56 protein-coding genes (2 of these 56 cut by a window edge) are annotated in these 57,671 nt (G+C 41.9%); 4 read left to right on the top strand and 52 right to left on the bottom strand.

The features are described from left to right. Window positions 1–192: the final stretch of a tail fiber domain-containing protein gene (locus tag L865_RS24470; RefSeq protein ID WP_051484403.1), read on the top strand. Its footprint begins 1,137 nt before the window's first position; only the last 192 of its 1,329 coding nucleotides appear in the window; the start codon falls outside the window, past its left edge; it ends in the stop codon at window positions 190–192. A gap of 263 nt (window positions 193–455) precedes the next feature. Here L865_RS24470 and L865_RS22925 read toward each other — a convergent pair whose 3' ends face one another. The 33 genes from L865_RS22925 to L865_RS0102210 form a co-directional block, all read right to left on the bottom strand. Further along, on the bottom strand, window positions 456–1,475 hold the full coding sequence (locus L865_RS22925; RefSeq protein WP_051484402.1) for a glycosyltransferase family 2 protein: 1,020 nt from the start codon (window positions 1,473–1,475) through the stop codon (window positions 456–458). Between the two features lie 25 nt (window positions 1,476–1,500). After that, on the bottom strand, window positions 1,501–2,448 hold the full coding sequence (locus L865_RS0102365) for a sulfotransferase family 2 domain-containing protein (RefSeq protein WP_028771760.1): 948 nt from the start codon (window positions 2,446–2,448) through the stop codon (window positions 1,501–1,503). A gap of 37 nt (window positions 2,449–2,485) precedes the next feature. After that, window positions 2,486–3,181 carry a TylF/MycF/NovP-related O-methyltransferase gene (locus L865_RS0102360; RefSeq protein WP_051484401.1) on the bottom strand — a complete coding sequence of 232 codons (696 nt, stop codon included), beginning with the start codon at window positions 3,179–3,181 and terminating at the stop codon, window positions 2,486–2,488. Further along, complete coding sequence (locus tag L865_RS24465; protein ID WP_051484400.1) at window positions 3,181–4,353, bottom strand: class I SAM-dependent methyltransferase; 1,173 nt, start codon at window positions 4,351–4,353, stop codon at window positions 3,181–3,183. Before L865_RS24465 ends, L865_RS0102360 begins: the two co-directional genes overlap by 1 nt. Window positions 4,354–4,378: 25 nt before the next feature. Continuing rightward, entirely contained in the window at window positions 4,379–5,119 is a 741-nt protein-coding gene (locus L865_RS22915) for a CmcI family methyltransferase (RefSeq protein ID WP_051484399.1), read from the bottom strand. Between the two features lie 41 nt (window positions 5,120–5,160). Next, entirely contained in the window at window positions 5,161–6,066 is a 906-nt protein-coding gene (locus tag L865_RS22910) for an NAD-dependent epimerase/dehydratase family protein (RefSeq protein WP_051484398.1), read from the bottom strand. 14 nt (window positions 6,067–6,080) lie between these two features. After that, the gene (locus tag L865_RS0102340) at window positions 6,081–6,764 is read right to left on the bottom strand and encodes a phosphoadenylyl-sulfate reductase (protein ID WP_169732684.1); all 684 of its coding nucleotides are present in this window, start codon (window positions 6,762–6,764) and stop codon (window positions 6,081–6,083) included. A gap of 187 nt (window positions 6,765–6,951) precedes the next feature. Next, on the bottom strand, window positions 6,952–7,578 hold the full coding sequence (locus L865_RS0102335) for a glycosyltransferase (protein ID WP_028771757.1): 627 nt from the start codon (window positions 7,576–7,578) through the stop codon (window positions 6,952–6,954). 72 nt (window positions 7,579–7,650) lie between these two features. Next, window positions 7,651–9,864 (bottom strand): glycosyltransferase family protein, encoded by a 2,214-nt coding sequence (locus L865_RS0102330; protein ID WP_028771756.1) that lies wholly within the window; start codon window positions 9,862–9,864, stop codon window positions 7,651–7,653. A gap of 57 nt (window positions 9,865–9,921) precedes the next feature. After that, on the bottom strand, window positions 9,922–11,079 hold the full coding sequence (locus tag L865_RS0102325; RefSeq protein WP_028771755.1) for an NAD-dependent epimerase/dehydratase family protein: 1,158 nt from the start codon (window positions 11,077–11,079) through the stop codon (window positions 9,922–9,924). Window positions 11,080–11,135: 56 nt separating this feature from the next. After that, a complete protein-coding gene (locus L865_RS0102320) occupies window positions 11,136–12,050 on the bottom strand; it encodes an NAD-dependent epimerase/dehydratase family protein (RefSeq protein WP_028771754.1) in 915 nt (304 codons plus the stop codon). A 31-nt stretch (window positions 12,051–12,081) separates the two neighbouring features. Beyond that, window positions 12,082–13,170 (bottom strand): dTDP-glucose 4,6-dehydratase, encoded by a 1,089-nt coding sequence (gene rfbB / locus L865_RS0102315; RefSeq protein ID WP_028771753.1) that lies wholly within the window; start codon window positions 13,168–13,170, stop codon window positions 12,082–12,084. Beyond that, window positions 13,160–14,056: a dTDP-4-dehydrorhamnose reductase gene (gene rfbD / locus L865_RS0102310; protein WP_028771752.1), complete on the bottom strand. Its 897-nt coding sequence runs from the start codon at window positions 14,054–14,056 to the stop codon at window positions 13,160–13,162. Before rfbD ends, rfbB begins: the two co-directional genes overlap by 11 nt. Before the next feature lie 3 nt (window positions 14,057–14,059). Beyond that, window positions 14,060–14,608, bottom strand: a complete 549-nt coding sequence (gene rfbC / locus L865_RS0102305) for a dTDP-4-dehydrorhamnose 3,5-epimerase (RefSeq protein WP_028771751.1) — start codon at window positions 14,606–14,608, stop codon at window positions 14,060–14,062. Between the two features lie 23 nt (window positions 14,609–14,631). After that, window positions 14,632–15,513, bottom strand: coding sequence for a glucose-1-phosphate thymidylyltransferase RfbA (rfbA, locus tag L865_RS0102300; RefSeq protein ID WP_028771750.1), 882 nt, complete (start codon window positions 15,511–15,513; stop codon window positions 14,632–14,634). Window position 15,514: 1 nt separating this feature from the next. Next, window positions 15,515–16,225 carry an ABC transporter ATP-binding protein gene (locus L865_RS0102295; protein ID WP_028771749.1) on the bottom strand — a complete coding sequence of 237 codons (711 nt, stop codon included), beginning with the start codon at window positions 16,223–16,225 and terminating at the stop codon, window positions 15,515–15,517. Further along, window positions 16,225–16,998: an ABC transporter permease gene (locus L865_RS22905; RefSeq protein WP_051484396.1), complete on the bottom strand. Its 774-nt coding sequence runs from the start codon at window positions 16,996–16,998 to the stop codon at window positions 16,225–16,227. The genes L865_RS0102295 and L865_RS22905 overlap by 1 nt, the downstream gene beginning before the upstream one ends. A gap of 1 nt (window position 16,999) precedes the next feature. Next, entirely contained in the window at window positions 17,000–17,380 is a 381-nt protein-coding gene (locus tag L865_RS0102285) for a DUF2304 domain-containing protein (RefSeq protein WP_028771748.1), read from the bottom strand. After that, entirely contained in the window at window positions 17,373–18,101 is a 729-nt protein-coding gene (locus L865_RS0102280; protein ID WP_028771747.1) for a glycosyltransferase family 2 protein, read from the bottom strand. Before L865_RS0102280 ends, L865_RS0102285 begins: the two co-directional genes overlap by 8 nt. Before the next feature lie 125 nt (window positions 18,102–18,226). Continuing rightward, a complete protein-coding gene (locus L865_RS0102275; RefSeq protein ID WP_028771746.1) occupies window positions 18,227–20,011 on the bottom strand; it encodes a tetratricopeptide repeat protein in 1,785 nt (594 codons plus the stop codon). Between the two features lie 80 nt (window positions 20,012–20,091). Continuing rightward, window positions 20,092–21,531: a hypothetical protein gene (locus L865_RS0102270; RefSeq protein ID WP_028771745.1), complete on the bottom strand. Its 1,440-nt coding sequence runs from the start codon at window positions 21,529–21,531 to the stop codon at window positions 20,092–20,094. Between the two features lie 498 nt (window positions 21,532–22,029). Beyond that, window positions 22,030–24,195 (bottom strand): secretin N-terminal domain-containing protein, encoded by a 2,166-nt coding sequence (locus L865_RS22900; RefSeq protein WP_051484395.1) that lies wholly within the window; start codon window positions 24,193–24,195, stop codon window positions 22,030–22,032. After that, entirely contained in the window at window positions 24,192–24,740 is a 549-nt protein-coding gene (locus L865_RS0102260) for a hypothetical protein (RefSeq protein WP_028771744.1), read from the bottom strand. Before L865_RS0102260 ends, L865_RS22900 begins: the two co-directional genes overlap by 4 nt. Beyond that, window positions 24,727–25,314 carry a hypothetical protein gene (locus L865_RS0102255; RefSeq protein ID WP_028771743.1) on the bottom strand — a complete coding sequence of 196 codons (588 nt, stop codon included), beginning with the start codon at window positions 25,312–25,314 and terminating at the stop codon, window positions 24,727–24,729. Before L865_RS0102255 ends, L865_RS0102260 begins: the two co-directional genes overlap by 14 nt. After that, the gene (locus L865_RS0102250; protein WP_157577399.1) at window positions 25,314–26,405 is read right to left on the bottom strand and encodes a PilN domain-containing protein; all 1,092 of its coding nucleotides are present in this window, start codon (window positions 26,403–26,405) and stop codon (window positions 25,314–25,316) included. Before L865_RS0102250 ends, L865_RS0102255 begins: the two co-directional genes overlap by 1 nt. A 65-nt stretch (window positions 26,406–26,470) precedes the next feature. Continuing rightward, the gene (locus L865_RS0102245) at window positions 26,471–27,331 is read right to left on the bottom strand and encodes a hypothetical protein (RefSeq protein ID WP_028771741.1); all 861 of its coding nucleotides are present in this window, start codon (window positions 27,329–27,331) and stop codon (window positions 26,471–26,473) included. Further along, window positions 27,321–28,022: a prepilin-type N-terminal cleavage/methylation domain-containing protein gene (locus L865_RS0102240; protein ID WP_028771740.1), complete on the bottom strand. Its 702-nt coding sequence runs from the start codon at window positions 28,020–28,022 to the stop codon at window positions 27,321–27,323. Before L865_RS0102240 ends, L865_RS0102245 begins: the two co-directional genes overlap by 11 nt. After that, window positions 28,007–28,429, bottom strand: a complete 423-nt coding sequence (locus L865_RS0102235; protein ID WP_169732683.1) for a type IV pilus modification PilV family protein — start codon at window positions 28,427–28,429, stop codon at window positions 28,007–28,009. The genes L865_RS0102240 and L865_RS0102235 overlap by 16 nt, the downstream gene beginning before the upstream one ends. A 5-nt stretch (window positions 28,430–28,434) precedes the next feature. Further along, on the bottom strand, window positions 28,435–28,818 hold the full coding sequence (locus L865_RS26115) for a prepilin-type N-terminal cleavage/methylation domain-containing protein (RefSeq protein ID WP_084632448.1): 384 nt from the start codon (window positions 28,816–28,818) through the stop codon (window positions 28,435–28,437). Window position 28,819: 1 nt separating this feature from the next. Further along, the gene (locus L865_RS0102225; protein ID WP_028771737.1) at window positions 28,820–30,016 is read right to left on the bottom strand and encodes a type II secretion system F family protein; all 1,197 of its coding nucleotides are present in this window, start codon (window positions 30,014–30,016) and stop codon (window positions 28,820–28,822) included. Then, complete coding sequence (locus L865_RS0102220) at window positions 30,016–31,674, bottom strand: GspE/PulE family protein (protein WP_028771736.1); 1,659 nt, start codon at window positions 31,672–31,674, stop codon at window positions 30,016–30,018. The genes L865_RS0102225 and L865_RS0102220 overlap by 1 nt, the downstream gene beginning before the upstream one ends. Continuing rightward, complete coding sequence (gene gspG, locus L865_RS0102215) at window positions 31,671–32,084, bottom strand: type II secretion system major pseudopilin GspG (protein WP_028771735.1); 414 nt, start codon at window positions 32,082–32,084, stop codon at window positions 31,671–31,673. The genes L865_RS0102220 and gspG overlap by 4 nt, the downstream gene beginning before the upstream one ends. Window positions 32,085–32,113: 29 nt before the next feature. After that, a complete protein-coding gene (locus L865_RS0102210) occupies window positions 32,114–34,873 on the bottom strand; it encodes an SLBB domain-containing protein (protein WP_028771734.1) in 2,760 nt (919 codons plus the stop codon). Window positions 34,874–35,487: 614 nt separating this feature from the next. Between L865_RS0102210 and L865_RS0102205 the strand changes: the two genes are divergently transcribed. Next, window positions 35,488–36,957 (top strand): peptide MFS transporter, encoded by a 1,470-nt coding sequence (locus L865_RS0102205; RefSeq protein WP_028771733.1) that lies wholly within the window; start codon window positions 35,488–35,490, stop codon window positions 36,955–36,957. Window positions 36,958–37,090: 133 nt separating this feature from the next. Here L865_RS0102205 and L865_RS0102200 read toward each other — a convergent pair whose 3' ends face one another. Beyond that, window positions 37,091–38,194, bottom strand: coding sequence for a response regulator (locus L865_RS0102200; protein ID WP_028771732.1), 1,104 nt, complete (start codon window positions 38,192–38,194; stop codon window positions 37,091–37,093). A 93-nt stretch (window positions 38,195–38,287) separates the two neighbouring features. Further along, on the bottom strand, window positions 38,288–39,070 hold the full coding sequence (locus L865_RS0102195; RefSeq protein ID WP_028771731.1) for an MlaA family lipoprotein: 783 nt from the start codon (window positions 39,068–39,070) through the stop codon (window positions 38,288–38,290). Window positions 39,071–39,369: 299 nt separating this feature from the next. Here L865_RS0102195 and L865_RS0102190 point away from each other — a divergent pair, with 299 nt between their 5' ends. Further along, a complete protein-coding gene (locus L865_RS0102190; RefSeq protein ID WP_028771730.1) occupies window positions 39,370–41,205 on the top strand; it encodes a flagellar hook-length control protein FliK in 1,836 nt (611 codons plus the stop codon). 10 nt (window positions 41,206–41,215) lie between these two features. Next, the gene (locus L865_RS0102185; RefSeq protein ID WP_028771729.1) at window positions 41,216–41,530 is read left to right on the top strand and encodes an EscU/YscU/HrcU family type III secretion system export apparatus switch protein; all 315 of its coding nucleotides are present in this window, start codon (window positions 41,216–41,218) and stop codon (window positions 41,528–41,530) included. An 89-nt stretch (window positions 41,531–41,619) separates the two neighbouring features. Here the strand turns inward: L865_RS0102185 and L865_RS0102180 are convergent, their stop codons facing one another. The 17 genes from L865_RS0102180 to fliP all read right to left on the bottom strand — a co-directional run. Next, window positions 41,620–42,018: a DUF2802 domain-containing protein gene (locus L865_RS0102180; RefSeq protein ID WP_028771728.1), complete on the bottom strand. Its 399-nt coding sequence runs from the start codon at window positions 42,016–42,018 to the stop codon at window positions 41,620–41,622. Between the two features lie 73 nt (window positions 42,019–42,091). Next, window positions 42,092–42,586, bottom strand: coding sequence for a chemotaxis protein CheW (locus tag L865_RS0102175; protein ID WP_028771727.1), 495 nt, complete (start codon window positions 42,584–42,586; stop codon window positions 42,092–42,094). Window positions 42,587–42,593: 7 nt separating this feature from the next. Then, window positions 42,594–43,613, bottom strand: coding sequence for a chemotaxis protein CheW (locus tag L865_RS0102170; RefSeq protein ID WP_028771726.1), 1,020 nt, complete (start codon window positions 43,611–43,613; stop codon window positions 42,594–42,596). After that, window positions 43,597–44,388 carry a ParA family protein gene (locus L865_RS0102165; protein WP_028771725.1) on the bottom strand — a complete coding sequence of 264 codons (792 nt, stop codon included), beginning with the start codon at window positions 44,386–44,388 and terminating at the stop codon, window positions 43,597–43,599. Before L865_RS0102165 ends, L865_RS0102170 begins: the two co-directional genes overlap by 17 nt. Window positions 44,389–44,446: 58 nt before the next feature. Then, on the bottom strand, window positions 44,447–44,938 hold the full coding sequence (locus tag L865_RS0102160; protein ID WP_051484394.1) for a hypothetical protein: 492 nt from the start codon (window positions 44,936–44,938) through the stop codon (window positions 44,447–44,449). 46 nt (window positions 44,939–44,984) lie between these two features. Then, on the bottom strand, window positions 44,985–46,091 hold the full coding sequence (locus L865_RS0102155; protein WP_028771723.1) for a protein-glutamate methylesterase/protein-glutamine glutaminase: 1,107 nt from the start codon (window positions 46,089–46,091) through the stop codon (window positions 44,985–44,987). A 74-nt stretch (window positions 46,092–46,165) separates the two neighbouring features. Further along, window positions 46,166–48,343, bottom strand: a complete 2,178-nt coding sequence (locus L865_RS0102150) for a chemotaxis protein CheA (protein ID WP_028771722.1) — start codon at window positions 48,341–48,343, stop codon at window positions 46,166–46,168. Between the two features lie 15 nt (window positions 48,344–48,358). After that, window positions 48,359–49,096, bottom strand: coding sequence for a protein phosphatase CheZ (locus L865_RS0102145; RefSeq protein WP_028771721.1), 738 nt, complete (start codon window positions 49,094–49,096; stop codon window positions 48,359–48,361). Between the two features lie 13 nt (window positions 49,097–49,109). After that, window positions 49,110–49,493, bottom strand: a complete 384-nt coding sequence (cheY, locus tag L865_RS0102140) for a chemotaxis response regulator CheY (protein ID WP_084632447.1) — start codon at window positions 49,491–49,493, stop codon at window positions 49,110–49,112. Between the two features lie 42 nt (window positions 49,494–49,535). Then, window positions 49,536–50,255, bottom strand: a complete 720-nt coding sequence (locus L865_RS0102135; RefSeq protein ID WP_028771719.1) for an RNA polymerase sigma factor FliA — start codon at window positions 50,253–50,255, stop codon at window positions 49,536–49,538. Next, the gene (locus L865_RS0102130; protein ID WP_028771718.1) at window positions 50,248–51,129 is read right to left on the bottom strand and encodes a MinD/ParA family protein; all 882 of its coding nucleotides are present in this window, start codon (window positions 51,127–51,129) and stop codon (window positions 50,248–50,250) included. The genes L865_RS0102135 and L865_RS0102130 overlap by 8 nt, the downstream gene beginning before the upstream one ends. A gap of 4 nt (window positions 51,130–51,133) precedes the next feature. Beyond that, complete coding sequence (flhF, locus tag L865_RS0102125; RefSeq protein ID WP_028771717.1) at window positions 51,134–52,519, bottom strand: flagellar biosynthesis GTPase FlhF; 1,386 nt, start codon at window positions 52,517–52,519, stop codon at window positions 51,134–51,136. An 11-nt stretch (window positions 52,520–52,530) separates the two neighbouring features. Further along, on the bottom strand, window positions 52,531–54,630 hold the full coding sequence (gene flhA / locus L865_RS0102120) for a flagellar biosynthesis protein FlhA (protein ID WP_028771716.1): 2,100 nt from the start codon (window positions 54,628–54,630) through the stop codon (window positions 52,531–52,533). Window positions 54,631–54,809: 179 nt separating this feature from the next. Then, window positions 54,810–55,943 carry a flagellar biosynthesis protein FlhB gene (gene flhB, locus L865_RS0102115; RefSeq protein ID WP_028771715.1) on the bottom strand — a complete coding sequence of 378 codons (1,134 nt, stop codon included), beginning with the start codon at window positions 55,941–55,943 and terminating at the stop codon, window positions 54,810–54,812. Next, entirely contained in the window at window positions 55,943–56,740 is a 798-nt protein-coding gene (gene fliR, locus L865_RS0102110; protein ID WP_028771714.1) for a flagellar biosynthetic protein FliR, read from the bottom strand. Before fliR ends, flhB begins: the two co-directional genes overlap by 1 nt. A 54-nt stretch (window positions 56,741–56,794) precedes the next feature. Then, window positions 56,795–57,064, bottom strand: a complete 270-nt coding sequence (locus tag L865_RS0102105) for a flagellar biosynthetic protein FliQ (RefSeq protein ID WP_028771713.1) — start codon at window positions 57,062–57,064, stop codon at window positions 56,795–56,797. Window positions 57,065–57,072: 8 nt separating this feature from the next. Next, window positions 57,073–57,671, bottom strand: the 3' portion of a protein-coding gene (gene fliP / locus L865_RS0102100; protein WP_028771712.1) for a flagellar type III secretion system pore protein FliP. It continues 151 nt past the right edge of the window; only the last 599 of its 750 coding nucleotides appear in the window; the start codon falls outside the window, past its right edge; the stop codon is at window positions 57,073–57,075.

Below are 57,671 nucleotides of genomic sequence, written 5' to 3'. Positions count from 1 at the left end.
TACCGATATAACTCTGAGCCAGATGAACTTTATGCAGGTTTCATCGCAGAAGATGTACCGGAAATAGTTGCAATGAAAGACAGAAAAAGCCTATCAAGCATGGATATGATTGCGGTATTAACTAAAGTTATTCAGCAACAACAAGCTATGCTAGAAGTGCTTGAAGAAAAAGTCGACAGCATGAATAAGTAATCAACTCGGTGGATAAAGCCCAAGTGACTTTGGGCTTAAACTTCAACTCGAAGCGAAAGCAATGAATTAGCACTGAAATTAACGCTAATTCATTGCTTTTTTGCTTGGTGAATGCTCAATAGAAAAGTCTAATCAAACAGAACAAATCGTTGTATCAATCATAAAGATTGACTTGCAAACAACTAAACCTAAAAAAGACAACGAATAAGCTAACTAACCAAATAAAACGGAGTCACGCTTCAATACTTCGAGGATTTAATACTCTAGGGCTTAATCCAGCGAACCACAAAAAACGCTAGCTTAAAATACCACCTCTCATTTAAGGCCTTTGGGTTGTTGATTGCGATATTGGCCCAACGTAATCGCTCTGAAATAGACAGCTCAGCTAATTTTGAAAACTGCTCTACTTTATTCAGCTTAGCAGCAGATTGACGCACCTCTTTGGGTGCAGACAGTGCATTTAATGCTTTCGCTTGCCGAACTGAGCGTGCTAAGTGTTTTGGAAACCTCATTAACGCTAAATAAATGTGCTTTCTTAAATAACTATTTTGCTGCTCACTACTCTTGGCACCAATAGCATTTCGTCCATGTTGCCGATAATCAATTAGTGGCTCATCAATATAATCCAATACGCCGTGCAGTTTGGCGCACTGAGCAAACCACCAATCATGTACCAACACTTCTGAAGGAATAGGGCTTGCTAACTCCAATAAAGCGCGGTTAAAAAACGTTGTACAACCAGTCACCACGTTCTGGTACAAAAACTTCGGGAAATCATGTTCATTTGGCGAAGGTAACCCCTGAAACTTCACAAAAGAGTCCGCAATAACCGTTAACTCTTCATCTACCACACGTAAGTCAGAGTGAATAAGAATAGGTGTATTACTGCCATATTGTGCCTCCAGCTGCAACATACGACGCTTCATTTTACTTAGCTTATCTTTATGCCAAACATCATCTTGGTCGCTGAAGCAAAAATATGAACCGTCATAGTTACGTGCCAAATCACATAATGCGGAAAAATTACTCACATGCCCTGTCGTAGATGTAGAATTCTTCTTTATAGTAACGCTAAATGAAGAGAACTCTTTTGCCAGTTCTGTAACAACATCTAGCGTTGCATCGGATGAGCCATCATCTCTTAGAATAATAGCGGCATGAACATTTTGCTGTTTAAAAATGCTGTTAATTTGCTGCGCAATAAATTTCTCACCATTATAAGTTGCAAGGAGCACACACACATCGGCAGTTTTCGTTTTACCAGCCAATTTAACGTCTGACATCAAACTTCAACCTCAACTATCTTCATTATGATATTCTATTAACCAAAGGCTGAAGTGTATCTTGGTTAATACATAAAATACTACTAGGCTCAACATTTTCAGGAACCTTAATGTTAAAGCCGATATGTCCAGCTCTAGGACTATTTAAAGAGTCCATCAACATGTTGTACTTGTTGGCAACTAGCTGGTGTTGGAGTTTACCTTCCCAATGAATACCTATTTTTATGGGAGTTTGTATGCCAATTTGATAAGCCCACCCCTGCAAAATATGACCATTGCTAATATGAAACTGACCAAGCGTATAGGGTAAGCTATCTTGAAACAATTGATATCGTTTATCATGTAGCTCTACTACTTCAGCGTAAAGCAATAAATCCTGAGCATTTATTTTTTTGATTTCTTCCAATAGTGAGTCTGACAGCCCCAGGTCACTCCCCTGAGACTTAGGCGCTATATTTTTGTTCAATAAAGGAATATTAATATCATATTGGTGAGAAAACATTTCTAGCGAAGTCTGATACTGCTCTGTAACTCCAATAAAGCCAATTGAACTAATTGGCAAGTTTTTCAATAGTCTAGCTTGTTTATTGATATTCTCTGGTTTACGAACAAACTCCGTTAAGCTTCCTTTATAGTTTCTATGACGAACAAAGTGTTTATACTCAGAAACTAACCTCGCTATAGGTTCTCTGACGAACGTAACCATATTCTCAAGCGGAAATAATTTCGCATATTTCGCTGCAGGAAAATGACCGGCAAGCAATTTAAAATCAATCGTTTCCAATTTTCGCTTCAGAGCGTAAAAGTCTTGGTCTTGATAAATAACGTCAAATAAATTTGGTGTAGTTTCTGGCGCACTTGCAGAGTAGTCTCTCAGAACCTTATCGGTCCCATATTGGTTTTCAAATGCATTGCGGAAACTAGTCCCTGCTGATTTCGGAATATGTGGAAAATATAGTTTTGAATTAGCCATAGTGTTATTGCTTCATTTAACCCTTTAGTTAACTGTATTACCTCTTTTGAAACATAACTCCAGTGTAATCAATTCTCATCAGGTGAATTTTATCATCGAGTGATGCGATATATTCATCAACTGCCTTTTTGGCTCCCTGCCAATGACCATAATCATCAATTATGACAATTCCATTAGGGACTACTTTAGGATACAAAAGCTCTAACTCGAGCTTAGTGGACTCGTACCAGTCCGTATCCAACCTTAACAACGCAATCTCTTCCGGTTGCTGTTTAGGTAATGTGCTTTCAACTTCGCCTTTAACATAATTCACCAGATGCGCAGGATAGTTTGTTTTACCAATGTTTTGCTGTACGGCAGCTAGGTTCACTTCTGCTTTAACTAACTCAGCAAGCTGTTTATCATCACCATTTAATAAACTATCAGCATTTCTGCCATACACATCTAAATCATCAACCGTAGGCTGGTTCATGCCTTCAAACGTATCGTATAAATGCAACACGCGACTTTGGTCTTTCAACGCGATAAGTTTAAGTGCAGCAGCCATTGCGCTACCGCCCTTCCACACACCACATTCAACTATATCCCCTGGAACTTGATTATTGACGATAAAGTCGATTGCTCTAACAACCGCCAACACACGCTCAGGGCTAGTCATCGTATAAGGACGAACATACTCTAAAATCTGTTTTTCAGTATCCGATAACTCTATTGGATTTACATTACTTGGCATCAGGCAATAAACTCCGCTGGAACCTTAAAGCTCGGCATCGAAATATCTTCAACAAGTTTAGGCAAAGTAACATTCCCTCTATAGGCAATGCCTAACCCTTGCATACTGTTATAAACAAGTACATTCCAACCAGCAGCTCTACATTGCTCAAAACCGGCATATACAAACGGAGAGTGCATGTCGTGAAATACAATAACCGCATCGTCAGCCATATATTTCATGACTTCTATTGCGTCCAAAGAAGGTGCCTCGCCGTCATGGTCACCATCAATAAACGCCATTGACCATGGCTCCGCATTGGCGGTCGCTATAGGCGCGACTAAACCCGGTGAAAAACCGGGCCACAAACGATACTCTTTGTCCGTAACTAAGTTAAGCGAGCTTTTGACGCAGTTCTGTTGAAATGGGTCAGATAAACGCGGATCAATCACATCAAGTATCACTTGAGCTTTTGCTAGATGTGCTGTCGAAAAACCGAAATGGCAACCAATTTCTAATACCCTTTTGCCTGCAAATAACTTTGCAAGCGCATAGAGCACCGCTCCCTCTTCGGTACTTAAAACACCAACAACCCGTTCATTACAACGACTATCTACCCGCCAAATATGCGGGGAGTTTTTTCTAAGATAAGGCCATTTAATCGGCATAGGATTGGCGACCATTAAGGTATCGAACAATTCAACCAAATGGGGATTTTCAAGGCCTTTAGGAATATAATCGTAACGATCGATAACTCGTGATTCTAACCAAGCAGATTTGATGATCTCGCCACCAGTATATATTTCTGTCGAAGGAACGGCATCAAGTCCAAGCTCTGAAGAAACCGTTGAACCCACGTGTCTTAATAGCTCAGGTGAGATGGTAAATAAATACCCGCCCCAAGCCAGTTTTCTATACAGTGCGAGGTAAATACTCGTCTCAATAAACGCCTCATCCAAATAAATCGCATCGAAACTACCGCTCACTATTTGCGAGCTAAAAGATGCATTAGTTTTGTCGTAACATCTTTCGAGGTCCGCATGACTGATCCGTACAGTTTCCACACCTTCTACATTCAAATTCACTGTGGTTTCGTTGTTATCTTGAGTAACAACTAATAGTTTGGCACTGTTTTTAATAGTAGAAAAATATGCCATTCTTTTCGCAATATGATTATAAAAATCAGAATTCATTTCGTACCTTAGTGTTATACAACAACTAATTTTTTACTAAATAGCCGTTGGGGTTGAATGTGGCGTTGTACCCAAAGAAGTCCGTGAGCGATTCATCTATATGATAGACATCTGGATGAGCTTTAAAGAATTCATGTATTGCTTTATTAGGCCCACCACCATATCTATGATTCCCGCCCTGATCCTCAATAATGCCATCCTCCATGATTAAATACTCTCCCTTATCTAGCTTGTCGCTAAAGTACTCAAGAACCGCATAACACACATCAAAGGTATGAGCACTATCTTCTATGATAAGCCATGGCTTAGGGCAGGACTTTAACGCTTCATGCAACTCACTATCCTCGAGGTTTAATGCGTCTGCACGAATAAACTCCACTCGAGAATCAGATTGACTTTGAACATCACGAAAATCTACCGTTATCACCCGTGAGGAAATACCATACATATCGGCCAAATCGGCATAAAATAATGCACTTCCTCCTTGAAAAGAGCCAATTTCGACGATTGTTTTTGGCTTAACTTTATGTATTAACATCATATATAAAGCAAGATCTATGGGGCTTTTTAAACAAGGGATATCTTTATATTTATAGTTCATTACCCCTTTATGGTAATTCTTTAAAAAGTCTTTATTAAAACAAGACTTAAAATCTCTAGGAAAGGCTGGAGTTGAATAGTTATCATCAAGCAACACCTGTTGTGGTCGAACATCAGGGTTATCTTTATGTTTAGTCTCTACACTTTTATCGAAATTTTCTGTCATTATAATATTCCAGTAAGCAGCATAACCTTTCAGGCACCAGCTTAACGCATGTCCTGTTTAAGTAAACTTTCAAACTCTTCTACTAAGCTTGCTTTTGATTTACCTGAAGTATCCGCCGCTATAGTAAGTGTCCGATAAACCATTTCTTTATTTACGTGAATATACTCAGTTTCAAGCTTTAAATTGCATATCGCGGTAACGATATCATTCACACTCAAATTGAAATCAACATAATTCTGTGGTTTTAGATGTGATTCAGCAGTCATTAAAGAAAGAATTTTGCCAATAAGGTTAGGTAGGTATACAAATGGTCTCACCTGGTTGCCATCCCCATCAATTATAAGTCGCTCATGAATACTAGCATTAAAGCAAAACTTGTTAATCACTGAGTCAAATCGCATCGACAGTCCCTGACCGAAGACTGTGCCGATTCTAACGATTGCGAGATCTAGTTTTTCACCTAATCGACTCAACTGTTCTTCAGCCCTGAGCTTTGAGCGACCATAAGAACCAACTGGTATCGTGTCACTATTTTCAGTAAAAAATTCATCACCAAAACCATACACTGAGGTACTACTTAAAAAAATGACCTTGTTAATACTCTCGGTTGCTTCTATTGCGCTCACCAAAGAGGCCGTTCCCCAATGATTGACCTGCTCCATTAAATGAGGGTTTTCATCATTAAATGGTGTTGCTGATAACGCAGCTAAATGGACAACAACGGAGTAGCCCTTCAATGCTTGTTCTAATTTGCGGCCATCTAAGATATCCCCTCTGACAACGCTAAACCTTGGACCAAATTCTGACACCAGCGATAAAACATCAGCAAAGTTTGTTCTTGAGAAGTTATCATAAATACAAATATGGCAATCCGCATAAGCAGTTAATGCTTGTCTTGCGAGGTTTATGCCGATGTAGCCGGCGCCTCCTGATATGAAAATTTTCAACTTACTGTTCTTCCTTATTTTAACTCAGTATGCAGGCCACATTCATTCTTCTTCAAACCTTGCCAACGTCCAGAGCGCAAATCTGTTCCGCCACTATCAAGGTACCTCTCTGTACAAGGTATACAGCCAACACTTAAGTAGCCTTTAGACTCTAGCGGGTGTTCTGGTAAATGATATTTGCGACGGTACAAAAAAATATCCTTAGCTGTCCACTCGAGCATAGGATGGTAACGAATCAAACCATCTTTATTTTGTTCAAAACGTTGCTTCTGAGCACGAGTAGCACTCTGATCAGCTCTAATACCGCTTATCCATACATCATAACCTTGGTAAGCTTGTTGCAATGGCAAAACCTTATTCAGGCGACAACACAGTTCATTGTCTTCTGAAAACAAAAAGCGACCATTTTTATTGGTTTGTTCAAACAGAGTCTGCGACGGTTTTATTCTTATGACATTTAAGCCTAACTCTTTGGTCAACTGTTCAACAAACAGGTAGGTTTCTGGGAATAAGTAACCTGTATCCATAAACATCACAGGTATAGAAGCATCTACCCGAGAAATCATATGCAATAAAGGCAAGCTTTGTGTTTGAAAAGATGAAGTAATGAACAGCTTTTTCTGCTCTTTTTTCATTACCAATACTTCACTTTTCAATGCTTCATAACGAGAAATAAAAATATCTTCTTCGTTATTCAATTCAATATCCATAAAAACCTTTAAAACTTAGTCAAAGTTCAAATTAAAAAGTTGTTTTTTTTGTAAAAAAGTAAGTCCAACCATTAATTTTAGATAGTAATATTAAAACTAACCAATCCTATTACATCGGTATATAAGCCTTAACAGCCTTAATTTGAAGTAACACAGGTTCAATTAGCTCGTACAATTAATAATGAATTAACTCGCTATCACGCATCAATACGCCTCGTGAAGACGCTTTCATCGTTTGTGAACCTTCACGCCTACGTTTGAAATGCACAGTCTCTGCTGCAACAACATGAATAAAACCCGAATCAATTGTCTTACAATTCCAATGCCAATCTTCGTAGGCAAAGCCAATATCCATATCCCTCACACCATATGGACACTTGTCATAAATACTTCTATGACAAAAACACAGCGCATCCCAATAGTTACCTGCTCTTAAAAAATCACGATCAAACTCTGAGTCTCTTTGATCAACTTTCTTAATAATGTTGTTTGAACCTTCAAAAAACCAATTATATGCAGGGTGGACAATAAATTTCGTATCCTGTTTCGCTAACTCAAATGCCTCAACTAGCCAATTAAACGACCAAAGATCATCCCCATCGAGAAAAGCTATGTAATCACCCTTTGCTTTGGCGATTGCGGCATTTCTGACTAAGCCTTGATCGCCAAAATCAAACTCGAGTACTTGACCAATTTTTTCGTGGGAATTGATAATATCTTTGGTTAACTGATCTGGCCTATCGATACAAAATATCACTTCCACTTCTAAGCCGGTAGATCGCGCATGTTCAACCGCTTGCATAAGGCTATTAATACTTTCCCCGTTAACATACCTTCTCTATGGGCAGTAAAAATCGCACTGATGACATTTGAGCTATTTGACATGAGTTAATCCCTGTAATTTATTATTATAAAGTTCCATCGAATGCGCCGATAACACCTTTTCTTTCAACTTCAGCGCCTTATTAACCCCTAATTGCGGATTTTGTTGCAGCGCCTCAATTTCGGCGATGTACGCGTCTGGCACAAGATAATCATTAACCGGCCAAGCGTTATCCTTGTCTAATAAATCCGTTATCCCTTCTACATTTGCTGATATTAACGGGATTCCATAGTTGGCAATGTCTAACAAGATAGTTGGGATTCCATCCCATTCGGAGGTGTACAACCAAAAGTCACAATGAAGCAGCGGTAATTCGCTAAAGGATTCATACTCTCCCATGTACTTGAGGTTACTTGGCAAGTCGTCCAAATAATTTACTTTATCTAGCACCGCTTTACCCCAAAACCAAATCTCTAAATCTGGTTTGGTCTTGGCAATATCTAACACTATATCGAAGCGCTTTTGTCTATCTAAACGACCTGCCCAAAAAGCAACTTGTCTGTGCGAAGCTTGCCCTTTGGTGATATCTGCTCGAGTTTTAGCTTGAACAAAATCTACTTCACCACTGACTAATGGGGAGTGCAAAGTAATAATTTTATCTGCAAATTTTCCGGACAAAGCATGTTGTTCAATAAAAGAGTTCCGTAAAAAGTCACTATCGACAAAAATATTCTTCAAGCATGGGAATGTTGAACAGAAGTACATCTCTGGATAACCTACTTTCTTTCCGTCCATATTCCTGTCTTTACAGAAGTAATAACTATATAAGTCAATACTTTCCTTCAGTTGGTTACCATATTTTTCAATGATATCCCACCCCAATCGACTATTTACGTTATAAAAGTTATTGACTTTAACGCCTCTTAAAAGCTCGACGAGTAGTTTTTTTCTAGTCTCTGCACCTAAATGGCTACATAACTCAAAAAAGTTTAAGCTGTCTATACCCGATGGGAACCAATCAGGCTTTTGCATTTCATGACCATCTGTTCTAACTAATAGCAATTCAGAAGGTTTATATATCGTCGCTAAGGCATGGCATAAGTTAGCCGCCACTCTTGCTGCACCGCTCATGCGGCAGTGGGGAATAGCCACTATGGCTTTATATCGCTTCTTTGAAAGTGACATTTGCAGCTGCTTGGAAGCGAGGTAAAAGTCGTTGGCAGCGTGTTTTAACCCTGGGTATACCAACTCCCTAGTGACAGGCTTATTATTAATCCCGGGCTCTATTTCTTCTGCCCTTCTGAGAATTTCTTTAAAGCAATCAGTATTAAACTGATTTAATGCATTTTGCTCTATTTGGGTAATAGTCTGCAGCGGCGTCTCTCCATCACTTTTAGATAAATGGTTAGTAATAATATCAGGGTGAAATGCGGTTTCGTGACTGCCAAATGTAAGGTAATGAAGCACCGCAGACTCTTTGCTTGGAAGTCCGTTTGCTCTCAGATAGTAACGCGAATGGAAATTGGCATTAAACTGCCTATTTTCAAATACACCATGACAAACAAAGTGACTAGAAAAACTGAGTTTTTTCGCCTTTTTCAAATCACTATTGAGATCTTTATACAGTTCTGTGCCTAATAGCTCACAACAGTTAACATCAAAAAAGTTACCAATTAACAACCAATGGATGAACAAATATTCATCACTCAAGGGGACACTACCAAAATATCTTTCAAGATTTTTTCTATAAAATTGAGCATTAAAAGCTGGAGTAGCACTTACCCCTTTTTCTAACGATTCATTGATATAATGGTTGACCGCAGCAGCCTTATTATTAAAACTACAGTCTGTTATTTTTTCATAGTATGGTTGATAAAATATTTTATCAATGTAAGGCCGAATAGACTTTTTAAAGGTGTCAAAGTTAAGCACACCAATAAACAAGGAAGGAACATATAAATGAATCAACTTCAATTTAGTTGCAAATCCAAATAATTTGTTAATTTCTATAAGAGTGTCCTCTACTTGCTTAGAACCATATCGTTCTTCATACACACCATATTTTAAGTAATGTTCAAAAGGTGATATATCACTAGCTGCAACATCGCTATTCTTAACTAAATAATGCTCTTCGCAAAAGCTTAAAAGCTCTCCATTGTTACTATCTTCAACATTCCCTATATATTTTGACAAATCATATTCACACGCCAATTCCATTACAGATTCGTCTTTATCTTTATCTTTTATCGCTTTTTTAAAAAACATATACTTGTCTTCTTAAAAATAGCGGCAAACAAAGTTGCCGCTAGTCATTAATCTAAATTACCACTTTGAAACACACGGGATTTTACTTCTATCACACCTTTCAGCATATTTTTGAGCAATTTCCCTAACCTCTTCCAACAAGCCAGTTTCTAACTTAGTAGGATTAAGTCCTAACGATAAAAAGCTCTCATTTGACACGTGCAACTCGTTTTCGTCAGCTTCTTTACGAGGGTTGTTAAGATTTTGAACTTCCGCATCAGTTAACTTGGCAATCATATTGGCCAAATCTCTAACGCGATGAGTTTCAGTCATTTGATTTCGAATCGTTACTCGGTCCCCTTTTGCTGGTGGATTATTAATTGCCAACTCAATACATTTGCAAGTGTCAGAAATATGAATAAACGCACGAGTCTGTCCGCCAGTCCCATGTACAGTTAACGGATAATCAACCGCTGCCTGCATCAAGAATCGATTTAATACTGTTCCATAGTCACCATCATAATCGAAACGGTTCAACAGTCTTTCATCTAATTTGGTTTCGTCAGTTTGAGTACCCCAAACGATTCCTTGGTGAAGGTCAGTGACTCTAATTTGATCATTCTTATTATAGAATTGGAAAAGTAACTGATCCTGTGTCTTAGTCATATGATAGATAGAGCCAGGGTTAACTGGGTATAAAATCTCTTTCTGTACATTTTCAGCTGAATCACTAGGTATCTCGATGTTTAAATACCCTTCAGGAATCGCCATACCGGCTGTACCGTATCCATAAACCCCCATAGTACCTAGGTGTACAATATGAGTATCTAATTTTAAATCAGCAACAATAGCTAAAACATTGTTGGTGGCATTCAAGTTGTTATCGACAGTGTACACTTTATGCGCAGCAGTTTTCATTGAGTACGGAGCTGCACGCTGCTCAGCAAAATGAACGATTGCATCTGGTTGATAGTCTTTGATGATAGCGTGTAAACGATCAAACTCTTTAGCAACGTTAACGTATTCAAACTCTATCGTTTTACCGCTAACTTCTTTCCACGCATCAAGTCTAACTTGTATTGAGCTAATGGGAGTTAGCGAGTCAACACTAAGTTCATTATCAATATTACGTCTTGATAGATTATCAATGATTAAAACGTCATGACCTTTATTAGATAAGTACAATGCTGTTGGCCAACCACAGAAACCATCACCACCTGCTACGATTATTTTCAAAACTTTACTCCTTTATATAACAAAAGCCTTAAACTAGTTCTTTAAGGTCTAAATATTTATTGCATCAGCTTTTTTTTAAGTGTTTTCTTTACAATATCTTTTATTGATAATGAGGCTCTCCAATCAAAGTCTCGTTGAAATTTTTCACAATTCAACACAGAATACTCAGGATCAACATCGCGCCTATTCTTAAATACTTTGCCTACTTTTTTACCATAGGCAGTTTCAATTTCACCTATTAATTCTAACGTTGATGTCGCGACACCTGAACCTACATTCCAGACCCCGTAGGTAAAGCTACCATTAATGACTTTGTAAATGGCAAAAGAAAGTTCATCAGCGTCAACATAGTCTCTGCATTCATGACCAGAACCAAAGACAATCAGCTCACTATCATTTTGTAATGCGTTATATGTCACATTGAATAGACCTTGCTTTAAGCCCTGTTGCCATTTCCCAATAGGGTTAGACACGCGCAGTATCGCTACAGGCGTGTTCTTACTCCGGCTTAAATACTCAAGACTTTGCTCTGTCAGATACTTTCCGAAAGCGTAAGCACTGACTGGCTTGGGTATCATCGACTCCTTCGCTCTTTCAGTCAATTCATTGCCGTAAACTTGACCCCCACTGGACAAATAGATCACTTTTAGGTCTCTATTTGCATCAGTTAACTTATCAATGAGGTCTATGGCTGGAGTGACCGTATATTGGAGCTCCTTCATAATAGCACCAGTACTTGGTACTGAAGAAGATGCCATATATATGACTGCTTCAACTTTATCAGACAAAATTTGTAAATCTGATGAAGATAGAGAGTCAATTAGATGGTATTCGACATCTCGCCACTCTTCCTCTGGGCGATTTTTTGCTATAACTATGGGTGAAATACATGTTGTTTTTAGATAAGAGATCAGATGTTTACCTAAAAAACCAAATCCACCAACAAGTAGAACAGACCTTTCATACTGCATAATCTAGCCTTTAAATCCTATCTTCCATGATTTAGTTTCTCTCCAATATTTCTTCCCACCATCGACTATTTTCCAAGTACCAAGCAATGGTTTTTTCAATTCCTGACTCAAAAGACTCTACAGGCTTGTACCCCAATTCTAACGTGGTTTTAGTCGCATCGATAGCATAACGCCTGTCATGTCCGGCCCTATCTTCGACGTAAGTAATCAAATTAGCAGACTCACCTTCAATGGCGCTTAACGCGGTAGGATAAGTTGACTGTAATTCCGGTTTATCGCGGAAAAGTAGGTCTATTTTTGCACATATCAGTTTTACGATATCTAGATTCGCCCATTCATTATGGCCGCCAATGTTATAATTCTCTCCAACTATACCTTTATCGAGTACCTTCTCAATGCCGCGGGCATGATCTTCTACATACAGCCAATCTCGTACTTGCTGGCCATCTCCGTATATAGGTATTGGTAAATTTTGAAGAACATTGGTAATAATCAGGGGAATTAACTTTTCAGGAAAGTGATAAGGTCCATAATTGTTAGAACAATTGGAAGTCGTCACCGCCATACCATAGGTATGATGATAGGCTCTCACCAAATGATCGCTTGCAGCTTTAGAAGCGGAATAGGGAGAGTTCGGCGCATAAGCAGTGTCTTCGGTAAAAGCAGGGGCATTTGGCTCAAGAGTACCATACACTTCGTCTGTAGAGACGTGGTGAAATCTATGAGAGATGGCACTACGATTGTCAGCTTTGGGCTCATCGATCCATACTTTTTTCGCGGCTTTAAGTAACGAATAAGTGCCTATGATATTTGTTTCAATAAATGCGTCTGGGCCAGATATTGAGCGATCCACGTGGGATTCTGCGGCAAAATGAACGATTACATCTAACTTTTTCACTCGAAGAGTTCGCTCTACAAGCTCGGTATCACATATATCACCATGAATAAACTCGTAGTTATCGTTATTTTCAACAAGTTTTAGGCTACTTATATTTCCTGCATAAGTTAATGCATCTAACACTACCACTTTATCATTAGGATGGTTTTTCAACCAATAATGTACGAAGTTTGCTCCAATAAAGCCGGCACCACCCGTTACAAGTAGTCTTTTACTTTCCATCTTTTACCCTAGTTTGATTTTTCAAAGAAACTAGCATCCGTTCTAACTGTAGCTGCCAGTGAACTCTTCTAGTCCCAGTGAGAGTTTCTATATCACCTTGATCCAACACACTATAATTTGGCCTTGAAGCAGGTGTGGGGAATGAATCTCCAAGTATCGGGGATATCGGTATCGCTGTTTCCAACATGCCATATTTAAGCGCAATGGATTGAATAGCAACAGCGAAGTCATACTTACTTGCTACACCCGCATCGGTCCAGTGCAACAGAGTACCATCAATTTTCTCTGGACTATTCGCTAACTGCCAGAGAACTTCAGCAAAGCCTCGTGCCCAAGTTGGAGAAGCAACTTGATCCACAACAATATTGAGCATGTCTTTACTGCGGAACAAGCCTAACATAGTTTTGACAAAATTATCACCATGCACAGAATAAAGCCCTGAGGTCCTGATGACTAAATTATTAGTCGGTAAAATACGCTGAATTGCTAACTCGCCGGCCAACTTACTTTTACCATAAATACTTGTAGGTGCGGGCTTATCAGTTGTTAAATAAGGCGTTGACTTTTGTCCGCTAAAAACAAAATCTGTTGAAACATGAATCAGTTTACAATTAAATTTTTTACATACTTTGGCTAAGTTCTCGCAACCTGTAAGGTTAACCAGATAAGCGGCATACTGTTCTGCCTCAGCTTTGTCAACCGCAGTATAAGCGGCACAATTGATAATAACCTCAGGTCTCTCATAACTAACTTTTTCGTCGAGACTATTCATATCAGCAACATCCAGCTGATTAGAATCTAAAAAGGTGGCTCGAACACTTGAAGGCGTCAACTTTGCGAGTTCAAACCCTAGCTGACCATTCTTTCCAATAACTAAGACTTTCATATTTTAATCGAGTTTTGGCGCTTGTAAAAAGCTTACAGCAAGTTTATCTTTAGCAGACATAATCGGTTCGTCACCCTGAGAAATTGGCCATTTAATTGCGAGTTCTGCATCATTCCAAGCCAAAGACACTTCTGCGTTGGGGTTATATACATCAGTACATTTATACACAAGCTCAGCAATATCAGATGTTACATAAAACCCGTGAGCAAAACCTTCAGGTACCCATAACTGTCGTTTATTGACGTCAGATAAGGTTACACCGACCCAATTTCCGAATGTCTTCGAATCTTGCCTCATATCTACAGCGACATCGAAAACTTCGCCCCTAACAACACGAACTAATTTTCCTTGAGTGTTTTGAGTTTGATAGTGCAGTCCCCTTAGTATGCCCTTCGTAGACATACTATGGTTTTCCTGTACAAACAGCCTAGTGCCGCAGTGTTTATTAAAAGTTTCAGAGCGAAAAGTTTCCATAAAAAAGCCGCGCTCGCCTCCAAAGACAGTAGGCTCTATTATTTTTACATCGGCAATACTCGTGCTTATGAATTTCATAAATCTATATATTTAAATGATAATTAAAACAGCTTTTGCTCTAAAAGATTCAAAAGATATTGACCGTATCCAGACTTTTTCAAAGGCATGGCTAATTCACGAAGCTCTTGGTCGCTAATATATCCCATTCTAAATGCTATTTCTTCCGGACAATTAACTTTTAACCCTTGGCGCTTCTCAATGGTCTCGATAAATTGCGACGCTTGCAACAGACTGTCATGAGTTCCGGTATCTAGCCATGCGGTTCCTCTACCCATAATTTCAACACTAAGCGACTCATGTCTTAAATATTGCTCAATCACATCGGTTATCTCAAGCTCCCCTCTAGCTGATGGTTTAACATATTTTGCAAAATCAACGACTTGACTATCAAAAAAATACAGCCCTGGCAAAGCATAGTTTGACTTGGGTACCTCAGGTTTCTCTTCAATCGATACAACTGTACCATTTGCATCAAATTCCACTACTCCATAGGCAGACGGTTCGGCAACATGGTACCCAAATACCGTTGCACCGTGGATAACTCGATTCGCTCTTTGTAGCGTTTGAGGTAGTTCGTGCCCATAAAATAAATTATCACCTAAAACTAAAGCAGCGCTGGCGCTTTGCAGGAAATCTTCAGCTAAAATGAAAGCCTGTGCAAGACCATCGGGCGAAGGTTGGGCAACATAATCAAATCGAACTCCCCAACTACTGCCATCGCCTAACAATTCCTGAAATCGCGGCAACTCTACTGCTGTTGCGATAATCAATATTTCTCTAATCCCCGCACTCATTAGTGTAGAGATGGGATAATAGATCATGGGTTTATCATAAACAGGCATCAGCTGTTTACTGACCACTTGCGTAAGCGGATAAAGTCGCGTTCCTGACCCCCCAGCTAAAACAATTCCTTTTCTATTCATATTAAATCTTCACTTGTTCCTGTTCGGTATCTAAGTACTTAGCCATAACTTCTTTCGTTGGACCTACGGTGATAGTTTTGCCTTTTTCTAACCATAAGCAACGACTACATAACTTGTTGATCTGTTGAATACTATGTGACACAAAAATAACGGTTTGGTCGCCTGAAATTTTCTTAAGTAGAGCATTTTCAGCTTTCTGTTTGAAAGCGTTGTCTCCAACACTTAAGGTTTCGTCAATTAATAGAATATCAACTTTAGCCAATACAGCGGATGCAAAACCTAACCGACTCCTCATCCCTGAAGAGTAAGTTTTTACGGGTTGGTCAAAAAACTGTCCTAACTCTGAAAATTCACCTATTTGCTGAACCAATGGGATTGCTTCTTTTTGCGTATAACCATTGAGCATACAGCTAATCAGCGCATTATCACGACCACTAAGATTGTTATTAAATCCAAGGCCGAGTGCTAATAGCGAACGAGTAACAGACGGTTCACAAACTACTTGTCCACTATCAGGTGTTAATGTTCCAGCTAACAACTTCAATAATGACGATTTGCCTGAACCATTTCGACCCAGAATACCGAACACCTCTCCTCGACCGATCTGAAAGCTAACATCATCTATCGCTTTATGCGTAAACTGCTTAAGAAAGCCTGTACGACTTTGATATTCAAGAGTAACCGACTCAGCTGACAAGATAACATCAGACATTACATAAACACCCTTCTAGTCAACAGGCCATCAAACTTTTTCAGCGCTCCAAAACCGATAAAATTAAGACCAAGGGATATAGCTAAAGCTGGTAAGAAGGCTAAAAAGTTTAGTACTTGTCCATGCATTAAGACCTGACGATAGCCATCGATAATGACCGCCATAGGGTTAAATAACAAAATCATTTTTTGCAAATGTGGATCAGCAATATCGCCAATGCTCCAAAATATGCCCGAACAAAACATCATCCCCATCATAAACATCTGCACAATCAATCTAAAATCGGGAAGATAGGTAACAAACAATGTAAAACAGCTACCTAGACCACATATCAACAAGTACTGAAGCAATATCAGCGGTATCATTTGCCACCACAAACCAAAGTCGTTATAGCCGCTAAAAATAACGTAAAGCATGAGCACACTGAAAGTTACTACTTGCTGGTATGCTGCTTCGTTAATATTCACTAACGGAAAAACGAATTTAGGTATTGCCCTTTGGTTAATTAGCCCCCTGTTTTCAATTAGCGCATTAGCAGCTGAAGTGACACTCTTTGAAAACCAGAGAAAAGGTATTTTTCCGATAATAAGAAAAATAAGAAAATCTTCCCGTCCTCTATGTAACAAAAACTTAAAGACGAAATAAAACATCAATACAAAAAGTAGTGGCTCCAAAATCCACCACACATAACTCAGTACTAGGGCGTTCGCTTTAGACTTAAGTTTCATTCTTGCCATAAGGTGGATAAGTGGGAAGTACTGAAAAAAAGTCATATTAACCTTTTACGCTCCCTTTTTTTAGACCATCGTTATTATCAGTATTTTGATTGATCTTTTGCTCTAACATAGCCACCCGTTGAACTAGCCTTTCAAGCTTGATCCGATCTTTAGTTCGCTGTATATCATTAAGCGGTGCTTTAAAAAGTAAGATCATACAGGCAAATAATACTGGCAGTATTGGTGGATAGCTTATACCTAAAAATTTAGCTGCAATATCGGATAGTTGAGGAAACACGCCTAATATAAGAATAAGTATGGATAGTAATGTCCAGCGCAAAGCGGAACCCGGAAGTATGGTATCTCTCCTAACCAAAACAAAAGCAGTTATAAAGAATATGACGGCTATGATAGCGGAAAAAATTTGATAATTATGCATTGTTAGTTTTTTCTAAATTATGATGGGAACTCACATCAGCCAAGCGATGATTTTTTCGGATTTTGCTGAGACAGAGTAATGTGGTATGTGCCATATAGAAAGCGACGGCCCACCAAGAATGAAAGATTCTTGATATGCCATCCTGCCGAGGCTTCATAGCAACTTTTAATTCTGTAAACGTCAAGCCATAACTTTTTAGCATCAAGAGTACACCAACGTCTTGATACTCCAATAAGGTAGCCTGCTTACTACTCAAAACTGAGATAGCGTCCTTGTTATATATTCGCAACCCCGAAGTGATATCGAACACTTTAATGCCGGAGAGCAAACGAAAAAATCGCCATGCAATATGCCTAGCCAAGCTACCTCTTTGGGTACAAGAACCGATGACTACATCTGACCCAGTAAGAAGCTTGTGTTTTATTAACTTAGGGATGGTAGCAGGTATGTGTTGACCATCGGCATCGAAGGTTACTACCCTGTCATAACCATGGGTATAACAAAATCGAATACCTGTTTGCATCGCCTTCCAAGCGCCCAAATTACTCGATAAAGTCAGTAATACAACTCCTGGAAAACGCTTAACTTCTGCGCCGGTACCATCAACGCTGCCATCGTCAACAACTACTACGTCAAATTCTGATAACTGTTCTAGTGACTTTAATACGCTAGCTATCGTCTTTACTTCATTAAATGCTGGAATTACAATAGCTTGTTTCATTGTTCACTAATCTACCTGACGACCAACACATCTTCTATGCTTGGAATTAAACATAATAATCGATTATATCAAGCTTATTGCCTTAAATGCGCATAACAAGTCAAAAAAACTCAATTTATCATTGGCTATTGTTGCATATCTAGCTGTTCTGTCGAAATTATCTGCAACATTTGCTGATGTAACTGAGCAACAGCTTGATCTTCATCGCTTTTAGGATTAAAGCCTTCAACTAACTTCAGCGCCTCTTCACGTTCACCTAGACGCCAAAGCAAACTACCTAATTGATAAACTGCAAATCCATTGGCTGGATCAAGTTTCAGCGACTGGCGTAGTAATCCTTTAGCAAAGCCAAATCGGCTAGCCTGCATATGACTCACCGCAATTAAGGCTAACACTTCACTCCTGTCTTTACGCCTGTGAGCACTGGTGTACTTCATAACCAATGTTGTAAGCGTACCTGCACTTTCATATTGCCCTAGTGAATATAGAACACGTATATAGTCACGTAACAAACCATAACTAACCTTACCCTGTTCAACGCTTAAATCTATAGCAACTTGATATTCACGCATGGCATCAAGGGGCTTTTGTTCATTAACATAAACCGCGGCTAGCATAGTATGCGCGCGAATCGATTGAGGTGCGACTATGACTTCATTCTGAGAAAATGCTTTTTTATCAGACCATAGTGTATTTCTATCGTATGTTAAATAACCTAGGCAACATACGACCAGCGCACCAACAGCAACGATTAGTTTATTGCCGAGTTTATTTGAGAGCTCGATAAGCACGCCGGCCCAACAAATTATCAAGCCTACATTGGGAAGGTAAGCACGATGCTCAAAACCGATATCGGTGATTGGAATGATGCTTGACTCTACTAGGTGAGCTATATAGTAAAAGAAAACACCAATTGTAATTAAAGGGAAACGTTTATAAGCAACTATACTGACCGCCACAATAGTTATGTGTGCCATTGCTGCCAGCCATGTTACCGTTTCGGTGAAACCAATCTTAGTAATATTGGGGTAATTTAACTGTAGGCCTGTTGGCCAGAAAAATTTATTCATATAGTCAAGGATTATTGCCATCTGAGTAGCAAAATAATCAACTCGACTAATTAACGTAGTTTCTCGGCTAGCGCTGTCAATCAAGGCAAGCGAATGCTCAAAGGCTGGGAGCAGTGTTGCCATAAAACTTAGCAGTAAACAAACCATACCAGCAAACAACAAATTCCGTTTAAATCGCCTAGAAGCAAATAACGTCACTTCAAATAATAGTAACATCAACGGCAAAGTGACCGCATTCTGCTTTGTTAAAATAGCTAATGCAAAAGTTGCGAAACAAAAAGCGGCAGAGAGGCAGCGTTTAACTTTATCCGTCGTTATACGGGCATAGAGATAACTAACACAAGCTAGAAGATAGAAAAGCGTGACTAAGGAGGCTAGCCTTTGAACTACATAGGTCACAGCCTGCGTGTTCAGTGGATGCACCGCATAAACACATGCCAATATGGCGGCGACAAGAACAACCTTTTTATGTTCGATTGGCCCAATCAAGAGCTCCTTATCCTTATCCTTGCCCTTAACCCAAACACTAATGAGTAGTAATCTGATCAATATAAACACACTGATGGCAACTGCGGCATGAATCAAGATATTCAACCATCTAAAATCTTGCGGCTGTTCTCCGAAATAGACTGAGCTTAACGCAAAAGATAGATAGCCAATGAAGCGCATGCCGTAGCTAGACCAAAGATCCGGTATATTGATCGCGTTTAACTTTGAGTTTCCAACAAGTGAACCAAAGTCATCGATATAGAATGGTGCGTAAATTGCGGGGTAATAACAGATAAAACACAGCCCTATTAGCAACAATGATATAACAAAGCTCGTTTTATTTACTATCACATTTAAACCTTAACATTTACTTAAACCAATAAAAAAGGCGACCTAAGTCGCCTTTTATTACATCAATAGTTAGGGGTTAATTACTTAACGCCTTTGTATTGGCTGTTGTTTACCATGCCACGGTCTGAACCGTTAACATTGTAAGCAGAGTATACTGTGATGTCGTCTTCTGGCGAGTTAACAGTTACAGTAAATGCAACTTTGTTCTTCGCTTCAGATGTAGCGTCACCTAGGATACAAGACTTAAGTTCAGCTGTGAACTTAGTAACAGTACCAGCTGTAGCAGCAACACCGTAGTCAGTAGTTAGGTCACAAGTACCGCTCATGCCATCTTCATCATACCAATCAACAAAGATAGAACCATCTTGGGTGCCTTTGTTGTCAACATAAACGATTTGGCTGATTCCTGGGCCGTAAGGCATATAAGGAACGTGAACGATTGAACCGTTAAGCGTCCACTCACCTGCATCTAAATTAGTACCAGCATCAAACATTCCAAGTGGAGTGTCACTAGATGCAATACCACCCGTTAACGCTGAACCAGCGATAACTGTGTTGTAGTACTCATATACGACATCAGCTGTGAAGCTTTGTGGAGCTTTTAGCGCCGCCGCACCTGTAGGAGTAATAACAAACTGTGCAGTAGTAGTTAGGTCACCAATTGCGCTACCAGCGTCTGAACCGGTCACGTAAGTATAAACAGCTTTACCGTCAACAGGAGTAATAGTTACACCATTTGCAGTAACTGTTGTGCTAGTGAAATCACCTTTAAGCGTGAAAACCTGATTTTTAACAGTAGCAACTTCTTCTTCCGTAGTTGGAAGCTGGTTCTGCTTACCCCAACCACCGGCTGGAGTAAGTTCTGCAGCTGCGGTAATGGTAACTACATCTTGAGTAGAGCCGCCAACAAAAGTCTTACGCTCAGCTTCGATATCAACAACTTCATTAGCTTTATCAACGCCTGCAATTGTGGACCCGCCAAACTGATCTTGAGAAGATGCAACTGGTTTAGTCACCTTATCACCATCAACGTTAGTTCCATCAGCAAGTTTAAAATCTACTGAGAAGTTAACACCTGACGCTAAGATATCCACAACGTCAACGTCGTAACCAGCAAACTTAGTTACAGAGTTAACAGTGTTCAATACGTCACCAGCTGTTTCAAGGTTAGTTAGACGATAGGTAGCAGTAGCGCCATCGCTATCTAACAGACCCCAAACACCAGTAGCAGAAGCATCAGTTGCTGGATCGGTTACTGAAGTATCGTCGCCAGATAACATATCAACAGTGATTGGCCAAGTTACAGTAGTGTTACCACTGATTTCTACTAGCATGCGGTCACCAACCTGAAGGGCAGCACCGTGCTTAATTTCAACTGTAGCGCCTTCAACGGTACCAGCTTTTTGCTCTAGACCTTGCTTAGAGAAAGTGCTGTTTGGAACAGTTACAGTAGGTGTAGCAATAGCTGCACTACATACGGAAGCTAGCGCAAGTGCCAGCGTAGTTTTTTTAAAAGACATTCTTATCTCCAATTTCATGAAATTGGGAACGAAATACAAGCTTAGCTTGCTGTTGTTCCGCATATACTTTTTTTATCCTAAAAAGAGTAAGATGCGAACTCTTTCCGCACCCACGATGAACTCTAAAATACCGTGTACATCATATCAACACTTGACTAGCTCTAATCTCGTATTTTTTCAACTTTAACCGAAAATGCTTAATATTTACGCACAACTGTTAAAATTTTTATTACTTTTTGACCATTGCCAGCTAGTAATTAACAACCGTTATCGGCCTTAAGGCCAATTGTTTCAAAGTCAGTATGATAAAATCATCACCCATGCGGATAGTAGTAATTTGCTAAATACAATGCAAACCAAAAATCGCAAAAAAATGATATTTATCAACTTCGTTCATTATTTGCCTAACCAAGCAAGATTTTTGCACCCAATTAAGACAAAACTTTGACATATTACCCGTCTATCTAGCTACATTTGACGCCAAACTTACGCAATGAATTACTCTTCAATAGCCACTGTTGTGGGCTTTGAGTCTTCAGCCTGCTGAGATCCAGGTATGTAAAGGTTCTGGAACCCTTGAGCGAAACTATTTTTAATCTCTCCCCACTTGTCAGAACGGTCAACGACTCGGGGAGTGACCAACATCACTAGCTCAACCCGGCTACTTAACTCTTTTTGCCCCTTGAAAAGATTCCCCAATAATGGAATATCAGCGACCCAAGGCGTTTCGTCGCTTTGTTGATCGATATTCTCGCTGATTAGTCCCCCTAAAATAATCGTCGAGCCACTATCAGCTACCACTTCTGTTTGTAACCGTCTTTCCGAAATGTTTGGGTTACCGCCACTACCGCTGGATTCGGTGGCATTAGATATCGATTGAGTGATCTCCATAATCACCACACCTTGCGCATTAACCGTAGGAGTGACAGAAACATCGATACCGGTTTTACGGTAAGCGGAGGCTGTCGTTTTATTACCATTGCCGCCAGTGGGATCATCAGTGGTTTCACCAATAATCGAAATATCATCACCAACAACAATACTCGCTGACACCCCATCCCTCACTAATAAAGATGGGTTAGATAAAACATTTACAAACTGGTTTTTCTTAAAAAAGTCAACGTTCAAACTGCCATCGACACCTTCTAAGCTAAACTTAAAGCCTTCTCCACCTGTTCCCAACTTACCACCTAGCGATACATCGCCTTGGCTCAATGCCCATTCAACACCGTACTGGAAAGTACCTTCTAATTTGACTTCTGCAATCACTATATCCAGCATGACTTGCTTAGGTAAGATATCGAGTTGGTCAATTAGCGGTAAGATATTTTGGTACTCAGTGCCTGTGGTATAGAAAATGAGTTGATTTGAACGTTCATCCACGACAAAGCTCATACTGTCGCTGCTAGCACCCACTTTGGATTTACTTGCAGTCGGCGCTCTACCCGTACTATCTGTCACTTTTCTGATATTACTTGTACTCGCAGAGGCACTAGAATCTCTTTTTTGTGCAGCGGCAGTGTCTGTACTTGCCTTGGCACCAAGCAAAGAAGAGAGACTTTCTCCTATATCAGATGCGCGCGCATACTGTGGTTGATAGGTGTAGTACCTAAGACCCGTACCTGCTTTAGGTTTATCTAAGATTTGTGCCCAATAGCGAATACGATTAAGAATTATCTCATCAGATGTGAATGCGGCCACTGCGCCTATTTGGGTGATCGGTACTAACACGGCATTCTTATTGTCAGGTTTAACAGCTGAAATTGGCACCCCTTCGTTTTCCAACAGCGCAGTGATGTCGCTAATAAAGTCGCCAATATCAATAAAAGTTAAATTAATCAGACCTATATTTTTGCCCCGATTGGCAGGTGCATCTAATAAGTTAACCAGTTCTAAAGCGCGGATAACTTCGGTTCTTGTACCGCGAACAAAAATAGTGCTTTGTTCATAATCTGCTGTAATACGCGCATCAATAATTTGATTTAAGGTTCGCTCTATTGAAATTTTTACTCCGTATAATAACGGGACAACCTGAAGTACTTCACCCTTTGTATAAGGAACAGATTCAGGGGTGCGACCTATACCCGTGGTTACCTTTTTAGCAGATCCCGCAGGCAACTTTTGCAAAAAGTAAATGTCATTTTCAAATACGATATTGGCTTCGCGTTGCTCAAGCAAAGTATTAACAAGCTCAAACAAACGGCGTTTCGAAACAGGCTCTGCAATATTTAACGTAACCGGAGCTCCGTCAGACTTTATACTTTCATCGATAACATAATTAGCCCCCAACAACTGGCCAAAGGTATAGTGAACAAAATCCTGTAGTTGCATTTCTTCAGCTGCAACTTTAACCATTTCGTCAGAAGGAAAAGCCTCTGCCAGCTTTTCACTTCCGGCGAAGCTAACCTGATTACTTGGTAATGATTTCAGCGGCTCTACAAGTTTTCTATCTTGTTGAAATTCATTATTAGGGTTCTCAGCTGCATCACTCTGTTTTTTATCCGTGCCTGATCCTTCGAGATATGAGTCAGGTACACGAAACCTTGGATCATCTAGTGATCCTTCGACCGGTTCATCAGTCGAGGCACAGCCGCTTAACGCAGCGACGATACACAGTGAAAGAGCTTTGCGGTTGGGTTTAATCACTAACATTGGCTGTTTCATTTATTATTCGCTTTCTGTTTAATATCAAATAGCCGCAGGGTAATCTTCCTTTTCCCTGCAGCTATATTAATCGAGTTCAATTCGATACTTGTCACTTGGTAGTCTGAAATCTTTTGACCTTCAATGACTTTTATACGCTTAGTTTTTCTATTCTTTAAGTGTCGTTGCTCCAACAGTGCAAATTTTGCATCTGCGTCGAACACGCCCAAGGGTCTGTACGAATAATCTCCAATAAATAACTTGGATAAGTTACCTTTTTGTTTATTCTGAAACTCTTTACTTAATCTTGGATTAGGTTTGGGTTTTGTAGCGGGCTTATTAGCCACTTTCTCTTCAATGGGAACATCGAACTTTTCAAATTGCGCCAGTATCTTATTTACTCGCTCATCAGCAAAAGGCGAAAATACCTGTTCGCTTTCAACGGTGTCTAATGTACGCCCTTGCCGGTCTTCCCCACCTACTTCATATCGATTAACAAAGTCCAAAGAACATAGCAGTAGTGAAATAGCCGCCGTCATTTGTATCCAGCGATTATTCATCAGCATTTGCAACCTCCACTCCATATTTGGCAGCCAATTCAGGGCCTAAAACATAGAAACTCACCACCATGCTACCTCCCGCGTCTCCAAGGGTATCTCCTTGCATTCGTACAACCCGAAAAGATAGGTCATTAATTACTGTAGCTTGAGGCATTTGCCGGATAGAAAGTACCGATTTGAATAAATTTTTAGTAGAACCGCGGACACTTAGCTTGAGGTTGAGCACCGTTAAATCTGAGCCTGAGTCTGCTAACCATGAAGAACTGGTTATTCGCACATCAAAACTTGCTAGGAGCCTGTCTAACTCTTCCATCTTCGCTAACTTTAAAGCGGAAATATCTTGGCTCACATGGATAGCATCAAGGCGGCTTTTATTGATAGATTTTGCCTGTTCAAGTACGCTCTCAAATTCGGACCCTTGCTCTGAAAGTGCTTCTGCCCTATCTAGGCGGCTTTTCAATTGCTTTATTTGGTTCACTTTAGTGTCTTGCCACTCCCAAACTGGAGTCAAACCAAATTTGATAACAACTAACACTGCCACAACGATAAGCAGGTTTTTCTTATTCAATAACTCTTTCATCAAAAGGCCTTAGTCTTAAAGTTAATACTAAAGCGTTCACCAGTTCGAGATTCTCTCACCGGCCCCGCAAAACTTGCAGCTTGTACCGCCTCATGAGACGAGAGTAAGCTCAGTATTGTCGTTGCCTTCTCGGCTACTCCAGCCAAACGATACTCCCCATTTTGATAGGAAAGGTTAGTGATTTGCATACCTGCATTAACTGCACTGCCAACAACTTCAATTGCGCGCCAAGGTGTATCATCAATGCTTATTTGAGATGACAGCAATCTATTTAGTTCTATCTGCTGGGCTAATTCATTCTGTGAGTCCAATACTTGTTCGACTTGAGTGCGTTTCTCTTCGAATTCAGTTGTGACACTTTTTTCTTGATACATTAAAAAGCTACTAAACATCGCGTTGCAGAGTGCTACAACAGCGACAAATGTCAATCCGATAGCTTTATAAGGAACATTCAAGCTCTGCTGGTTTCCACTCCCAAAATAGAAAAATTGAATTAGTGATTTTGACAGATTTCGTTTCATTCCATGAAACAAGCTTTTTGCAATAGAACGCCCGTCAATACTGACAATATTTTCGGGTAGCGCTATTTCGGCTAATTGACAAAATGATTCTGCGGTATCAATAAAGCTGTCTTCGATATATGAGACAGGCCCCTTTGCTCCCTTCGCAATATACACATTAGGTTGCCCCTCTAGATCAACAACGGCTAATGAGTTTTTTTCAGCTAACAAATAGGACTCAGGAACAATATAAAAAGCTTTTGGACAAAGTTGCTCTACCGTCTCTTTATTAACTGACCAAATGGTGACAGAGCAAGACTGCTCATCAAGCTGGTATGCATTGTAAAAGTGAATTTGGTCCGTTTCATCTACTTCAAACTTAGCTGCTTTTATCGCATCTACCGGATCTGCTATTGGATACGAGCTTTGGACTTCGCTATAGTGTTGGCGACCTAAAACCACGATCCAATGTCGAACACTTGACTCTTCGCTAAATGAGACGTTTTTATCCGCCCCATATACAAGTGACTTTGTGTGATTTGTAATATAAGCAACTCGATTAAGTGCTTTATTCACTATTTGTAAATTCAATTTATTTTCCGTAAAAGATTGCGTCAAGGAAGAAGACTCTTCCTTATCCTTTTGTTATTGAGCTTTTATACATTGCGCTCTTGCAAAACATAAATATAAGGTTTAGTTCTTGGTAACAACATAAGCTCAAGCAAACGATTAACTTTAATATCGTTGACTTCAGACTGCACTTCCACTCGATATAAACCGACAGGATGCATCTGAATGTTCATAAAAAAACGGTCATAATTCGATATGCCTGTTAATTGCCTTAACATTGATTGCGTAAGTTGACCTTGATTGCGTGCATCAACAACCGCTGTCACTGCATCCCTCGGATACAAAAGCGGTAATAAATTATCCGGCATATTCAAGGGGTTCAAGTATGTCGTCGGGTAAATGGTAGCGGTATCACTCATTCTGCCAATAAATTGCTCCGGGACACCTGCAACTCTAAATTCATGCTCTAAGAATTGCATATTCCTTTTTACGCTATCGTTGCTAGCCCACCCCACTCTGCTAGACGACTGATTCTTTATGCTAGCTAGTCCAGCAGCTATGGTCGTAGCTTGACTATCAGGAATACCTATCGCAGTTAACCAGCGTCTATCTGACGCTTCTCCGAGCAAATTTATCGGGTATAAGCCCGCAATATCCTGTATGGATACTGTAATACCTTTTTCTAGAGTAAAGGGCTTACCATATAAATTCCAGCCTTTAGGCACTCCACTTGGTCGAATTTTGTGAACTTCTTTTACCGACAACCAATACATGATGTCAGATTTAGCTGAATCGAGCTTTAAATCCGCTTCCGTACGGGCGACAAAATCCGCCGCAATCTCTACTTGGTCTCTAGCATTATATGAAAAACCGATCGCCATCACGATTATGACCAGTGTAATAAGCAATGCCTGCAATAGCGCGATTCCACTTTGCTTATACTTCATCATTTTGTCCATCGTTCCACAAAAGCCATCTTGGATGTTGGTCTACAACATTGAATTCCCATCGCAGCTTCTCTTCACCTCGCGTCAGAGTAATTCGTAGTCTTTCGGGTAACAAATTTTTCGCTAAACTATTATAATTACGATACCAACCTCTTTCGGGTTGACCTATAGGAGCAGAAGCCACTCGACCTCGAACATCTGCAGAATACCAACCATAATACTCAAATTGTATATCTGAGTAGTTACTCATCACATTAAATCTATGGGTAAAATCGAAATCTTCGGTTAACTTAGTAAAAATAGCATCATACATTTGCCACTCTTCGTAAATTAGAGAATAGGTAAAATCCTGTTCTTGAACGACAGAAAGTCGAATCACAGCCGGGGTCTGTGAATCAAACATGCTATTTTGCACAACGCCAACGAAACCATCACTGTTACCTTCAAAATAAATGCGTGCATTGCCAGTATCGTTTTCAACTACGTACGGATATATCCCTCTTATCACTCTTGGTAATAATGTAGTTTGCTTAGCTTGAGAAAATGTCGAGGCAAAGCGTCCCATATCTTGGCCCCATTTATTGCTAAACGTTGAAAAAGCGTAGCTACCTACAAGCATGGTAAGCGACATAATAGTTAACGCGACTAGCAGTTCAACCAGTGAAAAACCAGCTTCTATTTTTCTTGCCATCGAAAAATCCTATACTGGAGAGGCTTTCTGTAGCCTTGTAATTTCAGAGTCAAGGTGACTGCCCATATTTGATACCGAGTGTCAGGACGGACAAAGTCGCCATCTGCGCCTAAGATTGTTTGCCCCCGGCTATCAAGTACTTTGCTAGCTTTCCAACTAAAAGAAATTTCGCCAACTCTACCACCACCGGAGACTTCTTCATCGGGTAATTCTGGGCCATCTGCCAGTCGTTTTTTTATATCAGCAGTAGCAAAGCCCACTATTTGGTGAACAGCAATACTCCTATCAGCGACCCGGCTGGAGGTCAAAGCACCTTGGTACACCATAGTCATCGCTGTCAATGCTAGAAACAGAATAAATGACGCTAAAAGCACTTCTAATAGGGTAAAACCTTTTTGTTTGGTCATTCGATTCATGGGTATAGTGTTAAGGTATGCTCATGCTTGCCTGAGCGTACTGTTAACTCAGGCACGTTTGGGAGCCCGATGGGTCCGTAAACAACTCTTTGTTTAGGAAAGCTAATGTGGTCAAACTTAAATTTCTGTTGCTGATTTGCAATAGCTACTGTCATAGATTGACCTTCAAAATTTAACACCACGTTTGATTCATTAACGAAAGCCTTTGCTGAAAACACTTTCAATCGACTTGCTAACCTTAACTCCTCACTACGAGATTGTGATGACTCGATTGTGCGTACTAATGGAGGCGCGGCTAACGCCATGACAACTCCAATGATAACCAACACTACAAGTAACTCTATGAGTGTAAAACCTTTAAGAAGACGTATGTTCTTCATGCTAGAAACTAATGTCGTTTACTGAAACAATACTAAGCAACATAACAACAACCACACCGCCAACAATGCCCCCCATAACCAGGATCAACAATGGCTCGAGCAACGAGGTAAATTTAGTTGCCCAACTTTGAAAGTCATCTCTAGAACGCTCAGCGACTTCATCGAAGACAGGTGATAATTCGCCACTTTCTTCACCAACCTCTAACAACGAAACAAAAAAGTCGGGATAAATAACGCTTTTTGATAGCGACTCTGTTAAGCCTGCGCCTTTTTTAATCGCCGCTCCTGCACTTTGAAGACCGCTACGAATATCGCTATGACCTACACTCTCAGTCGCAAGTTCAATCGCTTTATCTACGCTAATACCAGCATTCAACATCATAGACATTGCAGCATTAAATCGAATACGTTCAATCATTACAACAACACTATTTACCAAAGGAGCTTTTGATATGAGCTGGTCAAATTTAACTCGATCAGACTCCCTTTGATAGTAAAGCAAAGCCACCGCACCGAATATGGCCCCACCAGCAATCAATTGATAATCCTGTACCCAACGACTGATATCCAACAATAATTGAGTATAAAAAGGCAGATCTTTCATCCCTTCAAACAGGCCACTCATTTGCGGAACAATATAATTGAATACAAATAAGATACAGGTAATGCACACAAAGAAGATTACTGTTGGGTAGGTTAAAGCCTGAATTAAGCTGCGCTTTAAATCTCTTCGGAATCTTAGATCTTCAGAAAGTTTGGCGAAAACCTTATCTAAAGTGCCACTGGCCTCCCCCAGTTTGACCATACTGACATATAAATTGTCGAACACTTTAGGATGCTTGCTGCATACCACTGCAATGCCTTCACCGCGCTTTACATCGGTGTGCATTTGGACAAGTAGTTGTGACAGAGCACCACGACTTTTGTTCTTTGCCAAAATACCAATAGCCCTATCAATTCTGACTCCACTTTTTAGTAGCAAAGCTAATTCAGAGGTCATAAACTCAATATCTTCTAGGCCAACACTTTTCTTTCCTAAACCTGGCAAACTCGCGCTGTTGGCAGCTTTAGTTATAGACACAGGCTTGAGCTTTTGCGCTATTAGTAACTTTGTCGCTGTACCTTGCGTGTCAGCATCGATCATGCCATCGATTTTTGCACCGTGCGAGTCATAAGCGGTATACTTAAATGTTGGCATTAACCTGCAACCCTTATGACTTCTTCAATGGTTGATATACCTCGAATTGCCTTATAAAAGCCGTCTTCCATCAATGTGCGACGCCCATGTTTTTTGTTGAGCGCGCGCGCCTTGAGAACAAAATCATGGTTTTTAGGAATCTGTTTAAGGTCATCGTCGCACCGCAGGTATTCTATAACCGCTGTACGTCCTTTATACCCGCTTCCGCCACACATCTCACAGCCAACGGCTTCAAATAGATTAATTTCTTCTACACCAGTTTGGCTGGCAATTTGATCAAGCTTATATTTCTCAATTAATGCCAGAGCGTCAGTGTGCGGTTTAGCGCAGTGAGGACAAAGCTTACGAGCTAACCGCTGCGCGACAATAGATACGATTGCCGCATTAAGTAAAAACTCTTCAACACCAAGGTCCATCAATCGGGTGTACGCACTGGGGGCATCATTCGTATGAACAGTACTGAATACTAAGTGACCTGTTAGGGAAGATTGCATTGCAATTCTAGCCGTTTCTTGATCTCGAATTTCCCCCACCATAATGATGTCTGGATCTTGACGTACAATACTGCGTATACCCGCGGAAAAGTCAAAACCAATCTCAGGCTTAACCTGAACCTGATTAATACCATCCAACTGATATTCGACCGGATCTTCCAGCGTAATAATTTTTACTTCAGGCTTATTGAGTTCGTTCAAAAAAGTATAAAGACTCGTTGTTTTACCACTACCTGTAGGCCCCGTAAGCAGGATCACGCCAGCGGTATTGGTCAAATCCTCTTTTAGATAGCCTTGAATATCCTCAGATAAACCTAACACTGACATATCGTAAGTAACCGAGTCTTTTTTCAAAAATCGAAGAACGACACTCTCAGACTCGCTTAGTGGTAGCGCAGAAACACGGATATCAAGGTCTGTACTCGCAATACGCATTTCAATCTTGCCATCTTGTGGCCGCCTTTTCTCAGCAATATCCATTCCAGAAAGGATCTTCAATCTAGATACCAATGGAAGTTGTAACCGAGAAGATATGGTCTCTACTTCGTGTAAAACCCCATCAATACGAAAACGAGCTCGATAGCGACCTTGCCAAGGTTCGAGATGCATATCTGATGCCCCCGCTTTAACGGCGCGAGTAATCAATGAATTGAGTAAATTAACCACCGGGGCTTCACTTGCAAGCTCCCTTAATTTATCTTCTTCAAGATCACTTAGCTCATTGACATCACTCATAACCTGACTAGTTTCAGCATCTAGCCGATTAGCTAACAACTGACTCTCTGCCTCATGGGCTAGTAGGATTGTGTATTGAAGATTTTTTCTTTGCAAATACTGCCTTACAGACATGTTAAACGGGCTATTACAAATAAAGACAATGCTATCCGTATCACTGCAAAGAAACCATTTATTCTCTTTTAAAAAGTTGATATTTAAATCCAACTTTTCCGAGCTTAGCACCGCATTATCAAGCTGCTCACCAGAAACTGTATCAACACCTAATAGCTTTGCATAAGTGTCAATTACAGCATCTTCTGACAAAGCGCCCATATTCACAAGCAACTGCTCTAACCTGCCGCCATACTTTTTCTGATAGGTAGATGCTTTTTCTATATCAGCTTCAGTAACGTTGGCTTCAATCAAAAGTTCATGCAATCTGCTCATCGGTGAATAATATCCGCATCGTCACCTTCACCACCTTCTTGTCCATCACGGCCGTATGACGATAGCGAGAATGGTTCACCGTTGTTGGTTGTGCGCGAATAGTTATAAGGGTTACCCCAAGGATCAAGAGGCACTTCTCGCGGCAAATATGGGCCATCCCACCCTTTTTTATTGGATGTACGCAATTCAGATAAAGATTCAGGGTAAGAACCTATATCAAGACGGTAGGTATCAAGTGAAGTCTGTAGCATCTGCATTTGAGCTTCAGCAGTTTTAATCTTGGATGAATCTACTTTAGAAAACATCGTGGGTGCTACTAAAGACATTAAGAGACCAAGTATCACAATAACGATTAACAACTCAATAAGCGTAAATCCACGCTGTATAGCTTTTTTTGTCAGCTTAGCCATTAAATAACCCTTTGATAGTTCATGTATTACTAAATATTCGACACTGTTGCAAATGCTACAGCTGTGTTGTAAATAATGCTGGTTACTTGAGTCCACAAAGTCAAATTATCTTTGTATTCAGTATCTAACGGTACAATTACCGTATCGCCTGGCTCTAATTGTGTATCAGAACTAAACCACATTGACCGAGTAGGCAAAACAACCGCACCGTTGGCCTTTACGATATAAGTTCTACCGTCATCAGCGCGCTCTCTAACCCCGCCAGACATTTGCAAGTACTGATCTAATGTCAATCCAGCTTTGTATCTGTGCGTCGCAGCGTGCTGTACCTCGCCCATTACAGAGATCGTTTGGCGATTTGATGGTACATACAATACATCTGAGTCTTCAAGCATCAAATCAGCGTCTTTAACACCCATAGATATCGCAGATAAATCGACAACTAATCGCCCAACCGCCTCGATAGTTTCAAGATCGGTCAACATCATACGTGCGTCTGAATAGTTAACTACGTCACCGTCTTTAGAAACACCACGAGTGGCAATATCTCTTCTCAATTGATCTGCCAGCTTTTTGATTTCAAGCTGTTCTTGCTGACGAATCGATTCCCGCACAAATACTGCTGATGGAGGGTAGGCATAATCGGTGAACCCTCCCGCCCGTTGGAGTACATCATTGAGCGTCTCGCCTCGGCGAATGTTGTAAACCCCAGGAAAACGAACTTCACCACGAATTTCAACTGACTTATTCTCCTGCCAATCGGGAGTTGTCATCACCGTTAGGATATCTCTTCCCCTTAATTTGGCATTTTCATTTCTGGCACCACGCAAAGCATCAATAAGATCTATGTGTTTATGAGAAATAACTGAAGACTCTTCTTCCAAACTTGTCCTTGTTAACTCGGCTCTGGCTGTGTATGCCCCTTCTTTTAAACCACCTGCAGCTATGATTAAATCAGCAACATGAGCATTGACTGCTAGCGGGTACACTCCTTGGTGAAACACTTGGCCACGGACTGCAACGACCGATACCTCAGACCCCACTTGGCTTTGTTGGCTGAGTTTCAAAATTACTGGATACAATAATTCAGCGCGGTTCATCAACGGACTGAGTTTAATTAACTCAGGGTCATCAAAAAGGTTAGCCATCATTCGATTGACCTCACCTTTAATCGCAATGCTATCATCGTCTTGCGTTTGCTCCTTCGCAATAACAACACCGCCTAAATCACTTCTTTTTCTCAGTTTCTGAGATTGTAAATCTGCAAATCCAGCTTTGAATAAATCTTGTGAACGCGAGGTCTCCCCTCCCGTTAGGCTAACAACCGTTTCGATTCTCTTTTTCAATAACTCATTCAGCGCAAATCTATCTTGTATATCATCGCTATGATTGAAAAACATGATGATGTCACGAGCTTGTATGGCTATATCGTCTTCTGCTTTTTCAACAATTGCTTTTTTAGGAGAAAATTGATGAATCTCGATATCACCAAACTTATTTACTTCTCTAATGACAATCCCATAACCGAGATCAGCAGTTACAGACAATCCCCCCCACACAGAAGGAATTATATCGCTGATTCGACTGCCGACCTGTGCTTGATACATGCCCGGACGAACAACAGCCCCTAATACCGTTACAGAATCACTAAATTGTTTTGAAGCAGTTTTTACTCTTACATGATCTCCCTTTCTAACTTTAAACGTTTTCCCTTTCTGGCTTGTCAGATCGACATTTTCTATTGTCTTCAGTCCACCCTGGCTATAACGTTCAACACTACTCATCTCAGCATAAGCTGATGCTCTGATACCCCCGGCCATATCAATGACATCCATCAGTGTCTCAGACGCTGATATTTCATAAATAGCTGGGCGTCTTACTTCGCCATCTATAGAAACAGTCGATTGTACTGGCGGTATAAATACCACATCGCCTGACATTAAACGTTGATCACCACTAGAATCTCCGCGCATAAGTAAATCGTACAGATCCAATGTAGTAATTAGTTTACCATTACGTTTAAGCTGAATATTTCTTAACGATCCAATCTCTCTTACGCCGCCAGAAACGTACAATGCCTGAGTAATGCTAGATAAACTTGAAACCGTATACGCACCAGGCTTAAACGCCTCACCAGCAACAAAAACTCTTATTGAGCGCAGTTGTCCTAAACTAATATTTGTTCTAACCCCAATAATTTGTTCTTTCACTGCAGTTTCAAGAAAAGTTTTTGCTTCTGTAAAACTCATGCCTGAAACAGTGATCGGTCCCAAATCTGGAAATTGTACGTTGCCATCTCGACCGACTACTAGCTCAAACTGATTTGCATCTTTACCAAACAATTGCACATTAAAAACATCGCCTGGGCCGATTAAATAGTTATTGGGGACGGGTGCATCACTAACAGGAGCAAAAGTAGTAGGCATCCCCTCAAAAAGTTCATAACCAAACGGCTTTAGTTCTTGCTTGGTAATATCTTGTCTATCTTTAAGATAATTTGAAACTTCATCCACGATTAACTGACGTTCTTCAGCTTCTTTTTTCTGCTCCAGCTGCTCTTCTAAAGGCACAACAACTTCAGGGTTGTCTATACTTTGAGATTGAGAACTCGTACTGAAAGATGATGGATCTATACCATACTGCCTAGCCATTCTTTCCTGTTCAGACTTAGGCAGTTTTTTGAATTGTTCGATCATTTGTGGTGACGGCGTTACGGCAACTACATTTGATGAAAAGATCGAGGCAATACAAACCAAAGGGATGAGACATTTTCTGAGTTGTAAAAACACTAGTGTTCTCCATTTAGACACTATACTAAGGCCATTACACCTATTATTTTAGGTAAACAAAGCCGTCTGTATGGGTAAAACCAGAAGACAAGCTTTCAGCCAAACTTATAATCAGTAAAGACAAAATTGTTTGCGATTATACTCCATATTGATTGACAGTACAGTAGTTGAATTAGTTCAATGGTGATTTACCTATCATTTAGCAGGAATGCTAATATCCTCTCTTTAACATACTCAAAATACCTCCTCAGTTGGCACTCACAACTTTAGAACCAAATGGTCACCTTGAAATAAAAACCATACATTTTTTGAAAGGTTCTTTGACTTATCTACGGCCAAATTTACAGCAGATACCATTAGAAACCACATATGCAAATTGACTTTTGTGCGTTTAAAAGGGTATATAAGATGGGTTTCGGCGTGTTTTCTACGCCAAATATTAAAATATAACAAAATCAATCAACAATCACGTAACAAAAAACAAGCTAAAGTTGCTTAAAAAACAACACCATAATGATTTTTTGTACCAGTTGTTGAAACTTAAAAATATTCGCACAACATATTTTCTGACGTGATCTCACGCAGACAATCACAAGCTTAAGGTGGAAGACTTAATGAGCGCAGCAAAACCCCAAGGGACGATGCTCGGACATCCGAAGGGATTGTTCCTTCTTTTTACAACAGAATTATGGGAACGATTCAGTTACTACGCGATGCGCGCCATTTTGGTGCTTTATCTCGTTGACGCTGTTCAATCGCAAGGTGGTCACGGTCTAGGTTGGACCCAAGCCGATGCCCTTTCTTTATATGGTACATTCACAGGTCTGGTCTATTTAACCCCACTTATTGGTGGTTGGTTAGCTGATGCATACCTAGGTCAACGTAAGGCCATCATCATCGGTGGTGCGTTAATGGCGGCTGGCCAGTTTATTCTTGGTACACCACACGCCTGGGTTCAAGGCATGGAGACTGAGGTTTTCTACATCGGTCTAGGTGTATTGATTATAGGTAACGGCCTATTCAAGCCAAACATCTCTACTATGGTGGGTGACTTATACGAAGAAGGCGATCATCGTCGTGATGGTGCATTTACTATCTTCTATATGGGTATCAACGTTGGTGCATTCTTATCGGGTATCATCGTAGGTTCTGTGGTGGCTTACTTTGATGGTAACTTCCAAGCTGGCTTCATCTGTGCTGGTATCGGTATGGTGCTGTCGTTAATCATCCAATTCGTGTTCGCTCAGCGTCTTCTTGGTGACATTGGTCGTACCCCAGCAGCTCAAATCGAAAAAGCAAAAGCTGAAGCGAAAGGTGAAGTGCGCAAAGAGCCACTGACTAAAATTGAACGTGATCGAATTAAAGTAATTATGATCATGGGTCTATTCACCATCATTTTCTGGGCTGGTTTTGAGCAAGCCGGTGGCTTGATGAACCTATTCACCAATGACTTCACCGACCGTATGATTGGCGGCTGGGAAGTACCAACGACTTGGTTCCAATCATTGAACGCAATGTTCATTGTTATCTTTGCACCTGTAGTTGCTTCGATTTGGATTCGCTTAGGTAAAAACGAACCTAATTCTCCAGTTAAATTTGCAATGGGTCTAGTTTTACTCGGTATTGGCTTCCTATTCATGATTGGCGCGGTACTAGAAATGGGTGGCGACGCTAATGCTAAGTCAAGCATGTGGTGGTTAGTAGGTGCTTATTTCTTCCACACTATGGGTGAGCTTTGTTTATCTCCTATCGGTCTGTCTATGGTGACCAAACTGGCTCCTCTACGTATTGCATCGCTGATGATGGGTGCTTGGTTCCTATTTGTTGCCGCAGCGAACAAAATTGGTGGTATCGTTGGCTCATTCATTGGTCACGGTGGCGCGAAAGAGGAACAACTTGCTAATGCGATGTCAATTTTCGCTGGTATTGCCATCACAGCCGGTATTTCAGGTGTTATCTTATACTTCATGGCTGATAAGCTAGTTGACTGGATGCACGGTGCGGAAGATGGTCATCATACTGAAGAGCAAAAGCTTGAAGAAGAAATTGCAGTAACAGCTGAACACGAAGCGATTAAGCGCTAGTAGTTCCCTGTTTTGCAAATAAAAAAGCCTCTCCAATAGTGAGAGGCTTTTTTCTATCCATTGCTTAAGTAAACTCCCGAGTGGCTCTTTAGTTACCGGTTACCAGAGCATTCGATACAGTGTTGAACTCCCTTCAGAAAGAGAACTGTACAAACCCACCTGGTGAAACCTCGGTTTGATACTCCAAACCACTAAACTGATTGGCTAACAACATCGCCTTATGCTGCTGTGTATTTGAAGTGATACAAAGGCTTTCGCCCGGCATTAAGTTGCGATGTTGCATACTCGGTTGACCCCACTCTAATATGCCTAACTGTAACGAATCAGCTAAAATGAGCGGCATTAACCCTTGCTGGTTACGAACATAGGTACGCAAGCCTTTGCCTGCTTTGGCTATTGAAGCGCGGTACTGGCTCAATTCAACGACAATATAGACAATATCAACATAAATATCTAAACCTGATTTGCTCATTTTATCATTAAGGTAACTGAGCATATTAAACGGCTCAATAACAGAACTAGAACTCCCTTCCCTGTACAGCCTTATCTTTTGGTCAACAAAGCTCTTAAGCAATACACTGGCAAACGCACAGCGATTGTCATGGGGGTGAAATTGCGCCATATAAACCACAATATGCTGCTCATCAATACTGGCGCTATCGATAAAATAAGCACTCACATTGTCATTTTTGAACAAACTGTAATCGACAGTCGCTTTGGGATAGGTTATTTCTGAAGGGGGGAACAACTGCTGCTGCACACTTTTTGCAGCCTCTGCATTTTGCTCCAACAAAACTAAGTTCTGCTCTAACTCTTGATAGGATAGCTCGTCTAATTCAGCCAATTGCACATCAGGCTGAGTTTGAAAATTCAAACATTGAACGATGGCGTTTTCAATCTGGTAAAGATCGCCAACCGGCTTAACCAAATAATCTGATGCACCTAATCGCAGTGCCTCTACAACATCGGCCATTACATGGTTAGCAGAGATGACAATAGCCGGTACTTTTACTCCCCGGTTCATCATTTGCTGCAGCATCTCTAACCCACCCAATATGGGCATGCTCAAATCTGCTAGCACCACATCAAACTTTGCTTGATTAAACTTATCTAATCCGCTTTGCCCATCTTCGGCCTCAGTCACTTCTGCGCCGCGATTAACTAAGAACGCCGCCACGATTTGACGAAAAACGGGGTCATCCTCAACAAGTAAAACATCAACACCTTCTAGCGCCATATTGACTCCTGTATGCAGCCCTCTGCTTATTATATTTGTGATTTGGAGGGCATATGGGCTCTATGGGTAATCTACTTATAGCATAGCAGCTAATCAGTCTAATTCATCAAGGTACTCGTCTAATAACTCATCGTCTTCTTCTACAATGGGGACATCGCCGTCATACACTTTGTAATCCATATACTGAAAGTAGGCTTCTTTAACAAAAGTGTAGGGGTCTAACGCATTATCCACTAGCCTTTCTTGATCGATTGCTGTTGACCGTTTATGCAGATTTTTCAATCCCCATTTTAGAAGTGATTGCCAGAAGGTAAGCTCTGATAGCGGAAAGTACAGATCATCAACCCAATCTGATGCCAATTCTCGCGTCACGTATGGCCCTAAAAAAGGCGCCATAAAATAGGGGCCATTGGGTACACCGTAGTAACCAAGGACTTCGTTAAAGTCATCTTGTTTACGGGGCATTCCCATCATATTGGCAACATCAATAACACCAAACAAACCAAGCGTAGTATTGATGGTAAAACGTCCACCGGCATTCGCTGCCCACATCCACTTACCTTGCAGAGTGTTATTGACCATAGCGCTAGGTTCTTCAAAGTTATGGACAAAGTTATCGACACCGGTTTTAACCGGGCTAGGGATATAATCGTTGTAACCATGTGCGATCGGTCGATAGAAATATCGGTCCATAAAAAGGTAATTGAAATCCCACATCGCACGGTTAAACCCTTCTAAAGGGTCTCTTGGATCGTTATAGACAACTTGAACTTCTTGGTGGGTGTCAATCACATCTGGCTTTTTAACCTCATCGCTAGCGAGCGCTAGTGATGAATACAGCATTGTGAAAACAGCGACAGTCCATTTCATTTTCATACAACCTTATCTATCCAGTATTTTGACTGAGTTCGCATGATAGCGAAGCGAACCTTGATGCTAATACTAGACTGCATAGTTTGATTTTCCTTTCAGAGGGCTAAGGATACTCAGCAAAATCCTCCGGTCAATAATATAATTGTAAAATATTCATAATCTATCGAGCTTGATTTAACTTTAAGCGTTGATTGTCGATACATAAGTATTAAGCTTAGCAATTTTACGATTAGGCTAGAGGGTCAGATCATAAGACCGCTTGTAAACCAGATTTATTTCTTAACCAAAGCGAATAAAACACATTGATAACTAACCTAGACAATCTAAACGATCGTTCATTAAGCAAAGATGTAAAAGCCACCAGAGACATCTTATCTACAGTCACGACCAGCAATATTCGCTTTGACCAGCAGACTAAAGATAGCTTGTGGATCAATGACAAGCGCTATGTCATTCAAGATAAGCAGCTGGCTCAAGCCCTGTTAAAGCTGAACTTAAGCCAATTAAGCTTTTTACTTTCCGCTCCGCAAAGTCTAGAGCATCAGCAAAACAAATCCGTACCGGTTTCAGCCGACCTCAGCATATTCGGCAAAACAGCTGCCACAGACCTACCCCAGGTTTTGAAACAATTGATAGTAAGTAAACACTTACCACTAGATCGGCTTTTAAGTTTGGCCGCTCAACCAAAAGGCTACTACTTGGCCGATGCAACAGTAGCTAACGGTAAGTTGATAATAAATAGTGATGTTAGCTTACCTTTACCTAAACTAATGGTACGTGATGGCGAATACCGAGTATCTATTATCGCGCAAAACGATAAGCTGCAACTTGCGCTATCGCCAATCTTATTTAATCGGCCAATTCAGTTAACAGCTTATACTCAACCAACAGAAAAGCTGGCACCAGACATTACCAGCAGCGCACAAATCATAGCCAAGCCAAACTCTGCCGTCCTATTCACTCAGTTATTAAAAATATTCAGTCAGCCTTTGAGTAGTCTGCAGCCCGGCGCTGTCAATCCGCTCTCTAAAACTCTTCCTAAGGGCGACGGCATCATGTTGTCTGGGAAAGCCTATAGACAAAATCAGGCTCAGTTAGTAACTAGCACATCAAAAGTCGCCATGCCGCCGCTAAAATTCGCTGCTGAATCACTTTTGAACAAACCAGCAGTACTGTTGAATAAAAACATAACGCTTCCCACAAGTGATAAATTAGTTGAGGTGCGAATTGATAAGTCGCCGGTAAGCGCCCCAAAAGCAACTATAGCCCCTGAAATGGCTTCATCATTACAAAACAAATCTGAGCCAGTGTTAACTCCACAGCACAGAGGCTTGAAACACAGCCTAGAAACAGTGGCTCTCAATAAGCCACCGGAACAACCCGCTTTAACGAAAATGACTCAGCCAAGCCTACTGAAATTTTTACCAATGTTGTCACCACGAGCGCTGTCTATGCTTGCGCTGCCTAATACTTTAAAAACAGAGTTATTAGATGGGGTGAAGGCTTTTTCGCCAAGCCTGCCTACGAGCGAGCCCGTCAACAGCCAAAATAGCTCCTTAAGCATCTTATTTAAATTGTTGTTGGGCCAAAAAGCTTTGTCGACATCAACTCAACCAAGCACAAAGTTAGCTCAACAAGTTGAGCTACTTGGTGCTAAATTGCAGTTATCTAATAGTTTGTTGTCAATCTTAGAGAGAAGTCAATCAAGTGAACTAGTCACACGGTTACTGTCTAATATCAGCTTGTTCCAGCAAGCAAGCTCCGACTCCTCGCAAACGACTAGTTGGCTGTTTAGCCTACCTTACAAAATCGATGATCGATTTGAAGAATTAGAAGGTCAGTTTGAACAGGAAAAGAATGAAGATGGCTCTTTAGCCGCAACGTGGCGCTTACAACTCAAATTTAGCTTAACAAGTGGCGGTATGTTGATTAAAGCCCAAGTCGAGGCCAACAAACTCACCCTCACTATAAATTCAGACACCCAAAGCTTGTTGAGTAAGATTGAAAAACACCTTCAAGCGTTAGAAGAAAAACTGACCCAAGTAGGCTTTACTGAAACAAACATAACTGCGAAACAGGCTGAAATTCCCGTCACCTTACTTCCAGGTGATCATTACCTCGTGAAAATAAAAGCATAGGAACATAGTAATGACAGAGCATACTAATCAGAAAAGTACCCATGCCACAGCCCTGAGCTATGATGGAAGCAATGCCCCAAAGGTAACCGCGCAGGGTGAGGGATTACTGGCAGATGAGATTATCGCACTTGCAGAAGAAGCAGGCATATTTATACATAAAGATGCTAACCTCAGTGCATTTTTACAAAAACTCGAGCTAGGAGAAGAGATCCCCAAACAACTTTATGTGCTAATAGCAGAGCTCATCGCTTTTACTTATCTGTTAGATGGTAAGTATCCCGAGAACTGGAACAATTTACATCAAAAAATCATCGAGCAAGTTTAAAGCTTAAGGTTCCTCTGCGGCGAAAGGAACCTAGCACTATTTCTGACCTAGTGGATAATCTTCCTACGCGTTATGGAGTCTTAACGCGGTTAGCTTTTACCATGCAAACGTAATAACAATTCAGCTTCAGCTTTTGGTAGTTCGCATTCACGTACGAGCTCCTCAACACCAGCGCCTAAGTCAACCATTTTCATGGCACGAGAATAAAGCCTAGCTTGAGGGTCTTGCTGATTCGACTCATCAATCCTCGCATCTTGCTTAATCACTCGTTTTTCAAGTTCCAGCATACGTCTGCCAACGCCAATGGTGCCACTACGTAATTCCTGTAGTTCACGCTTTACTGCTTCTCGTTGGCGGTCACTTTCTTTAACTAACGTGGTTAACGCTTCAATTTTAGTTCGCAATTTTGCCGTTTGTTTTTGCTGATATAACACCAAGCCAAGACAAGCAATCACATACAGTAACGCGGCAATCAAAATTTCATTCACTTAGCGCAATCCCGTCCAATCATAAAAGCAATTAACCACAGTGACCCCCTTAGTGGTCTAAGGGGCAACACGACTACAACTGCGACAATTCCATCCACTCTTCGTCTGAAAGCAGCTTGTCTAAATCAACTAATATTAACAGCTCATCATCGCGGTTGCTTACGCCCTGAATAAACTTAGCACTTTCCTCTGTCCCCACGTTCGGCGCATTGTCGATTTCAGAGCCGCGTAAGTAAACCACCTCAGCAACACTATCAACCAAAATACCGATCACTTGCTTTTCAGCTTCAATAATAACAATTCGAGTTGAGTCATCGACTTCAGATGACATCAAACCAAAGCGTGAACGTGTATCAATAACGGTGACCACATTACCACGTAAATTAATAATACCCAGTACATAGTGCGGCGCACCTGGAACAGGGGCAATTTCAGTATACCGAAGTACTTCTTGCACCTGCATGACATTGATACCATAAGTCTCATTGTCTAGTCTAAATGTCACCCACTGCAAAACTTCATCGTCTTTGCCAGCAGCTACTGCTGCTACGTTGCTTGCATCTGTCATAAATACCTCAGTCAATCGCGTCCTGACTACCTAAACCTAAATTTAATAGCTCAATGAGGGCTTGCACATGAAGTATGCCACACATTTGCTCTTTCACTACACCCGCTAACCAAGGCCTTTTACCTGGCTTAGTACGCCAGTTAACCTCAGATTTTAGAATTCTCACGGAGTTAACTAGTGACTCACAAGTTAACCCCCAATTACTGTCTTCTAAAACAACAACGTATTGATAATCTACACTGTTTTTTAAGTTTTCGTCATACTTTTCTGGCATGACCCAAGCACAAGTATCCACCACATTCAGTTGGGAATCTCGGTGTGCCTGTACGCCATGATACCAGCTAGGCCGTCCCATAATATGATTAACCCGCTGCAACTTAACAATGCCGCCTAAGCTCACTAATGGCACTGCTAGGGTTAACCCTGCCACTTTGAAAAACAACACCTGAAACTCATCATCTAGCTTTTCAATCAAGTCTTCTGTCGCTGCCGGCGGCGCACTACTCACTTGTGTTGCGGGTGCGGTCTCAACGGCAACCTCTTGAACCGGTGAAACTGTTTCAACTGGCTGTGGCTCTTTCACCTTATCAACGTTAGGCTCAACAATTTTTGGCTTAACGTTGTTGACTGTTATCGTTTTAGCGGCCGCTGCCACTTTTTGTTTAGCATTATCGGCATCACTATTAACCGATGCGAGTAATTGCTCCAGTGCCTTGGTGTCTACCGCCTCTTTATATTCTTTTGCTGAAATACTGTCTCTATTCCGTTGAGGCTGTACTTGTGGGGCTGCAATTTTCACCGACTCTGCTATATCACGATGTTCTACGGCTTTTTCAGCAACAATGTCACTTCGCATTTGCCCATCGCGTTTTTCACCAACAGGCTGTTCTATGGCAGTATCTTTATCATTATTATCGCTTGCTACACTGATTTGTGAATCATGGCTAGGCGCTGGCTGCTTTTCTTCTTTGTCATTCAATAGTATAGAAAAGTAATCGAAAACTGCCTCATCAACTGAGTTTGACATGGGCAAACTCCTTGGTTAGCAAGTAATCCAGCAATCGATTATAGGCCTTAACTCCACGTGTATGGGGGGCATAATGTGATGCAGGGAGGTGAGCTAAACTGGCATCACGAAATTTTGTATCGACTGGAATAATATCCTGCCACAACACCTGAGGGTAATCTTTGCCTAACTGCTGCAGTGCTGCAGATGATGCTTTGGTACGGCGATCATACATAGTTGGAATAATGGTATAGCTATATTGAATATTCTTGGACCGACCCATCAGAGTCATCGTTTTCACCATGCGGTCCAAACCTTTTATCGCCAAAAACTCTGTCTGTACGGGGACGATAATGTGCTGACTGGCCGCCAATGCATTCACCATCAACACTCCTAATACGGGTGGGCAGTCAATAATGGCCACATCGTACTGTTGTTCTACTAACGCCAACAGTTTTGTCAGTATCAGTCCCATGCCATCTTGATGACCAAGGGAGCGGTCTAACGTCGCTAAGGCCATGGTAGAGGGAAGTAAATCAATACCTTCTACCTTAGTGGAGACAATATGTTGTTCTACTTGCGCCTTGTTCATGGTTTTATGTGATAAAAACAATTCATACAGCGAACCGGTTACTTCTTCAGAGTCTATGCCTAAGTAATAACCTAACGATGCATGGGGATCAGTATCGATCATCAACACTCGCTTACCACGCTTCGCCAGCGCACCAGCTAAGCTGGCAACTGTCGTTGTTTTGCCAACCCCACCCTTTTGATTCGCGATAGTCCAGATTTTCAAAAATGTTCCCTTACCTGATGATATAAATCATCTAACTAGTCAAAAAGACTAAAGAAATTTAGTTGTCTTCTCGGGTAGTGATTCTAATCCCGCCGTGGGGCAGACTAATCACTTTTACCCCTTCATCATCTTCCGACAAAGTGGTTGTGCCAATTTCGGAAGTATCACTGTCTTTTGTCGCTGGCTTTTGTTCCACTGGTTCACTAAGTTGCTGCTCAACCGCTTGCGGAGCAACTCTAGCCGGATAAGCCACCTCAGTCTCGTCAATCGTTTTGGCTTTAGTCTCTACTTCATGATCTGCATGCTTAACTTCTGTTACGCCAGGCCCAATGGCAACACGAGCCTCAGAGCCAGGATTAACTTGTTCTAACAATAATTCGGTCGCATTAGGGTTGTCTTGCATCCATTTAGCCAAAGCTTGTGAGTGCTCTTCTGGAACCATCAGCAACACTTGATTCTTTTGCAACTCTTGAATCTGCGCATTCAATAGTGCCATCGAATTGCGCTGCTCAAGATATAAACTAGTCACAGCAAACAGCGCAATGCTCATTAAAAATAATACCAACAAATATTTAGTATTACTTTTTCGACGCTCTCTAACCACCAGACTCTCTCAAGATTGCGTCAGCCATATCATCCAAGGCAATTGACTGACTCGATAACCCTGCCGATGCCACTGCTTGTGGCATGCCATACACCACACAACTGGCTTCATCTTGGGCCCAAATAGTCGCCCCGGCGCTCTTTAACATTCGCGCCCCTTCCCTGCCATCTGCGCCCATTCCGGTTAATACGACGGCCAATACATCGCCACCGACCAGCTTTGATGCCGATGCAAAGGTAATATCGACGCAAGGCTTGTAATTCATATCAGCGCTACCGGCAACCACTTTGATACGCCCATAACTGCCACCACGCTCTAACATCATCTGCATTCCACCGGGCGCAAGATAAGCACATCCAGCTTGCAACTGATCACCCGACTGCGCTTCTTTAACATTGATTTTGCACAAACCGTTTAAACGCGCAGCGAAAGCCGGAGTAAAAGCTGCGGGCATATGCTGTACTAACAATATGGGATGTGGATAGTTTGCTGGTAACTGCGTCAAAATTCGCTGTAATGCAACAGGACCGCCAGTGGAAGTACCAATCGCAAGCAGTTTGTACTTTTTACCGCTAGCTCTTAATACTACTTTTGAACGCTGAGTTGCAGGAACAGTTCGCTCTCGCTCAGGGATAGTGGAACGTGCCGCAGGAGCTACAGGTTTAGGCGTTGTGGTACGAGGTGCTATCGGTCTGAAAATTCGACGTCGCCCCAACGCTTTAACACGTTGTTGAAGCAGCTTTATTGCGTCATCTTTATTGGTGGCGATATCTTCGAAACGTTTCGGCAAGAAATCTAATGCACCAGCTTCTAACGCATCCAATGTGGCTTTTGCGCCATCATGCGTTAATGAAGAGAACATTAAGATAGGCGTAGGAGTGGTTGCCATGATTTCTCGAACTGCAGTGATACCATCCATCACTGGCATTTCGATATCCATGGTAATCACTTGCGGTTTCAACTGAGCGGCTAGCTTTACGGCTTCGGCACCATTAGCTGCCGTACCAATCACTTCTAGGTCTGGGTCTTTGCTGACAATTTCACTGACTCGGCGTCGAAAAAAGCTCGAATCATCTACAACTAATACTTTTACACCCATCAATTATCCTTTAACAAGCCACGCAATCTTTGACTTCTCAGGGCCACCCAGCTAAAAGCTGGGTGCCAATTAAATTACTTCTTATTTTTTGCGTAGTGCTTTAGCAAACCCGGAACATCAAGAATAAGTGCAATACCACCATCTGATGTTATGGTTGCACCTGCCATACCTGGAGTCCCGTGCAGCAATGTACCAAGTGGTTTGATCACCACTTCTTCTTGGCCAATAAGCGAATCAACAACAAACCCTATTTGCATGGTGCCCAACTGGACGATTACGACATGTCCATGCGCTTTCTCGCCATGGGCGAAAGTCTCGGGCTTGCGGCTTAGCCAATGCTCTAAATAGAATAACGGTACCGCTTTATCCCGAACAATCACAGTTAACTGGCCGTCAACAATGTTCGTTTTAGTTAAATCTAAATGGAAAATCTCACTCACACTAGATAGTGGTAAGGCAAATACTTGCTCGGCGACTTCAACCATCAATGTTGGCATGATGGCTAATGTTAGCGGCACTTTAATCTCTAACCGCGTGCCTTTCCCTCTAAGCGAGTCAATATGAATCGTACCGTTAAGCTGAGCAATACGGGTCTTAACCACGTCCATGCCCACACCACGGCCGGAAATGTCCGAAATTTCTACCTTAGTGGAGAAACCTGGAGCAAAAATAAGGTTATACGCTTCAGCATCTGACATCCTAGCGGCTGCATCTTCATCTAACACACCGCGGCTGATGGCTATTTGCTTGAGCTTTTCAGGATCCATTCCCGCGCCATCATCTTCGATTTTAAGCAGAATATGATCGCCTTCCTGACTTGCAGAAAGTGTAATGGTACCGGTACGTTCTTTACCGTTAGCTTCTCGCTCATCAGGCATTTCGATACCGTGATCCACAGAGTTTCTCACTAAGTGAACCAAAGGATCGGCTAATGCTTCTACGAGGTTTTTATCTAGATCGGTGTCTTCACCAATCATTCGTAGGTCAATTTCTTTACTTAAACTTCTCGCTAAATCACGTACCACTCGTGGGAAACGACCAAATACTTTTTTGATCGGTTGCATACGTGTTTTCATTACCGCACCTTGTAGGTCGGCAGTCACTAAATCTAGGTTTGCGAGCGCTTTAGACATATCCTCGTCATCACGAGAAATACCCAAACTCAATAATCGATTACGCACCAAGACTAACTCACCTACCATGTTCATGATTTGGTCAAGTCTCGCGGTATCAACACGCACTGTGGTTTCTGCTTGCGGCATATTTGCAGCAGGCGCTTTGCCTGCAGTTTTTTCTTTTGCAGCTGGCGCCTTGGCTACGGGTTTAGCAGCAGGTTTTGCTGCGGGTGATGGCGCAGCAGGTGCAGCTTTAGGGGCGGCAGGCTTGGGCGCTGCGGGCTTAACCGCTGGCGCGGCTTTTTCAGCAGATGCGCCAGGTCCTGACCCTGAGCCATGTAGTTCATCAAGTAAACGCTCAAACTCATCGTCTGAAATATCATCAGAATCAACTGCTGGTTGCGCTACTTTTTCTTCTGGCGCTGATTGTGCCGCACTTTTAAATTGACCAGAGCCGTGCAATTCATCCAGTAGCGATTCAAACTCATCATCGGTAATATCATCACTGGCTGCGGCCGTGCTTGGCTGTTCAGGTGCAGTGTTTGGCGAAGCCGATGGGCCTTGACCATTACCATGTAATGCATCAAGTAAAGCTTCAAACTCAGATTCGTCAATGTCATCAATGCTGCCATCGCCGGCAATAGACTCAACCGCTGCGGGTGCTTCAGGCTCAGGCTCAACAACAACCTCTTCAACAACAGTTTCTACTGGGGCAGCCTCAACAGCACCGCCTTCAGATGGCAATAGCTCGCCAGCACTGAGTAACTTAAGATTTGCTAATAGCTCAGGTTCTGCTGGGTCTTGTTGCTCTCCCGCCTGCGTTTGAGCGAACATTGAGTTGATTGAGTCAACTGCTTGAAGAATGACGTCCATTAATTCCGCAGAAACGCTACGTTTGCCTGTTCTTAGCAAATCAAAGGTGTTTTCTGCCTCGTGGCATACGTCAACCATAGGGGTTAGACTCAAAAAGCCTGCGCCACCTTTAACGGTATGGAACCCCCTGAAGATTGCATTGAGCAATTCAGTATCATCAGGGTTATTCTCAAGTGTTACTAATTGCTCAGAAAGAAGCTCAAGTATCTCACCCGCTTCGATCAAAAAGTCCTGCAGTATCTCTTCATCAACATCAAATGACATTAACTTGACCCCTAATTAGAACCCTAAGCTCGACAACAGGTCATCAACTTCATCTTGCCCTGTCACTACATCATCCCGCTGCTCAGCGTTCATTATTGGGCCTTCGGCCTCTACATTCTTATCTTTTAGTTGTTCGTTTTCGGTGTCAGGCTGCTCACCAAATACAGTTAACATCGACACTAAGTTATTTTCTACTTCTCGAACAAGTTCGATGACTCGACGAATCATCTGCCCGGTCAAATCTTGGAAATCTTGCGCCAATAGAATGTTATTCAGCAATTCTTTTAATCGATTAGAATCTGCTTCACTGCGTTCTATAAATTGCTGTACGTCGTGGCACAATGCCTTAAATTCATGCAGTTCCAAATCACGCTTCATTAAGCGATCCCATGAAGGTTTTACTGCTTGAACATTACTTGTTAGCGCATCAGCAAGCGGCAAAGACTCTTCAACGGCATCCATCGTCTTATTGGCAGCCTGCTCTGTCATATCGATGACATAGTTCAAGCGCTCTTTCGCATCTGGAATTTCACTGTTGGCCAGCTCTACCAGGCGACTATCCACTTGGAAATCGACAATCGCGCTGTGAAGTTGGCGGGTTAATCGACCAACTTCATCAAACAACTCTTTTTGAATCGGACTTGCTAGCTCCCTGACAATTTCGTCAGCTTGCTCTTGCTCATTAGACTCAAGTAATTCAACGAGTTTTTGAGCTTGTTCTAGGGTTATTAACCCCGACGTTTGTGCCTGCATAGCTCAACCTTGTTTAACCAAGTCGCTCGAAAATTTTGTCTAATTTCTCTTTAAGAGTCGCAGCGGTAAATGGCTTAACGACATAGCCGTTCACACCCGCCTGAGCCGCAGCAATAATTTGCTCGCGCTTAGCTTCAGCTGTAACCATTAGCACAGGAATGTTTTTCAGTTCTTCATCGGCACGAATGGCTTTCAGAAGATCAATACCTTGCATACCAGGCATATTCCAATCTGTTACAACAAAGTCAAAATCGCCCTTTTGCAGCATAGGTAATGCTGTTGAGCCATCGTCTGCTTCCTGGGTGTTGTTAAACCCCAAGTCTCTTAACAAGTTCTTGATGATGCGTCTCATTGTTGAAAAGTCATCAACGACGAGAATCTTCATATTCTTGTCCAAGGTTTCCTCCACGGAACGGTTATTATATTGCTCTAATATTTATTATGTTTTGGTCCAATGCTTTAGTTTAGCTTTTAATCTCAACATCGCCTGACTATGTATCTGGCTAACACGAGATTCACTAACATCTAGAATTGCACCAATCTCTTTTAAATTTAACGCTTCGTCATAGTATAGCGACAAAACTAATCCATCTCTTTCAGGTAACAACTTAATTGCTTCCACCAGCGCAGTATGAAACTCTTCTTTTGCTAAAGAATCGAAAGCATCGTCGTCTGTTTTATCTTCTTGTGATATTACATCAACCGATACACCGAGATCTTCAATACCAACGACTTTGCCAACTGAGACATCATTAAGAATATGATGGTATTCATCTAAAGACATATCAAGTCTTTCTGCTATTTCATGATCTTTAGCATCGCGACCAAGCTCTTGTTCTAGCTCATCAATGACTTGAGCGACACGGCGTTGATTACGGTGTACAGACCGAGGAACCCAATCACCACGGCGAATCTCATCTAACATCGAGCCACGAATACGGATGCCAGCAAACGTTTCAAACTTAGCGCCTTTGCTACCATCGAACTTAGTCGAAGCTTCAAGTAGACCCATCATGCCTGCTTGCAATAAATCGTCGAGTTGCACTGAAGCAGGCAATCTTGCCATCAAATGGTGGGCAATTCTCTTAACCAACGGTGCATACTGTTCTACGATAGACGTCTTATTATCCAAACAAGTATACGCAGCGGCTTTACTCACTCGCACGGTCCTCTTGGTACTCAGGGCGCTGTACTAATCGCTCAACGAAAAACTCTAAATGACCACCAGGTTGTTGCGGAATGGGCCAGCTAATAATTTTGTTCGCTAGACCATGATATGCAATGGCTGCCGGTGACTTAGGAAAAGCTTCGACAATCAATTTTTGTTTCCGCACTGATTTACGTAAGTTTTCATCAAACGGAATCGTGGCGACCAGTTCTAAAGCCACATCCAAGAATCTATCAGTTACTTTACTGAGCTTAGCAAAAAGTTCCATGCCCTCGCGCAAACTTCTTACCATATTGGCAACAATTTTAAATCTAAATACACCATGCTCTCGGCTTAAGATTTTTATCAACGCATAGGCATCAGTAATCGAGGTAGGCTCATCGCACACCACGACTAACACATCTTGAGAGGCCCGAGAGAAACTCAGAACCATGTCTGAGATCCCTGCTGCAGTGTCAACTATGAGCACATCAAATTGAGTGCGCATTTCGCTGAATGCTCGGATTAATCCCGCGTGCTGAGCTGGTGTTAGCTCAACCATGGCTTGCGTGCCAGAGGTTGCAGGGACAATGCCAATGCCTTTAGGACCCCGTACGATAATGTCGTCTAGCTCAGCATCACCCGATAACACATGGGATAAATTGCGCTCAGCTCTCAAACCTAACATGACATCGACATTTGCTAGGCCCAAGTCAGCATCTAGTACAAGCACGCGCTTGCCTTTTTCTGCTAACGACACCGCTGTATTAATAGAGACACTGGTTTTACCCACGCCGCCTTTACCACCGGTTACGGCTATTACTTTTACTTTTTCGTTATATGGTTGATTCATAATACGTAAACCGCTTGCTTGATCCCGAGTCATTGCTTTACTCAAATGCATAGGTCCTTTCTTCAGACCGTTCAATGTGTTGTACAGGTCGTTCTTTCTTATCTAAAACAGACAGTGCTTTATTGGCCAAAGCCAAAGTGTCGGCCACTTGCATATCTTCTGGCACTCGCTGGCCATCTGTCACATAACTTAATGGTAACCCACTTTGAATCAATACGCTTAATGCTGGTGCTAGCGAAACCGACTCATCGAGTTTGGTTAATACCGCTCCTGATAGCGGTATTCTCGTAAATTGTTTTACCGCGTCTTCGAGCACACGTCGCTGGCTTGTAGACGACAGTACCAGATAACTTCGAATAGGTAATCTGCTATTTGCTGCTAAATTATCTAGTTGCTGAAAAAGTCGCACATCTCGTTGACTCATACCAGCGGTATCTATCAATACTAGCTTGCGATTACGATATTGATAAAGTATCTGTTCTAATTCATTAAGATCGTGGGCCTGTTTAACCGGGCACCCCATTATTTTGCCATAGGTTGCCAATTGCTCAAAGGCTCCAATTCGATAATGGTCCGTTGTAATCAATGCGACTTGATCTGAACCATGTTTTGCAGCGAATCGCGCCGCTAATTTGGCAACACTAGTGGTTTTCCCTACCCCTGTTGGGCCAACGAAAGCCACAACACCACCTTGCCTAACTATATCATCACCTTGATTATCGAGCATATTTGCTAAACTTTGTGGCAAAGTACGGACAAGATCAGCCGGTTGGTAGTGCTCACTAAGTGCTGATAGCTTCTTAGCAACGTCAACGGAAAACTCCGCCTCTAATAATCGGCTCTCAAGCATTGCGCCAACAGGGTCGGTGCGCTTTTTCTGCTCGGACATCAAAGATGTCACTTGGTGCGTCAGCAAGTCTCGCAATGACGCAAGCTCCTCGCGCATCAATTCAAATTCTTGACTGTTATCTTTAGACTGAGGTTTGCTGACATAGCGCGTTTCATCAAGTTTTGGCTGATGCGGTTTAGTCTCTTCAACAGCGGCACTTAATCCCTTAGCCCATTCAGGCATATCCAGCTCTTCGTCAATTTTACCAACGTGCTGATTGACGCGGCTCTGTTGACGCTCTAATAGTGCTTGTAAAGAGTCTGCCGGTGGCGTGGGTTTCGCTTTAGACTCAGCTTTGACCGCAGGTTTTTGCCCAATAGAAACCTTCTCTTCTGCCAGATTCATAAAAGCAGGTTGAGCAGCAGGTTTGGCTTGCGTTTGAGGCTTGGGCTCATCGTAGTCGACTGCAGCCACAATTTCGATGCCGCCAGTGACTTTCTTATTGGACATGATCACCGCGTCTGAACCCAGTGTTTCTTTAACCTGTGCTAGCGCTGTGCGCATGTCTTTTGCCAGAAATCGTTTAATTTTCACTTACAAACCCTCTACTGACCAACCGCAGATACAATACGTATTTGCTTTTCATCAGGTACCTCTTGATAAGAGATCACCCTGAGATTTGGAATAGTATGCTTTACAAAGCGCGATAATGTTGAACGCAGCATACCTGATGTGAGCAAAATAGCAGGTTGACCCACCATTTCTTGGCGTTGTGATGCATCTAATAATGACTTTTGCATCCGCTCCGCCAGGCTAGGTTCAATGTTTGGACCTTCGCCGCCCGTTGCTTGCATAGACTGATGCAACATCTGTTCCAACTCTGGCGCCAAAGTTATGACGGGGATCTCTTCCTCTGGCCCACTAATTTCTTGAACTATCATACGCTTCAACGCAATACGCACCGCAGCGGTTAGTACTTCAGTGTCGGTACTCTTAGTGCCGTACTCTAACAAGGTTTGCACTATTGTCTTCATATCGCGGATGGACACACCTTCATTAAGCAAGTTTTGCATCACCTTGACCACGGTGCCTAAAGGCATCACATCAGGGATAAAACCGTCAACCAGTTTGGGCGAGTGTTTAGCCAACATATCCATCAACTGCTGCACTTCCTCATAACCCAGTAGCTTAGAGGCGTTATTAGTGAGAAGCTGGCTTAAATGTGTCGCAACCACCGTTGCCGCATCAACTACGGTATAACCTAGCGTCTGCGCATGTTCACGCAGCTCTGGCGCAATCCACACGGCTTCTAGACCAAAGGCGGGATCTGTTGTCGCTACACCATCTAAACTGCCATAAACTTGACCGGGATTAATCGCCAACTCACAATCATGTCGAATTTCTGCTTCACCTGAAGCTACGCCCATCAATGAGATACGGTACATATTGGGTGCTAAATCTAGATTGTCGCGAATATGTACAGCAGGCACCAAGAAGCCCAACTCTTGTGACAGCTTCTTACGCACACCTTTTATCCGACTCAGCAGTTCGCCACCTTGACCCTTATCAACCAAAGGAATCAAACGATAGCCAACTTCAAGTCCAATAGTGTCAACGTGCTGCACATCATCCCAGCTAAGCTCTTTAGGTTTAGCATCTGCTGGTGTGGCTGGCGCCGTTTTGGCCAGCTCTAAGGCAGTTTCACGCTCTTTTTCCTTTTTACGGTAGATGTAATAAGCAGCGGCTGCCGTGATAACGCCAAAAGAAAGAAATGCAAAATGTGGCATGCCCGGAACAATACCCATAATCAACAGGACGCCAGCGGCAATCGCCAGAGACTTAGGATTATCGAACATCTGACTCATCATCATCTGGCCCATATCACCAGATTCATTTTGTCGGGTCACCATTAAAGCAGCAGCAATAGATAGCAATAAACCTGGGATCTGCGCCACTAAGCCGTCACCAATGGTCAGCAAAGTGTATATCTCAATCGCTGAAGAGAAATCCAAATCATGTTGAACCATACCGATGACAAAGCCACCCAGTATGTTGATTACCAGAATAAGAATACCGGCAATGGCATCCCCTTTTACAAACTTTGACGCACCATCCATTGCACCATAAAAATCGGCTTCTTTGGTCACTTCAGCTCGGCGTACTCGTGCTTGTTCTTGATTTAATATCCCGGCATTCAAGTCAGCATCAATTGCCATTTGCTTACCTGGCATGGCATCGAGTGTAAAGCGAGCACTTACCTCAGAAATACGACCGGCACCTTTGGTTACTACCGCAAAGTTAATAATAATCAGAATTAAGAACACCACGAGACCAACAGCATAGTTACCACCAATAACCACACTACCAAATGCTTCAATGACCTTACCTGCTGCATCACCGCCATTGTGCCCTTCAAGCAGCACGACACGGGTTGAGGCGACGTTAAGCGCCAGACGCAATAAGGTTGCAACTAAAAGCACACTGGGAAACGCAGCGAAATCTAACGGTCTATCGGTATAAATGGCGACCAGCAATACCACTAACGCTAGCGCGATATTAAACGAAAATAGAATATCCAACAGGAATGCAGGCATTGGCAGTACGATCATTGCCAACGCAGCTAATACGAGAATTGGTGTACCCACACCTTTAAATGTTGCGGGTTTTATTTGTTTTATTTGACCTAAGCCAGCTTTAAGATCCATTCACCAAGCGTCCAAACTTTGACATCTAACCCTGATTCAGCAAGTTTCAAGCCAACCTGGGGACACGGAAACAAATTATACCCGTTGATTGCAGTAAATTACATTTAAAAAAACAAATAAGTGACTGTTTTAAAATAAAGATACATTTGAACAACAATTGTACAGAACAAGTTGGCGAGCTAGTGTTTGAGTTCGTCGGGGATTGGTTGATTAAGCGGCACGGGCGTGGGTCGCTTACCACCATGCTTTTGAAATTGCCTTAGCTGGAAAACATACGCCAATACTTGGGCAACGGCAGTAAACAACCCCTCAGGGATTTCTTGATCTATCTTGGTGGTATGAAAAATAGCTCGGGCTAAAGGCGGTGCAGAGACAATAGCGACTTCATGCTCTCGAGCGATCTCCCTAATTTTAAAGGCAACATCATCCACGCCTTTAGCCACGACAAACGGTGCTGTCGCTTTTACTGCATCATACTTTACCGCAACGGCATAATGCTCTGGGTTAACCACAATCACATCAGCATTGGGGACTTCCGCCATCATCCGGCGCTGGGCCATCTCATGTTGCAGTTGCCTAATACGGCCTTTTACTTCGGGCTTACCTTCGGTGTCTTTATATTCATCTTTGACCTCTTGCTTGGTCATTCTCAGCTGTTTACTGTGATTCCATATCTGAAAAGGCACATCGATTATCACAATAATCACAGTAGAGGAGCAAAGAACAATGAACATCCATATTAGTAAATCTAAGGCATCGTATACATTGGAGGGTAAATACCCCTGAGATAAAGTCAAAATATCATTGAAGTAATAGCTAAGCAGAAAATAAGCCATTGCTGCCACAACAGAAAACTTGGCAATGCCTTTGGTCAGCTCCACCAGTGCTTGCACACCAAACATACGCTTGAAGCCCGACATCGGATTCATCTTATTGGTTTTTGGCATAAATGCTTTGACTGAGAAGGTAATTCCCCCAAGGACAATATTGCCAATAAATGCTACCAACGCCATAAACAATATCAAGGTCAACATCGGTACAGCGAGCTCTTGACCCACTAGCTCCCACACCAAAAACATTGAGTTGGTATCATAAATTTCAGCGCGGTCCATAATAAACAGGTTTTCCATCAGACTGTGTAGCGCGCTTGCCAGCCCTGGGCCTAGCATCGCAAAACCCACAGCTGCCGCCATCAATACCGCGGACGTCCCTAATTCTTTTGAACGCGCAACCTGGCCTTTTTCTCGAGCCTGTTGCTGTCGCCTGGGGGTAGCCTCTTCTGTTTTTTCTTGACTGCTATCGTTCTCAGCCATCAGAAACTCCCATCAACGCGACATTGCAGTCCGACTAAGTTGCACAATAGAATTTGTGCCGCGGTCCAGACATCGTCGAAATGCGCCATTATTGGGGTTAAGGTAAGCCATAAAATGAGTAATCCGCTAACCATAGTTACCGGGAAACCAATGGCAAAGATGTTAAGTTGTGGTGATGCTCTGGTCATCACGCCAAAGGAGAGGTTAATCAGCAGTAATGCCACAATAGCGGAAATTGACATCGTTAACGCCGCACCAAACATGTAACCGCCAAATTCAGCCAACATTCTATAACTGCTTACCGCAATTCCCTGTGCTGAAACAGGAATGGTATCAAAGCTGGCTACAAGCATTCTAATTAAAGTGAGGTGACCATCGACCGCCAAAAATATCATGGTGGTCAATAACAAGAAAAAGTTACCAATAACCGGTGTTTGTTGACCTGAGCCTGGATCAACCATAGAAGCAAAACCCAAACTGGTTTGCATACCAATGATTTGACCAGTTAGCACGAACGTTTGCATAACCAATAAAGTAACAAACCCCATTGCGACGCCAATCAAGATCTGTTGCGCGGTAACAAACACAGCGCTCAATGCGAATAGTTCGGTATTCTCTACCGGAGGTAAAACCGGGGCAATGGCAAAAGTAATCGCGACGGCGAGTAAAAGTCTCACTCGCGCCGGAGTGGTATTGGCACCAAAAACCGCCATCACCATCAGCATGCTCGATACACGGAAAAATGGCCACATATAACCGGCGATGGTTTGCATGATAGTAGACATGAGAATTTCCATTATCTACTGCCTCCATGTACGACTACACGAGCTAAGCCAATGTAAGACATAGCATTAGCCAACCACAATGGGTATCATGTTGACCATCTCAAAAAAGAACTCCATCATGGTCTGAACCAGCAAATGACCGAGGATCATCAGGGCAAATAAAGTCGTCAGCAGACGGGGTAAAAAACTTAATGTTTGTTCGTTAATTGACGTTGCAGCCTGAAATACCGCAACCACTAACCCGACAATGAGGCCGGGAACAATGATCATCGATACGATGGTCACAATGACCGATAGTGCTTCACGGAAAATATCAATCAGTGCTTCAGGTGTCATAGCATTCCTTAAACCCCGAAACTATTAGCCAGCGTGCCCATTACCAGGCTCCAGCCGTCCACAAGAACAAACAGCATGATCTTAAAGGGCAAAGATACGATCATCGGCGACAACATCATCATACCCATAGCCATCAAAATACTCGCCACCACTAAGTCCAATACCAAAAATGGTACGAAAAGCATGAATCCGATTTGAAACGCCGTTTTCAATTCGCTAGTAATAAACGCAGGGATGAGCACACTCATAGGCGCATCTTCAGGCTCATTGATATTTTGATAACCGGAAATTTCAATGAAAGTTTCCAAGTCGGTAAGCCGCGTTTGTGCCAGCATAAACTCTTTCAAAGGCCCTTTGCCCGAATCAAAGGCCTGCTCGATATTCATCGATTCATTCATATAAGGCGTGACCGCTTCAGAATAAATCCTATCAAATACCGGCGCCATGATAAAAAAAGTCATAAAGAGACTCATACCAATTAGCACTTGATTTGATGGGGTTTGTTGCAAACCAATTGCTTGGCGTAGAATAGATAACACGACAATAATACGGGTGAATGACGTCAGCATAATGACCATAGCAGGCAAAAAGCTGAGTGCGGTCATCA

Source organism: Shewanella waksmanii ATCC BAA-643 (assembly GCF_000518805.1).
Taxonomy (GTDB): Bacteria; Pseudomonadota; Gammaproteobacteria; order Enterobacterales; family Shewanellaceae; genus Shewanella; species Shewanella waksmanii.
This window is presented reverse-complemented; position numbering and strand designations above follow the sequence as displayed.

Bases quoted from the DNA above. Each gene is read 5' to 3' on its own strand.
- L865_RS22925 (WP_051484402.1), bottom strand. From the start codon at position 1,475: ATGTCAGACGTTAAATTGGCTGGTAAAACGAAAACTGCCGATGTGTGT.
- L865_RS0102365 (WP_028771760.1), bottom strand. From the start codon at position 2,448: ATGGCTAATTCAAAACTATATTTTCCACATATTCCGAAATCAGCAGGG.
- L865_RS0102360 (WP_051484401.1), bottom strand. From the start codon at position 3,181: ATGCCAAGTAATGTAAATCCAATAGAGTTATCGGATACTGAAAAACAG.
- L865_RS24465 (WP_051484400.1), bottom strand. From the start codon at position 4,353: ATGAATTCTGATTTTTATAATCATATTGCGAAAAGAATGGCATATTTT.
- L865_RS22915 (WP_051484399.1), bottom strand. From the start codon at position 5,119: ATGACAGAAAATTTCGATAAAAGTGTAGAGACTAAACATAAAGATAAC.
- L865_RS0102335 (WP_028771757.1), bottom strand. From the start codon at position 7,578: ATGCAAGCGGTTGAACATGCGCGATCTACCGGCTTAGAAGTGGAAGTG.
- L865_RS0102330 (WP_028771756.1), bottom strand. From the start codon at position 9,864: ATGTTTTTTAAAAAAGCGATAAAAGATAAAGATAAAGACGAATCTGTA.
- L865_RS0102320 (WP_028771754.1), bottom strand. From the start codon at position 12,050: ATGCAGTATGAAAGGTCTGTTCTACTTGTTGGTGGATTTGGTTTTTTA.
- rfbB (WP_028771753.1), bottom strand. From the start codon at position 13,170: ATGGAAAGTAAAAGACTACTTGTAACGGGTGGTGCCGGCTTTATTGGA.
- rfbD (WP_028771752.1), bottom strand. From the start codon at position 14,056: ATGAAAGTCTTAGTTATTGGAAAGAATGGTCAGCTAGGGTTTGAACTC.
- rfbC (WP_028771751.1), bottom strand. From the start codon at position 14,608: ATGAAATTCATAAGCACGAGTATTGCCGATGTAAAAATAATAGAGCCT.
- rfbA (WP_028771750.1), bottom strand. From the start codon at position 15,513: ATGAATAGAAAAGGAATTGTTTTAGCTGGGGGGTCAGGAACGCGACTT.
- L865_RS0102295 (WP_028771749.1), bottom strand. From the start codon at position 16,225: ATGTCTGATGTTATCTTGTCAGCTGAGTCGGTTACTCTTGAATATCAA.
- L865_RS22905 (WP_051484396.1), bottom strand. From the start codon at position 16,998: ATGACTTTTTTTCAGTACTTCCCACTTATCCACCTTATGGCAAGAATG.
- L865_RS0102285 (WP_028771748.1), bottom strand. From the start codon at position 17,380: ATGCATAATTATCAAATTTTTTCCGCTATCATAGCCGTCATATTCTTT.
- L865_RS0102280 (WP_028771747.1), bottom strand. From the start codon at position 18,101: ATGAAACAAGCTATTGTAATTCCAGCATTTAATGAAGTAAAGACGATA.
- L865_RS0102270 (WP_028771745.1), bottom strand. From the start codon at position 21,531: ATGTCTTTTAAAAAAACTACGCTGGCACTTGCGCTAGCTTCCGTATGT.
- L865_RS22900 (WP_051484395.1), bottom strand. From the start codon at position 24,195: ATGAAACAGCCAATGTTAGTGATTAAACCCAACCGCAAAGCTCTTTCA.
- L865_RS0102260 (WP_028771744.1), bottom strand. From the start codon at position 24,740: ATGCTGATGAATAATCGCTGGATACAAATGACGGCGGCTATTTCACTA.
- L865_RS0102255 (WP_028771743.1), bottom strand. From the start codon at position 25,314: ATGAAAGAGTTATTGAATAAGAAAAACCTGCTTATCGTTGTGGCAGTG.
- L865_RS0102245 (WP_028771741.1), bottom strand. From the start codon at position 27,331: ATGAAGTATAAGCAAAGTGGAATCGCGCTATTGCAGGCATTGCTTATT.
- L865_RS0102240 (WP_028771740.1), bottom strand. From the start codon at position 28,022: ATGGCAAGAAAAATAGAAGCTGGTTTTTCACTGGTTGAACTGCTAGTC.
- L865_RS0102235 (WP_169732683.1), bottom strand. From the start codon at position 28,429: ATGACCAAACAAAAAGGTTTTACCCTATTAGAAGTGCTTTTAGCGTCA.
- L865_RS26115 (WP_084632448.1), bottom strand. From the start codon at position 28,818: ATGAAGAACATACGTCTTCTTAAAGGTTTTACACTCATAGAGTTACTT.
- L865_RS0102225 (WP_028771737.1), bottom strand. From the start codon at position 30,016: ATGCCAACATTTAAGTATACCGCTTATGACTCGCACGGTGCAAAAATC.
- L865_RS0102220 (WP_028771736.1), bottom strand. From the start codon at position 31,674: ATGAGCAGATTGCATGAACTTTTGATTGAAGCCAACGTTACTGAAGCT.
- gspG (WP_028771735.1), bottom strand. From the start codon at position 32,084: ATGGCTAAGCTGACAAAAAAAGCTATACAGCGTGGATTTACGCTTATT.
- L865_RS0102205 (WP_028771733.1), top strand. From the start codon at position 35,488: ATGAGCGCAGCAAAACCCCAAGGGACGATGCTCGGACATCCGAAGGGA.
- L865_RS0102200 (WP_028771732.1), bottom strand. From the start codon at position 38,194: ATGGCGCTAGAAGGTGTTGATGTTTTACTTGTTGAGGATGACCCCGTT.
- L865_RS0102195 (WP_028771731.1), bottom strand. From the start codon at position 39,070: ATGAAAATGAAATGGACTGTCGCTGTTTTCACAATGCTGTATTCATCA.
- L865_RS0102185 (WP_028771729.1), top strand. From the start codon at position 41,216: ATGACAGAGCATACTAATCAGAAAAGTACCCATGCCACAGCCCTGAGC.
- L865_RS0102175 (WP_028771727.1), bottom strand. From the start codon at position 42,586: ATGACAGATGCAAGCAACGTAGCAGCAGTAGCTGCTGGCAAAGACGAT.
- L865_RS0102170 (WP_028771726.1), bottom strand. From the start codon at position 43,613: ATGTCAAACTCAGTTGATGAGGCAGTTTTCGATTACTTTTCTATACTA.
- L865_RS0102160 (WP_051484394.1), bottom strand. From the start codon at position 44,938: ATGAGCATTGCGCTGTTTGCTGTGACTAGTTTATATCTTGAGCAGCGC.
- L865_RS0102155 (WP_028771723.1), bottom strand. From the start codon at position 46,091: ATGGGTGTAAAAGTATTAGTTGTAGATGATTCGAGCTTTTTTCGACGC.
- L865_RS0102150 (WP_028771722.1), bottom strand. From the start codon at position 48,343: ATGTCATTTGATGTTGATGAAGAGATACTGCAGGACTTTTTGATCGAA.
- L865_RS0102145 (WP_028771721.1), bottom strand. From the start codon at position 49,096: ATGCAGGCACAAACGTCGGGGTTAATAACCCTAGAACAAGCTCAAAAA.
- L865_RS0102130 (WP_028771718.1), bottom strand. From the start codon at position 51,129: ATGACTCGGGATCAAGCAAGCGGTTTACGTATTATGAATCAACCATAT.
- flhA (WP_028771716.1), bottom strand. From the start codon at position 54,630: ATGGATCTTAAAGCTGGCTTAGGTCAAATAAAACAAATAAAACCCGCA.
- flhB (WP_028771715.1), bottom strand. From the start codon at position 55,943: ATGGCTGAGAACGATAGCAGTCAAGAAAAAACAGAAGAGGCTACCCCC.
- fliR (WP_028771714.1), bottom strand. From the start codon at position 56,740: ATGGAAATTCTCATGTCTACTATCATGCAAACCATCGCCGGTTATATG.
- L865_RS0102105 (WP_028771713.1), bottom strand. From the start codon at position 57,064: ATGACACCTGAAGCACTGATTGATATTTTCCGTGAAGCACTATCGGTC.